Below are 56,367 nucleotides of genomic sequence, written 5' to 3'. Positions count from 1 at the left end.
ACTTCGGCGGCGTGCGTGAGCTTGCCCTTGTCGATGGTTTCGAGCAGCTTCTCGTTCTTCAGTTGCGCGGCGAGCGAGTTGTCGATGTAGACCACGTCGAAGTCCGACTTGCCGCCGGTCGCGCGAATGGACGCCGCGAACTGCGAGGAGCTGCCCAGCTTGAGCGCGACCTTGGCCCCGGTCTTCTTCTCGAACGACGCGATGTGGCAGGTCTTGGAGTCTTCGGCGAAGGAGCCGCCGAAGATGCCGACCACCAGCTCTTCGGCCTGCGCGGCGCCCGAGAAAAGCAGGGCCGCGAAGCCGGAAACGAGACAGCGCGAGAACATGGTTTTCATGAAGAGCTCCTGTGGGGAAAACCCAAAAAGATCCGGGACAAAGGGCTGGTCAGCTGCGTTGCAATTCACTTTATCTTTCGCAAAAGATAAATGCAAGGCATTTAAGATAGGGACCAACCCGCGCCGCCGCGCTGCACCACAATGGCGGCGCAAGGGCATCAACCTGGATGGAAATCACGTCATGCCGCACAAGAAAGAAGCATCGAATCGACGTCCGCCCCAAGGCGATGCGAAGCGCGGCGACGACGCCGCGGAGGTCGTCGTCCCCTTCGATGAAGCGCCGGCGGAAAAGGGCGCCGACCTGGTCGAGCGCGGCATCCAGCAATGGCAGCGCGAGCGGCCCGACATCGACAGCAGCGGCAAGTCGGTGGTGGGGCGGCTGCTGCGGCTCGAAGAGGTGGTGCTGCGCACGCTGAACCAGGTGCTGGAGCCCTTCGGCATGAAGTACCAGGAGTACGCGGTGCTCGCCACCTTGCGCGTGGCGGGCGCGCCCTACAGGCTGTCTCCGTCGCGCTTGCAGAGCACGTTGCTGTTCACCTCGGGCGGGTTGTCGAACCTGCTCAAGCGGCTCGAGAAAGAGGGCTGGGTCAAGCGCTCCATCGATCCGAACGACGGGCGCGGCGTGCTGGTCAAGCTCACGGCCAAGGGCATCCGCCTGGCCGACGAAGCGATGCCGAGGCACGCGGCGGCGGAGCTGCACCTGCTGCGCATGTTCGACACCACGCAGCGCGATGTGCTGTCGACCCTGCTGGGCGCGATGATGACGGGCAACGCGCCGGAGACGGGACCCGAGCCGGGCCACGTCGTGCGAACGAAGAACGACTGAGCGACTGAGCGAGGGAGCTTCTGCGCTGCAGGCTCAGAACAGCCGCGTGCCCAGCGGCACCTCGCGCTCCGGCACGCACAGCGCCACATGCCCGTCCGCGTCGTGAAAGCCCGTGACCAGGCATTCGGACATCAGCGAGCCGATCTGCTTCTTCGGAAAGTTAACCACCGCCACCACCAGCTTGCCGACCAGCTCCGCGGGCTGGTACAGGTCGGTGATCTGTGCGCTCGACTTCTTCACGCCGAGCGCGCCGAAGTCGACCTGCAGCACGTAGGCGGGCTTGCGCGCCTTGGGCAGCGGCTCGGCCGAGAGCACGCGGCCGACGCGCAGCTCGACCCTGGCGAAGTCGCCCCATTCGATGAGCGGCATCGCCTCGGGTGCGGCGTCGTTCGCGTCTTCGCTCACGGCTGGCAGTCGGTGACGAAGGCGTCGAGCAGCTGCTCGAAGCGCGCCTGCTGCTCCCATTGCAATGCGTGGCCGGCATCGCTCACCACCTGCACTTGCTTTCGCCACAGCGTGGGCATCGACGGCGCCATCGCCTGCAGGTAGGGCAGGCCGACGATCTGTTCCTGCGCGCCGTGCAGCACGGCCAGCGGGCGCGTCATCGTCGCGGCGATGCCGGGCTCGTCGCGGTAGCCGAGCGTGCCGATGCTCGCGCCCAGCGCGGCACGCGCGTGGCCGTCGGTGCGCACGGCGTCTTCCAGCAGAAAGCCGGGGCCGCTGCCGCCGGGCACCAGGAAGTCGGCGACGTACTCGCGGGCCTGCGCCTCGCTCCAGTCTTTCTCGAAGCCGAGGCCGAGCTTGAGGAAGGCGCCCTGCAGGTCGGCCGGCAGCGGGTAGGGCAGCGGCGGCGTGCCGAAGATCATGAAGCCCGCGGCCTGCGGCAGCTCGGGGCTGGCCTCGAGCGCGGCGTGGCCGCCGAGGCTCCAGCCGACGACCACCGCGCGCTGCAGCGACAGCTGCTCGACCACCTGGCGGATCACCTCGGCGTAGCCGGGGATGCTGTAGGTGGTGGCGCGCTCGGCCTCGGGCGCGTCGCTCGACTGGCCGTGGCCGGGCAGGTCGATGGCGACGATGCGGTACTTGCGGCCGAGCGCGCCATCGAGCGTGCGCTGCCAGACGCGCGAGGACGACGAGTTGCCGTGCACCAGCAAGACGGCGGGGCCCTGGCCCGCGCTTTCGCGCACGGCGATGCGCAGGTTGCCGAGGGCCAGGGTGCGGGTGGGTGGAAGGGACGGGACCGATGTGTCTGGCATGGAAGAAGTCTTTCGTCGAAGGAGTCCGGAAGGGTCGTCGAATGCTAGCGAAGCGCGTGCCCGGGCCCGCTTGTTTCATGCCTCTAAAATGAGAACAGTTCTTATTTGTAGTGGCCGGCGATCCGGCCGACCCCGCCGACCCGTTCGATCCGCCCGACCCGTTTGCCAATGGCCGCCGATTCCGCCCTTCACCATCCGCACATCCACGCGCTCTACAGCGACCACCACGGCTGGCTGCAGGGCTGGCTGCGCAAGAAGCTCGGCAACGCCTTCGACGCGGTCGACCTGGCGCAGGACACCTTCGTGCGCATCCTGGCCGCGCCCGACCACACGCCGGAGAAGCAGGGCGACTGGCAGTTGAGCGAGCCGCGCGCCTACCTCACGGTGGTCGCCAAGCGGCTGCTGGCCAACCTGTACCGCCGGCGCTCGCTGGAGCAGGCCTACCTCGACGCGCTGGGCGCCATGCCCGAGCCGCTGGCACCGTCGCCGGAGCAGCAGGCGCTCATCCTCGAGACGCTGCAGGAAATCGACGCCATGCTCGACGGCCTGGCGCCGCCGGTGCGCCAGGCCTTCCTGATGGCGCAGCTCGAAGGGCTGGGCTATGCCGAGATCGCGCTGAAGCTGTCGGTCAGCGAACGCACGGTGAAGCGCTACATGGCCGAGGCGATGGCGCGCTGCATCCTGCTGGTGGAATGAGCGCCGCGGTGGACAAGGACGTCGCCCTGCAGGCGGCGCAGTGGTTCTTCCTGATGCAGTCGGGCGAGGCCACGCCGGCCGAGCACTCGCGCTGGACGCGGTGGCGCGAGGCCGACCCGTCGCACGAGGCCGCGTGGCAGCGCGCCGAGCAGGTGAGCCGCAAGTTCGGCATGCTGCCGGGCGGGCTCGCGATGCCGGCACTGGGGCGAACAGTTCGCTCTGACAGCCGCACCACGCGCGCTGACCGCCGCACCGCCGTCAAGGCGCTGGCCGTGCTGCTCACCGCGGCGCCCGCGGGCTGGCTCGCGTGGCGTGCCTCGCCCGCGCGCGAATGGCTGGCCGACCACCGCACCGCCACTGGCGAGCGCCGCGAAGTGCGCCTGCCGGACGGCACGCGCATCCGGCTGAACACCGCGACGGCCATCGACGTGGCCTACGACGACGCCCTGCGCCTGGTGCGCCTGCGCGCGGGCGAGATCCTGGTCGACACCGCGCCCGACAGCGTGGCCTCCGGCGACCCGGCCTACCGCCCGTTCGTGGTCGAGACCGCGCAGGGCCGGCTGCGCGCCCTGGGCACGCGCTTCGTGGTGCGCCAGCACGAAGACAAGCGCAGCCATGTCGCGGTGCTCGAAGGCGCGGTCGAGGTGCGGCCCGGCGACGCGCGCGGCGTGGCCGTGGTGCTGCGCGCCGGCGAGCAGGCGGGCTTCTCCGCCAGCGCGGTCGGCGTGGTCGAGCCGGTCGGGCCCGAGGCCGACGACTGGTCGCGCGGCGTGCTGCGCGCGAAGAACATGCGGCTGCACGACTTTCTTGCCGAGCTGGGCCGCTACCGCCCGGGCGTGTTGCGCTGCGACCCGGCGGTGGCCGGGCTGCGCGTGTCGGGCGTGTTCCAGCTCGACGACACCGGCCCCGTGCTCGACAGCCTGCCGCAGGCCTTGCCGGTGGACGTGCTCTTCAGGACCCGCTACTGGGTGACGGTGGTGGCGCCCGGCGGCTGAAGCGCTGCGCTGCGTTGCGTTGTAGGCGGGCGTCGAAATTTTTTTGCGCTGTCGTGTCCCTTTTCGTTTTCTCGCGTGTGAAGCCTTGAGGAACAGCAACTTCACCTTCTTTGCGAGAGAACACTTCATGGCCCGTCGCCGACCGCTTCCCTTTCCTTCCCACCTCTCGCGCGCGGTGCACGGCGCGCTGCTGGCCATGGCCTGCGCCGCGGGCCATGCAGCTGCGCAGGCAGCGCCGGCGGATGCATCGGCCGCGCAAGCCGATGCGCGCAAGCCATACAACATCGCGCCCGGCCCGCTGGACGAAGCGCTCTCCAGCTTCGCCGCCGCGGCGGGCGTGAGCATCACCATGCCGTCGGCCCTGGTGCAGAACCGCAGGTCGCCCGGCCTGCAGGGCAGCCATGCGGTGCGCGAAGGTTTCGCGCGCCTGCTGGCGGGCTCGGGCCTGGAGGCGGCGGGTGGCGCGGGCGGCTCGTATGCACTGCGCCCTTCCACCGTGGGCGGTGGTGGTGGCGATGTCGGCGCCAGCAACACCACGCTGGCGCCCGTCACCGTGGTGGCCGAGGCCGAGCGCAGCGCCACCACCGAAGGCACGCGCTCGTACACCGCGCGCGCCGTCACGCTGGGCAAGGGCGAGCAGGCGTTGAAGGACATTCCGCAGTCGGTCAGCGTGGTCACGCGCCAGCGCCTGGACGACCAGGGCCTGATCGACCTGCGCGACGCGGCCAACGCCGTCACCGGGCTGGTGGGCGTGAAGGGCGTGGGGCCGGGCACGGTGCTGTCGTCGCGCGGCTTCCAGATCGACGCCTGGCAGTACGACGGCGTGCCGGTGCCGCGCAACTGGTACTCGCTGGGCAACTGGGCCACCGAGGGCCTGGCCTTCTACGACCGGATCGAGGTGCTGCGCGGCGCCGCCGGCCTGCTGCAGGGCACGGGCAGCCCGGGCGGCGCGGTGAACCTGGTGCGCAAGCGCGGCCAGGCCGAGAAGACGCTCTCGCTCACCGGCAAGGTCGGCTCGTGGGACCACTACGGTGCACAACTCGACGCGGGCGGCCCGCTCAACGCCGAAGGTACGCTGCGCGGGCGCGTGGTGATCGACGAAGACCGCAGCCACTCGTTCACCGACTTCGTGTGGGGCAACACGCGCTCGCTGTACGCGGCCATCGACTACGACGTGTCGCCCGACACCACGGTGGGCTTCGGCATCAGCGACCAGCAGGGCCGCGGCCGGCCGATGCTGCGCGGCTTTCCGCGCTTTCCGGACGGCACCGACATCGGCCTGCCGCGCTCGGTGTACACCGGCGCCCTGTGGAACAGCCACTCGCTCGACCAGACCACGGTGTACGCCGACCTGGAGCACCGCTTCAACGACAACTGGAAGCTCAAGGCCTCGGTGCTGGGCATGAACGAGAAGAACACCTCGCAGCACCAGCGCATGCACGGCGACGTGCAGCCCGACGGCAGCGGCCTGAGCTTCGCCGACTGGGACAACCTCTTCGACTCGAAGAAGTCGGGGCTCGACGTGTACCTGCGCGGGCGCTTCAATGCGCTGTCGATGGAGCACGACGTGACCGTGGGCGCGAACTACGCCAAGTTCACCTCGAGCGACCGCTTCGGGCGCCGCTTCAGCAACGGCGGCAACATCTTCGCCATCGACCACGACCGCCCGGCGCAGAGCTACCAGACCATCATCGCGGCCGGCGGAACCAAGAGCTTCACCTACTACGACATCAGCCAGTCGGGCGTGTACGGCACCTGGCGCGCCAGGCTGGCGGAGCCGCTCACGGCCATCGTCGGGGCGCGCGCGAGTTGGTACGACTACCTCTACGCGGACAACACGCGCAACACCCGCAGCACCGTCACCACCAACGGCAAGATCACGCCGTACGTGGGCCTGGTGTATGCGCTAAACAAGCAGTGGTCGGCCTACGGCAGCGTCACCGAGGTGTTCGAGACGCAAACCGAACTGGCCAAGGGCGGCGAGCCGCTGAAGCCCATCACCGGGCGCAACTACGAGCTGGGCCTGAAGGGCGAGCTGATGGACGGCCGGCTGAACACCTCGCTGGCCCTGTTCCGCTACGACCACCGCAACCGCGCCGTGACCGACTACGACAGCGGCTACGCCTGCGACGACTGGTATTGCTACAAGTCGTCGGGCAAGGTGCGCAGCGAAGGCTTCGAGGCCGAGGTGAGCGGCGAGATCGCGCCGCGCCTGCAGCTCACGGCCGGCTACACCTACAACACCACCAAGTTCCTGGAAGACCCGGACAACCAGGGCCAGGTGTTCAGCCAGTGGACGCCCAAGCACATGCTGCGCGTCTGGAGCAGCTACCAGCTGCCGGGCGCGTGGAGCAAGCTCAGCGTGGGCGGCGGCTTCACGGTGCAGACCGGCACGCTGGGCTACGACCGCTCGTTCAAGGTGCCGGGCTTCACGGTGTGGAGCGCGCGGCTCGCGTACCAGGCCACGCCGGAGGTGAGCCTGGCGGTGAACATCAACAACGTCTTCGACAAGCGTTACTACATTCCGGCGTTCAACGAGACCAACGGCAACAACAACTACGGCGACCCGCGCAACGTGATGTTCACGGTGAAGTACACGCCGAAGCTCTGAGCGGGCGAGGGCGTCGGACGGTGGAAGGGCAGGGGAGGCCGGACAACTTTTGTCTACAATGAGAATAATTCTTATTTGTGAGCGGCAGCCCGGCCGCCGCGCCGCTCGCCCCTTGCCGAACGATGTCCGCCGAAGCCGCCTTCCAGCAAGTCCACACCCTCTATAGCGACCACCACGGCTGGCTCCAGTCGTGGTTGCGCAAGAAGCTCGGCAACTCTTTCGACGCGGCCGACCTCGCGCAAGACACCTTCGCGCGCCTGCTCACCGCGCGCAACCCCGAGGTCATCGCGCAGCCGCGCGCCTACCTCACGAGCGTGGCGAAGAACATCCTGGTGAACTGGTACCAGCGCCAGGCGCTGGAGCGCGCCTACCTCGAGGCGCTGGCCGTCATGCCCGAGCCCGAGGCGCCGTCGCCCGAGCAGCGCCTGCTCATCCTGCAGACGCTGCACGAGATCGACGCCATGCTCGACGCGCTGAAGCCGCTGGCGCGCCGCGCCTTCCTGCTGTCGCAGATCGAGGGCATGAAATACGAGGACATCGCGCGCGAGCTCGGCGTGTCCCTGGCGAGCGTCAAGCGCTACATGCAGCAGGGCTTTCGCGGCTGCCTGGCGGTGATGGAATGAGCGCGGGCAAGTCCGCGGCCTTCGACGCGCCCGTGCATCACGCGCCGCCAGCGCCCCAGTCGCCTGCGCCGCTTGCACCGATTGCGCCGCACGTTCTCGACGAGGCCGCCGAGTGGCTCATGCGCCTGCACGACAGCGCCGCCACCGACGCCGACCGCCGCGCCTGCGAGCGCTGGCGCCAGAGCCACCCCGACCACGCGCGTGCCTGGGCGCGCGCCGAGTTGCTGATGAACAAGTTTGGCGGCCTGCCGTCGGCGTTGGCCATGCCGTCGCTCGCGCGGCCCGCTGGCACGGGCACTGGCATTGGCGCTGGTGGGCGCCGCGCGGCCATCGGCCGGCTCGCCGCCTTGCTCGCTGCCGTTCCCGCCGGCTGGCTGGGTTGGCAACTGGCCAGCGAGCGCGGCTGGACGGCCGAGCACCGCACCGCCACCGGCGAGCGCCGCGAACTGCGCCTGGCCGACGGCACCCGCCTGGTGCTGAACACCGCGAGCGCGGTCGACGTGCGCTTCGACGCGGCGCAGCGCCTTGTGGTGCTGCACGCGGGCGAAATCCTGGTCACCACCGCGCCCGACACCGCCGCCGCGCATCGCCCGTTTCGCGTGGCGACGGGCAGCGGCACGGCGCAGGCGCTGGGCACGCGCTTCAGCGTGCGCAAGGAAGACGGCGCCACGCACATCGCGGTGTTCGAAGGCGCGGTGCGCATCGCGCCACGCGGGGCCGCGTCGCGCGTGCTTCCCGCCGGCCAGCAGGCGCGCTTCAGGGCCGACGCCATCGACGCCGCCACCCCCGCCGACGAAGCCGGCGTGGCCTGGGCGCAAGGCATGCTGCTGGCCGACGGCATGCGGCTGGCCGACTTTGCGGCCGAGCTGTCGCGCTACCGGTCCGGTGCGCTGCAGTGCGACGCGGCCGTGGCCAACCTGCGCATCTCGGGCGCCTTCCCCATCGACGACACCGACCGCGTGCTGCAGATGCTGGTGTCGACCTACCCGGTGGATGCGGTGACGCGGCTGCGCGGCTACTGGGTCACGCTGGTGCCGCGGGTGGAGACCGATGCGGTCACGGGCGCTGCAACGGGCGCCGCATCACGTACCGCATCACGTACCGCATCGCGCACCACCAAAAATATTTCGACCGACGGGTGAGACTTTTTTTCGTCTCGGCTGGCAAGGAAGGTGAAGACCTCACCCTTGCCCAACCGAAAGGCCCGTTTCCAATGTCCGCATCCCGTCCGACCGCCTTGCGCCCGCCCGCAGAGCGCCGCCTGAACACCGCCCTTCGCCATGCCTTGATGGTGCTCGCCCTGGGCGGTGCGGTCGGCATGGCCGGCACCGCGCTGCCTGCCTTCGCCGCTGACGCGGTGTCGCTGGACGCCCCCACCGCCAAGGCCTACGACATTCCCGCCGGCCCGCTGGGCCGCACGCTCGCGAGCTTCGCCGTCGGCAGCGGCATCGCGCTGTCGTTCGACCCCGCGCTGACGCAAGGGCGCAGCAGCCCGGCCGTCTCGGGCCGCTACACGGCGCGCGAAGTCGTCGAGCGCCTGCTCGCCGGCAGCGGCCTGCAGGTGGTGGCGCGCACCGACGGCAACTACACGCTGAGCCGGCGCGAGCCCGGCGCGCAAGCAGGTGCTCAAGCCGGCACGCCACCCGGCGTCGACACGCTGCTGCCCGTCACCGTGGTGGCCGATGCCGACCGCAGCGGCACCACCGAGGGCACCGGCTCGTACACCACGCCCGCCACGGCGGCGGCCACCGGGTTGTCGCTGTCGCTGCGCGACACGCCGCAGTCGGTCACCGTGCTCACGCGCCAGCAGATCGACGACCAGAACCTGCTGTCGCTCGGCCAGGCCATGAAGAGCGTGCCCGGCGTGTTCGCCGTGAGCTCCGACAGCGACCGCACCGACCTGTATTCGCGCGGCTTCTACGTGGACAACTACCAGTACGACGGCGTGCCCACCACGGTGACCACCGACTTCTTCGGCGCCTCCAACAACGATCCGGTGCTGTACGACCGCATCGAGGTGGTGCGCGGCTCCACCGGGCTGATGACCGGCGCGGGCAACCCCTCGGCCTCGGTCAACCTGGTGCGCAAGCACGCCGACAGCAAGGTGTTCGCGGGCAGCGCCTCGCTGGCGCTGGGCTCGTGGAACCTGCGCCGCGCCACCGTCGACCTGCAGGCCCCGCTGAGCGAAGACGGCCGCGTGCGCGCGCGCGTCATCGGCATGACGGAGGACAAGGACTCCTTCATCGACATGTACCACGGCCGCAGGCACGTGCTGTACGGCGTGGTCGACGCCGACCTCACGCCCGACACCACGCTGAGCGTGGGCATCGACTCGCAGGCCAACCGGCCCACCTCGTCGACCTGGGGCGGCCTGCCGCTGACCTTCAGCGACGGCACCCCCACGCGCTGGGACAGTTCCAAGACCATCGGCACGCCCTGGACGCATTGGGACACGACCACCACCACGGGCTTTGCCAACCTCACGCAGCGCTTCGACAACGGTTGGAAGCTCAAGGTCAACGCCTCGCACCGCGAGAGCAAGCAGAACGCCAAGCTGTTGTACCTGTACGGCGACCTCGACCGGCTCACCGGCACCGGGCTGGGCTCGCTGCCCGGCTACTTCGAGCACGCCTTCCGCCAGAACAGCCTCGACCTGCAGGCCACCGGCCCCTTCGAGCTGCTGGGCCGCAAGCACGAGCTGGTGGTGGGCATGACCAACAGCCAGTCGCGCTACGCGGAGGCCAACCACCCGCGCACCAGCGCGCTGCCTTCCACGGGCAACTTCTACGAATGGAACGGCGCGTACCCCGAGCCGACCTGGGGCGCGCTGAACGTCTCGGCCGTCACCAAGACGCGGCAGGCCGGCTACTACGGCGCGGCGCGGCTGTCGCTGGCCGACTCGCTCAAGCTCATCGTGGGCGGCCGGCAGAACAGCTGGCGCTCCAACCGCCAGACCGCCGACGACAGCGCCACGCGCCGCCACGACGTGTTCACGCCCTACGCCGGGCTGGTGTACGACCTGAGCGAGAGCTACTCGGTGTACGCGAGCTACACCGACATCTTCCAGCCGCAGAACTACCGCGACGCCAGCGGCAACTACCTCGACCCCGTCACCGGCAAGAGCTACGAGGTGGGCGTGAAGGGCGAGCACCTGGGCGGCAAGCTCAACACCTCGGTGGCGCTGTACCGCGCCGAGCAGGAGAACGTGGCGCAGCGCGACGGCACGCGGCTGGTGCCCAACTCCACCGACGGCGCCTACCACGGCGCGCGCGGCGTGGTCAGCAAGGGCATCGAGCTGCAGGCCTCGGGCGAGTTGGCGCCCGGCTGGCAACTGAGCGCGGGCATCTCGCGCACCCTGGGGCGCGACGGCGACGGCGTGCGCATCAACCCCACCATGCCGACCACGCAGGCCACGCTGTTCACCACCTACCGCCTGCCGGGCAGCTGGCAGCGGCTCACCGTGGGCGGCGGCGTCAACTGGCAGAACCGCATGTACTCGCCGTACACCGTGGGCGACGTCGACCTGCGCTACCAGCAGGGCTCCTTCGCCGTCGTGAGCCTGATGGCGCGCTACGCGTTCTCGCCGAAGCTGTCCCTGCAGCTGAACATCGAAAACCTCTTCAACAAGAAGTACTACAGCAACATCGACGGCCAGGCCTTCTTCGGCACGCCGCGCAACGCGGTGGCCACGCTGAGCTACAAGTTCTGACAAAAAAGGCGGTCGCAACGGGCGGTTTATGGCGCCCGGCCTGACCCTTTTTGCGATCTCGTTTGTCATGCAGGGAAGGGGGCGCGTTTTCTTGCGCCCCATTTTTTTGCGCACGATGAACTCCTCCTCCTTGTCCCCGGGCCTGCTTCGCCTGTCCCGCATCGCGGCCGCCGTGCTTGGCGGCTATGCGCTGGCCGCGTCTGTGGCCGTTTTTCTTGCGGCCGTGCTGCCGGCCGGCCGCGCCGAGGCGGTGGTCGGGGGCATGCAATGGAGCTTCGTGGCCTACGCTGCGGCGGTGATCTGGGCGTTCTCGCCCGTGCCGCTGCTGCGCGTGTGGCTGGGGTTGCTGCTGCCGGCCCTGGTGCTCGGCGGCCTCGGCTGGGCACTGGGCGGGGCACTGGGCGGGATGGGCGCCTGATGGCGACCAGGACGGAGGGCGGCTTTCGCCAGGCGCAGGCCTGGCTGCACACCTGGTGCGGCCTGTGGTTTTCGTGGCTGCTGTTCGCGGTGTTCCTCACCGGCACGCTGGCGGTGTTCGACGAGCCGATCACGCACTGGATGACGCCCGAGCACCATGCCGAGGAAGCCGCCGCGCAATCTGCGTCGGCGAACGCGCCCACCGCCGACCGCGCGCAGCGCCTGGCCTGGGGCATGGCCTACATGGCCGAGCACCATCCCACCGCGCGCATGTGGGAGCTGTGGCCCTCCGACGCGAAGGGCGGCGGCGAGCTCAAGGTGTACTGGTTCGACGCCGACAACCAGTACGCGTCGGCGGAGCTCGATCCGGCCGACGGCCGGCCGGTGGCGCAGAAGCCCGGCCAGGCAGCGCGCGCCACGCTGGGCGGCCACCACTTCGTCGACTTTCACTACGAGCTGCACGCCGGCACCGTCGGCCTGTGGATCGTGGGCATCGCCGCGATGGCGATGCTGGTGGCGCTGGTGTCGGGCGTGATCACGCACAAGCGCATCTTCAAGGACTTCTTCACCTTCCGGCCGAAGAAGGGCCAGCGCAGCTGGCTCGATGCGCACAACGCGGTGGCGGTGCTGACGCTGCCTTTCCAATTCATGATCGCCTACACCGGCCTCGTCATCTCGGGCACCACCTTCATGCCCGCCGGCAAGTTGCTGCACTACGGCGCGGGCAACGCGGCGCAGGCGCGGTTCGCGTCGGAACTGGGCGATGGCGGCAAGCCCGAGCGCACCGGCCGCGCCATGCCCATGCCCGCGCTCGCGCTCGAGGCCTTCGCCGCGCGCGGCCAGCAGCTGATGGGCCAGCCGGTGCGCGCCGTGGTCATCGACCACCCGGGCGACGCGGGCGCGCGCATGGGCGTCTACGGCTGGAACGGGGAGGACGAGGCGCTGCGCCGCCTCAGCGCCACCACCGGCATGGCCATGTTCTCGGCCGCCACCCGCGAGGTGCAGCGCGTGCGCCTGCCGGGCGAGGCCGATGGCGGCAGCGTGCTGCTCGCGCAGTCGGCCATGGGCGGGCTGCACATGGTGAGCTTCGGCGGCTGGGGCATGAAGTGGCTGTACTTCTTGTGCGGGCTCGCGGGCACCGCCATGATGGGCAGCGGCGCGGTGCTGTTCATGGTGAAGCGGCGGCACAGGCACCTGGGCGAATTCGGCGGCGAGACCGCGCGGGTCTATCGGCTGGTGGAGGCGCTGAACGTCGCGGCCATCGCCGGACTGGCCCTGGCCTGCGTCGGCTACCTGTGGGCCAACCGGCTGTTGCCGGTGGGGCTGGCGCATCGTGCCGACCGCGAACTGCAGGTGTTCTTCGCGCTGTGGGCGGTGGCGTTGCTGCACGCCTTCGTTCGCCAGCCCGCGCGGGCCTGGCGCGAGCAACTCGCGGCGCTGGCTGCGCTGTGCCTGCTGCTGCCGGCGCTCAACCTGCTGACCACGGGCGACCACCTGCTGGCGCAGTGGCTGCGCGGCGACTGGGAAAGCGCCGGCGTGGAAATGGGCGCGGTGGCCTTCGGGCTCGCCGCCATCGGTGGGTGGCGCCATCTGCGAAAGGCTGCGACATGACGACGGCGCATGCATCGTTGATCGCCCTGGCGCTGGCGCTCGCGGGCATGGCCTGCCTCAGCTTCGCCATGGACCGGCACCACGAACAACTGACGAACCAGCGCGATGTGCCGGTGCGCGCGCGGTGGCTGCTGCGCGTGGCCGGCGTCGCGCTGCTGGCCGCCGCCATCGCGCGCTGCGTGGCGGCATGGGGCGCGAGCGTGGGCGTTGTCGCGTGGCTTGGCTTTCTGTCGGCCGGCGCGTTGTCGGTCGCGCTGCTGCTGGCGTACCGGCCGCGTGGCTTGGCGGGGCTTGCCGTCTGCGCTTCTGTCGCGGGCCTGAGCGGGATCGCGCTGACGCTCGGTGGGCTCGCGCTGGCATTCAACGGGGCTCCGCGCTGAGCGCAAGGCCCCGCGCCGTCAGGCGTCGAGCTGCCGCGCCGCCGGCGGTTGCCGGCCCCACCGGCCCGCCATCCGCTTCACCCCCAGGTAGAACAGCGGCACGAAGAATATCCCCAGCGCCGTCGCCGCCAGCACCCCGCCGAACACGCCGGTGCCGATGGCCATCTGGCTGGCCGAGCCCGCCCCCGTGGCCAGCGCCAGCGGCACCACGCCGGCCAGGAAGGCGAGCGAGGTCATCAGGATGGGTCGCAGCCGCAGGCGCGCGCCTTCGGCCACCGCCTCGAGCAGCGGCACGCCGCGGCGCAGCGCGGCCTCGGCGAACTCGATGATCAGGATCGCGTTCTTCGCCGACAGGCCGATGGTCGCGAGCAGGCCGACCTGGAAGTAGATGTCGTTCGACAGCCCGCGCAGCGACGCCGCAATCACCGCGCCCAGCACGCCCAGCGGAATCACCAGCATCACCGAGAACGGCACCGACCAGCTCTCGTACAGCGCAGCCAGGCACAGGAACACCACCAGGATCGACAGCGCGAACAGCAGCGGCGCCTGCCCGCCCGACAGGCGCTCCTGGTAAGACAGCCCGCTCCACGCTTGGCCGGTGCCGGCCTGCTTCTTCGCGATGGCCTCGACCGACGCCATCGCCGTGCCCGAGCTGGTGCCCTGCGCGGCCGCGCCCTGGATCTGCACCGCCGGCAGGCCGTTGTAGCGCTCGAGCTGCGAAGCGCCCTGCGCCCAGCGCGTGGTCGCGAAAGCCGAGAACGGCGTCATCGCGCCGGTGCTGCCGCGCACCGACCACTGCCCCATGTCCTCGGGCGCCGAGCGGTAGGGCGCGTCGGCCTGCACGTACACGCGCTTCACGCGGCCGCGGTCGATGAAGTCGTTCACGTAGCTGCCGCCCCAGGCGATGCCCAGCGTGGTGTTCACGTCGTCCAGCGACAGCCGCAGCGCGGAGGCCTTGACCTGGTCGATGTCCACCTGCAGCTGCGGCGTGTCGGCAATCGCGTTGGCGCGCACGGACTGCAGGCGCTTGTCCCTGGCGGCGTCGCGCACCAGCGCCTGGCGCGCCTGCACCAGCCGCTCGGGCCCCATGCCGGAGGTGTCCTGCAGCCAGAACTCGAAGCCGTTGGACTGGCCCAGCCCCTCGATGGGCGGTGGCACCATGCCGTAGACCTCGGCGTCGCGCTGCTGCCTGGACAACGCCTTGCTTGCGCGCTCGACGATGGCGTGCGCGCTCTGGCCCGCGCCCTTGCGCTCGGACCAGTCCTTCAGCGAGACGAAGGCCATGCCCGTGTGCTGCCCCGAGCCGGCGTAGCTCCAGCCCGAGAGCGTGAAGATGGTGTCGGTGGTGTCGCGCTCGGTTTGCAGAAAGTGCTTTTCCACGGCCAGGTTCACCGCGTCGGTGCGGCCCTGCGTGGCGCCGGCCGGCAGCGTGACCTGCACCATCACGCTGCCCTGGTCTTCCTCGGGCAGGAAGCCGCCGGGCAGCCCGAGGTAGAGCAGGCCCATGCCCGCGACGATGGCGGCGTAGAGCGCGGTGAAGCGCAGCGGCTTGCGCAGCATGCGCCCCAGCAAGCTCACGTAGCGGCCCTGCGCGGCGTCGAAGCGGCGGTTGAAGGCGCCCAGCAGCCCGCGCGTGCGCGGCGGCACGCCCGGCTTCAGGAAGCGCGCGCACAGCGCCGGAATGAGCACGATGGCCACCACCACCGACAGCGCCATCGACGCGATGATGGTCACCGAGAACTGCCGGTAGATCACGCCCACCGAGCCGCCGAAGAAAGTCATCGGCAGGAACACCGCCGACACCACCACCGCGATGCCGACCAGCGCGCCGGTAATTTCCTGCATCGACTTGACCGTCGCTTCCCTGGGCCCCAGGCCTTCCTCGTGCATCACGCGCTCGACGTTCTCCACCACCACGATGGCGTCGTCCACCAGCAGCCCGATGGCCAGCACCATGGCGAACAGCGTGAGCACGTTGATCGAATAGCCGAAGGCCGCCAGCACGCCGAAGGTGCCCAGCAGCACCACGGGCACCGTGAGCGCCGGGATCACGGTCGCGCGCCAGTTCTGCAGAAAGAGAAACATCACGACCACCACCAGCGCGATGGCCTCCAGCAGCGTCTTGACGACCGAGCGGATGGAGATCTTCACGAAGCGCGTGGTGTCTTCCGCGTAGGCCACGCGCAGGCCGGCCGGCAGCGAAGGTTCCATCTCGGCGATGCGCGCCTTCACCGCGTTGGCGGTGGTCAGCGCATTGGCGCCCGGCGCCAGCATGATCGCCGCGCCCGCCGCGGGGTGGCCGTTCAGCCGCGTGCTCTCGGCGTAAGACTCGCTGCCCATTTCCACGCGCGCCACGTCGCCCAGGCGCACCACGGCGCCGTCGGCCTGCGTCTTCAGCACGATGTCGCGGAACTGCGCGGGCGTCTGCAGCCGCGACATCGCGGTGACGGTGGCGTTGAGCTGCTGCGTCGCGGACGAGGGCCGCGCGCCGATTTCTCCGACCGACACCTGCGCGTTCTGCGCGGTGACGGCGGCGCTGACGTCCGAGGGCATCAACTGGTAGCCGGCCAGGCGGTGCGGGTCGAGCCAGATGCGCATGGCATACGCCGCGCCGAAGGCCTGCACCGAGCCCACGCCGTCGACCCGGCTCACCGGGTCGCGCAGGTTGCTGGCCATCCAGTCGGCCACGTCGGTGTCGGTGCGGCGGTCGGTCTGGTCGTACAGCGCCACGATCAGCAGGAAGTTGTTCTGCGACTTGGCCACCGTCACGCCCTGCTGCTGCACCGCCTGCGGCAGCCGGCTCGCGGCCTGCGCGACCTTGTTCTGCACCTGCACCTGGGCCGTGTCGGGGTCCACGCCCTGGCGGAAGGTGACGCTGATCTCGGCATAGCCCGCCGAGCTGCTGGTCGACTTGAAGTACATCAGCCCGTCGATGCCCTTGAGCTGCTGCTCCAGCAGCTGCGTGACGCTGGTTTCCACCGCCTGCGCCGAGGCGCCCGGGTAGTTGGCGGAAACGACGACGGTGGGCGGCGCGATGTCCGGGTACTGCGACACCGGCAGCGTGCGAATGGCCACGCCGCCGGCCAGCATGATGAGGATGGCGATGACCCAGGCGAAGACGGGCCGCTGGATGAAGAAGTTGGCGATCACTGGAGTCTCAGTCTGCGGATGCGTTTGGCGTGGGGGTGGGTACCGGTGTGGGCGTGGGCACCAGCACCGGCTTGACCTTCTCGCCCGGCTGCGCGCGCTGCAGGCCGTCGACCACGAGCCGGTCGCCTTCGCGCAGGCCGCGCGTCACGACCCACTGGTCGCCCGCTACGCTGCGCGCCTCGAGCGCGCGCAGCTCGACCTTGTCGCCCGCGCCCACCACCAGCGCGGTCGGCTCGCCTTTCTCGTTGCGCGCCACGCCGCGCTGCGGCGCCAGCACGGCCTGGCGTTCCACGCCGGCCTCGACCTGCGCGCGCACGTACATGCCGGGCAGCAGCAGGCCCTGCGGGTTGGGAAACTCCGCGCGCAGGGTGACCGAGCCGGTCGCCGCGTCCACGCCCACCTCGGTGAACTTCAGCGTGCCCGCGTGCGGGTAGGGCAGGCCGTCTTCCAGCCGCAGGCCGACGCGCGTGCTCGCGGGTGCCATGTCGCCCGCGAGCACGCGGCGCTTGAGCCGCGTGAGCTCCAGGCTGGACTGCACCACGTCGACGTAGATCGGGTCGATGCGCTGGATGGTCGCCAGCGCCACGGCCTGGCCCGGCGCCACCAGCGCGCCTTCGGTCACGCTGGAGCGGCCGATGCGCCCTGCGATGGGCGCGACGATGCGCGTGAACCCGAGGTTGATGCGTGACGCCTTCACCGCCGCCTGCGCCGCCTTCACGCCGGCCTCGGCCTGCACCAGCGCGGCTTGCGCCTCTTCGTGTTCCTGGTGGCTCACGGCATTGGCCTTCACCAGTTCGCCGAAGCGCCCGGCCTTGCCGCGCAGGCTGGCGATGCCGGCCTGCGCGGTGGCGAGCGCGGCCTGTGCCTGCTCGTGCGCGGCTTCGAACGGGCCGGGCTCGATCTCGTACAGCACCTGGCCCGCGCGCACCGTGCTGCCTTCCTCGAACAGGCGCTTGCGCACGATACCGTTCACCTGCGGGCGCACCTCCGACACGCGGAACGCGGCGGTGCGGCCGGAAAGCTCGGTGTGCACCGGCACGTCGCTCGCGTGCAGCGCGACCACGCCGACTTCGGGCGGTGCGGTATCGGCGTCCGGGGCTTGCCTGGTGTTGCAGGCGGCGAGCGCGAGGAGGGCGACGGGAAGGAGCAGGAGCTTGGGGGTCATGGCCATCTGGAGGCGAGGGGCCGCGAGAACGCGGCAACAGAAAAAAGCGGCAACGGAAAAAGCCCATGCAGACACGGGCCGGTCACCACGTCGATACGTGGCGATCGGCCCGGCCGCATGGGCTGGCATGGAAACGCAATCGGGCGCGTGGCCGTCGTCGCTGGAACGACGGCGCAGCGCCGGCGAACCTAGCTGGCGCCTTGCTGGTGGCGCCGCCCCAGTGCGAACACCGAGTTCGGCGCGTCGACGATGAAGGGTTTGCGTGCCGGCGCGCCGGGTGCGGCGCGGCGCGGCTCGGGCCGGGTGGCGGCCTGCACGCCCTTGGCCTTCTGCTCGTCGACCAGGCTTTGCAGCGTGATCGATTTCAGGAACTCGACCGCGCGCAGGTTCACGGTGGCCCACAGGTCGTCGATCTGGCAGCGGCCGGTGTCGCCCGGCTCGGCGGCATCGCGCCGGCGGGCGTCGGTGTCGTGCTCTTCGATGGACAGCACGATGTCGGCCACCGAAATGTCCGTGGCCTTGCGGCTGAGCGAGTAGCCGCCGCCCGGGCCGCGGGTCGACTCGACCAGGTCGGCGCGGCGCAGCTTGCCGAACAAGAGTTCCAGATAAGACAGCGACACGCGCTGGCGCAGGCTGATCGAGGCCAGCGTGACGGGGCCCGAACGGCCGTGCAGTGCGATGTCGATCATCGCGGTGACCGCGAAGCGGCCCTTGGTGGTGAGGCGCATGGAAATATTCCTTTGTGGGGATTACTCGTCGCGGCCGCCGGCGATGCCCAGCAGGGCCAGCAGCGACTGGAACACGTTGTAGATGCTGAGGTACACGCCCAGCGTGGCGGAGATGTAGTTCGTTTCCAGGCCGTCCTTCACGCGCTTCAGGTCGTGCAGGATGAAGGCCGAGAAGATGCCGATGGCCGCGACCGACAGCGTCATCATCAGCGCGCTCGACTGGATGAAGAAGTTGGCAATGCCGGCCACCAGCAGCAGGATGGCGCCGATGAACAGCCACTTGCCCATGGCCGACAGGTCGCGCTTGATGACCGACGACAGCGTGGCCATGCCGAAGAAGATCGCGCCGGTGCCGGCAAAGGCCGTCATCACCAGGCTGGCGCCGTTGGCCAGGCCGAGCACGGTGCCCACCAGGCGCGACAGCATCAGGCCCATGAAGAAGGTGAAGGCCAGCAGCACCGGAACGCCGGCGGCCGATTCCTTGGTTTTCTCGATGGCGTACATGAAGCCGAAGGCGCCGCCGAGGAAGACCATCAGGCCGATGCCGGGCGACATGGCGCGCGAGAAGCCGGTCGAGACGCCGATCCAGGCGCCCAGCACGGTGGGCACCATCGACAGCGCGAGCAGCCAGTAGGTGTTGCGCAGCACGCGGTTGCGTTCCTGCACCGAGGCGATGGGCGCCTCGAAAGCGGGGTTGAAGGCGGTAGGGCTGTTGTTCATTGTGATGATTCCTTGAAGGTGGACCGGCGCCGGCTGGACGGAATGACGCGTTCAGATGGCAGTCGGCCCGAAATGGGGGATGTCGTCGTGTGGATGCGGGTGCGGCCGGATGGCCGGCAGGGCCCGGATCGGGGGCGGGAGCCGTGGCGGCTCCCGGTCGCGAAGGCTTCTAGGGCCTAGGCGACGAAGGAAGCGGCCCGGGGTGGGCGCTTGGGCCGCGCGAGGAACGGCGCGACGGTGGTGGTCAGGCCCAGCTTGGGCGGCTGTTCGGTGAAGCGCAGCAGCGCGGGCGCGCCGTTGCGTGCGTCGACCAGCTCGGCATGTTCGGAGCCGGCTTCGTCGACGGAAAGGGAATCGTCCGATGCGGCGTCGGCATCGGGGTTGCCGGTGTCGAGCTTGGCGTGCGTGCTGCTGTCGGATGCGTCCGCCAGCGCGACGCTGCCTGCGAGCATTTTGGTAGCCTGGTTTGAGGTCGGCGCGGTAGACGCCGTCTGCTCGACCTGCGCATGCCCGCCACCGAGCATGCTGTGCGCGAGCACGGCAAAGCCGTAGCAGGACAGCATGAAGGCAAGGACAGTGGCGGTAAACCAGCGGGACATAAGGGTTAATTTTACCCGGCGCGCAACCGGATTTCCGTCGCGCGCGAATTCAACCTTTTTTCAATCGACCGATTTGCAGGAATGTTCGCTCAGGCCGGCGCGGTCGGGGTGTCGCTGCCTGGAGGCTGCAGCCACTCGCTCGCGTGGGTGCGCAAGGCGTCGATCTGCAGCCATATCAGACCGAGTTCGGTGTGAAAAGTTCGCGCCTGCGGGTCGCTGCCCGCGCCGTCGGCAATGGCCTGCACGAGCGCGGCGCGTGCGCTGACTTCGCCCGCCGCATCCGCCGGCGCGGCCACTTCGCCTTGTTCCAGGCCCGCCGCCAGTGCTTCCAGCGCCGCGATCGCGCCTTCGGCCGCCGTGCGCAGCACCGCCATCTGCGCCGAGTCGGGCAATGCCGCGCGGTGGGCGCCCAGCGCCGAGAGATAGCTCAGCAGCGTGTGCGACCGGATGAGAAAGCGCAGCGCCACCCCCGCGCGCGGCCGCACATAGCCGGGCTCGCGGAACATGTCCGACACCGCGGTGGACAGCGCCGCGTCCGCGTTGTGGTCGTTGCGCCGGGCCAGCCGGTAGTCGAGGTGGTCGCGCGCGCCGCTGCGGTACTGCGCGACGATCTGACGCAGGTAGCCCGCATGGCCGCGCAGCGCGGCGGCCGCCAGCTCGTTGATGCGCCGCGCCTGCCAGTGCGGCAGCACCAGCAGCACGGCCAGCCCGGCGATCACGCTGCCGATGGCGGTGTCGACCAGCCGCGGCACCAGCAGCACGCCGCTGTCGCCCACCTGGTTGAAGCACATCAGCACCAGCAGCGTCATCGAGGCGGTGGCCAGCAGGTAGCGCGTGGTGCGGGTGGCGAAGAACACCACGCCGGCGGCCACCGCGATCACCGACTGCACCAGCGGCTGCGGAAACAGCTGCAGCAGCGCCCAGCCCGCCACCACGCCCAGGGCCGTGCCGGTGATGCGCTGCCCCATGCGCGCGATGGTGTCGCCATAGCTCTGCTGGCACACGAACAGCGTGGTCAGCAGGATCCAGTAGCCCTGCGCCGGGTGAATGAGCTGCATCACCCCGTAGCCGACCACCAGCGCGATCGACAGCCGCAGCGCATGGCGAAACAGCGGCGAGCGCGGCGTGAGCTGCCGCCGCACGCGCTCCACCGCGTCGCGCCACGAACGCGGCGAGCGGTCGAACAGGCCCATCTCCGTGCGGCCGGCGCGCGCCGACGGCTGGCTGGCGCCCACCAGCTGCCCGTCGAGCAGCGCAAGGTTGCGCGCCAGCGCCTCGACCGACGCCAGCAGCGCGAAGCGCTCGGGCGCGCCCGCCTGTGTCTGTGTTTGTGCATGCGCCGCCTGGCCGCGTTCATGCTCGATGGCGCTGCGCAGGTCGGCCAGCGCCTGCACGGTCTCTGTGCCGCTGTCGAAGGGCTCGCGCCGCGCGATCGAGTCGGCCAGCCGCTGGCACGCCAGCCCCTGCAGGCCCAGCACGCGCTGGCAGCGGTAGAGCAGGTCGCTGTGGAAGAAGGCGTCGGCCAGCGCGTTGTAGTCGTCGTGCGACGAGCTGGCGCGCTCGTGCACGTCCTGCGCGATCAGGTACAGCCCGCGGTAGCGCGACAGCCGCCCGGTCGGCGCGCGCGCGCCGATGCGCCGGAAGATGCTTTCCTTGGCCGCGTTCAGCTCCGTGACCACCTCGGCGTTGAGCTGCGCGAGCGCGAGCCGTTTGCGCTCGATGTCGATGCCCCGCAGCGGCTCGAACAGCGAGGCCTTGAAGCGCACGAAGTTGCCCAGCACCGTGAACAGCGACACCAGCCGCGCCTGCACCGGCTGCGCCGGAAACACGGCGCACCACAGCACCGAGAACACGCCGTACCAGGCGGCGCCCGCCAGCAGCAGCAGGGGCTCGCGCCCGCGCACCGCGCTGTCGCCGTGCGCCACCATGCTTTCGGTGCCCAGCGTGGCGTACATCGCGAGGATGAGCGTGGCGTACGCAATGGCCTTGTAGCGCGCCTCCACCGCGCCCAGCATCGTGAGCGCGAAGGCCGCGAGCGCCAACCCGGTGATGAACACCACCGGCAGCCCGAAGGCGGCCTCCACCGCGAACGCGATGGCGCCGAAGCAGGCCAGCGTGACCAGCTGCGCGCGCAGCCGGCCGCGCCAGCTGTCGTCGGTTTCGGCCAGCGCGCTGGCGATGGCGCCCAGGAACAGCGGGATCACCGCGTCGGGATGGCCGGTGGCGCCGCACAGCGCCATGAGGCTGCCGAGCGTGAGAAGAATGCGCACGGGTTGCGCGCGTGAAGCGAAGGACCGCAGCCGCTGGCGCAGCGCGTCGGGAGACAGGGGAGGCATGGCGCGATCTTGCACGATGCATGCCACGGCCGCCTGACCCGCGGCGCGCGATCTGCGACCCGCGACCCGCGGCGGGCCGGGCGGCGCGCGCGTCAGGCCGCCAGCCGCGCGCGACGCCGCCGCGCCGCCCAGGCCCACGCCAGCCACGCGAGCAGCAACACGCCCACCCCCATCGCCGGCAGGATGTACGGCTGCACCTGCGCCAGCAGCGGCCTCGGCCCGCCGGCGCGCGCCAATGCCACGTCCGCCACGCTCACGCGCGCGCCGGCGTTGCCGTAGCGCCCGAGCACGTAGTTGGAGATGTCGGCAATCTGCGTGTCGGTCAGCGGGTCGACATAAGACAGCGCGTCGAAGCGCGGCATCAGCACGTGCGTGTCGCCCACCTGCCGGTCCACCCCGTAGAGGATGGCCGCCACCAGGTTCGCCGGGTTCGACAGCCCCGTGGCCGTGTTGTGGAACAGGCTGGGGTACGCCTGGTTGCGGCTGCCCGCGCCGTTCGACTGGTGGCAGCTCGCGCAGTAGCCGTTGTAGAGCTGCTCGCCGCTCGTGAGCCGCGCCACGCTGTTGAACGGCTGGCTGCCGCGCAGCGTGGCCTCGGTGCTCGATGCCGCGCCCCAGGCGTGCGCCGGTTTTTCGTCGCCGCCCGCCTTGGCAGGCGCATCGCGGATCGGCGGCGTGCCCTTCAGGTACACCGCCATCGCGCGCAGGTCGGCCTCGGGCAGGTGCTGCAGGCTGTTCTGCACGGCTTCGGCCATGCCGCCCGCGGCCTGGGCCTTGCCCTCGACGCGGCCGGTGCGCAGGTACTGCACCAGTTCCTGTTCGCTCCAGGCGCCGATGCCGCTCACCGGGTCCGACGTGATGTTGGGCGCATACCAGGGCCCGACCGCGCCGCCCGCCAGCGCCTGGCCGCCGCGCTCGGCCATCAGCGCGTTGCGCGGCGTGTGGCAGGCGCTGCAGTGGCCCAGCGCCCCGGCCAGGTAGGCGCCGCGGTTCCACTCGGCGCTTTTCGTGACGTCGGGCACGAAGCGCTGGTTGTCCAGGAACAGCAGGTTCCAGATCGCCATCGACCAGCGCTGGCTGAAGGGGAAGGGCAGCGTCGTCTTTTCCGCGTCGGCATCGACCGGCGCCACGCCGTGCATGAAGTACGCGTACAGCGCGCCCGTGTCCTCGTCGCTCAGTTGCGTGTACGAGGTGTAGGGCATGGCCGGGTACAGGTGGCTGCCGTCGCGGCGCACGCCCTGGCGCAGCGCGCGCGCGAACTCGGCCTCGGTGTACTCACCGATGCCGGCCACCTTCGAGGGCGTGATGTTGGTCGCATAGATGCTGCCCAGCGGCGACTCGATGGCGTAGCCGCCCGCGAAGGGCTTGCCGCCGCCCGGCAGGCCCAGCGAGGCGGGCGCGGTGTGGCAGGCCATGCAGTCGGCCGCGATGGCGAGCTGGCGGCCTTTTTCGACGAGTGCCGCCGGCGGCGGGTCTTGCGCTGGTTGCGCCATGGCGCCTTGCCCGACGGCTGCGCCGAGCACCAGAAAAGCAGCCGCACAAATACGCAGGGCGCTTATGTGTTCACGCAAGGCGTTCATGTGTTCACGCGGGGCTTTCATGCGCTCAGCCCTTCGCCAGCGCGCGGCCGATCGCGTCGGCCGACTTCAGCCCCAGCGCCGCCATGGTGAGCGTGCTGTTGACCACGCTGGCCGAGGGAATGGGCCCGCCGCCGGGCAGCCACAGGTTGTCGTGGTCGTGCGCGCGGCAGTCGCCGTCGACCACCGAGTCCTTTCGGTCGGCGCCCATGATGGTGCCGCCCATGATGTGGTTGTTGGCGTTCAGCGCCGTCGTGATGTTGAACTCCGTCGCGCCGAACAGGCTGCCGATGTGCTCCAGCTGCTTGTGCGCCGCCGCCGCGCCCTTGCGCACGTAGTCGCCCACGTCGTAGTGGATCTCGGGGCAGGCCAGGCCCAGCGGGTCCTTGCGCGTGGCGCTCAGCGTGAGCCGGTTGTTCGGGTCGGGCAGCGGCTCCAGGCTGATCGACAGATCCACGCCGAAAGCCGCGCGGCGTCGAATCTCCTCGTCCAGCGCCTTGCCCACCAGCCCCAGCTTCAGCGCCTGCTGCGTGGCCGGTCCCACGCGCGTGATGTTGTTCAGGATCATCTTGTTCGACGAGTACTCGCTGCGGAACGCACCGTCGCGCGGGCCCACCAGGCAACTGCTCTGCGCCGGCCCGCGGCCGATCCACAGCGGCTCGTTGGCTAGGAAGGTGCAGTGAAAGCCCGAGTGGTCCATCATGTTGCGCCCCACCTGGTCGGAGCTGTTGGCAATGCCCTTCGGGTTGCGGTCGTTCGCGGCCAGCAGCAGCAGGCGCGGCGTTTCCAGGCTGTTGCAGGCAATGACGAACTGGCGGCCGGTGGCCTTGTGCGATTTCCGGTCCTTGTCGTACCAGTGCACGGCGGTGATGCGGTTGTTCGCGTCGGTGTCGATGCGGTAGGCCACCGCCTCGGGCAGCAGCGTGGTGCCCTTGGCCTCCGCGGTCTGCACGTGATGGATGCCGTTGTACATGGCACCGATGGGGCAGATCGGCTGGCAGTTGTTGTTGCCGCAGCAGGTCGGCCGCCCGTTCCAGGGACGCGTGCTGCGGCCCTGCGGAATCGGCACCGAGCGGTAGCCGTGCGCGTTCACCACCTCGGCGAAGCGCTTGTCGCCGTAGCTCCAGGGCACCATGTCCATCGGGTAGGGCTTGCTGCGTTCCGAGGGCGACTGCTGCGCCGGGTCGTTCGGCCCGGCCACGCCCATCTGTTCCTCGGCGCGGCAGTAGAAGGGCTCCAGCTCGTCGTAGCCGATGGGCCAGTCGCGGCCCACGCCGTAGGTCGACTTCATGCGCAGGTCCACCGGCAGGTGGCGCCAGCTCGACGCGGCCCAGTGCCAGGTGGTGCCGCCCACCACGCGCAGGTAGCCCTGCTGGAAGCCCTTGCCGTCGGGCCCCGAGAGGCCGACGTAGTCGTTGGGCGGAAAGTACAGCGGCGCGGGCGCCAGCGGCGACTGCGGGAACAGCCCCTGGAAGTCGGAGCCCACGCGGTTGGCGAAGGGCATGTTGCGCCAGTTCTCCACCGCCTGCGCGCGCTGGATGCGCGGGCCGGCCTCGAGCATGAGCACGGCGTGGCCCTGGCCCGCGAGCTGGTCGGCGATCATCGCGCCGACCACGCCGGAGCCGACGACGACCACGTCGGCCGTCGCGTTGCCATCTGAATCGAATGCTGCTTTCTTCATCGGGAAGTGTGGGTGTGTTGTGTGTGCCGTTGAAGGAAGGTGAAAGAGAAGAACGTGCCTACTGGCTGCGCATCACCGGCGGGGGCGTGGGCGAGCGGTGCGCCGCCTCTTGTGCCGCCTCTTGCGGCGTGCGCACGCCGACCTCGGGCGGCGCCGCCGTCCACCACATCGGGCCTTCGTTGCAGTAGGTGGGCACCGTGAGCGCGTCGGCCACGGGGCGGTACATCAGCGCCTGCTCGTAGGCGACCACGGTGGTCTTCTGCCCTGCGACGACGGTGCCCGTGTACCAGGCCGTGACCACGGCCAGCGCCGCCTCGCGCAGGCCGGCGCTGGTGGCCGCGCCCAGCAGCGCGTCGGGCGCGATGCCGGGCTGCACCAGGCCCGCGAGCGAGGCGGCCTGCTGCGCGAAGGCGGCGTCGCCCTGCAGCATCGCCTCGCGGATGCGCGCCGCCGTGGTGGGGTCGATGTCGTCGTGGCCGGTGATGGCCTTGGAGAACGCGAGGAAGCGTGCGATGGCTTCGCCGTCGACGGTGCCGGTGGTCGCGGCCGTTGCAGCGGTTGCAGCCGCTGCAGCCGCTGGTGCCGCAGGTGCCGTTTGCGCACCGCCCGTGCCCGGCCAGCCGAACAGCGCCGCCTGCGCGGCCACCGCCGCGGCGGCCAGCACGGCCTCGCGCCGCGTGAGCGATCCGGTGGAGGCGGGTGTGTCGGTGGGGGAAGCTGAAGCGCGTTGCTTCAGGGGAAGGTGGTCGTGGGTGTCGTGGGTGTCGTCGGACATGGGTTTCCTCCTGTGCGCTTCCCTGCTTGCAACCCGGCAGTGTGAGGCCGCGTGCGTACCCGAGCACGAGGGTGCGGGATTGGGCGGCGCTGTCCTACGCGGGACTACGCAGGCCGCATGTGTCGCGCGAACGACCGACGCGCGGCGCAGCGCCACGTATCGTCACCGCACACTGAACGAAGAAGGACGAGACACATGCATTTCGAATTCACGCCCAAGGTGATCGCGCTGCGCGACGAGCTGCTGAAGTTCATGGACGAGTACGTCTACCCGAACGAAAAGCGCCGCGAGGAAGAGCTGGCCGCCAACGCCCGCGCCGGCCGCCCCTACGCCGAGCTGCCGATGATGGCCGGCCTGAAGGCCAAGGCGCGCGAGCGCGGCCTGTGGAACCTGTTCCTGCCCGAGGCGGAGCACGGCCCCGGCCTCACCAACGTCGAGTACGCGCCGCTGTGCGAGATCATGGGCCGGCGCTACTGGTGCGCCGAGATCTTCAACTGCTCCGCGCCCGACACCGGCAACATGGAAGTGCTTGCGCGCTACGGCACCAAGGCGCAGCAGGCGCGCTGGCTCACGCCGCTGCTGGCCGGCGAAATCCGCTCGTCGTTCGCCATGACCGAGCCCGAGGTGGCCTCCAGCGACGCCACCAACATCCGCTGCAGCATCCGCCGCGAGGGTGACGAGTACGTGATCAACGGGCGCAAGTGGTACATCACCGGCGCCATGCACGAGCGCTGCGAAATCTTCGTGCTCATGGGCAAGACCGACCCCGACAACGCCGACCGCCACAAGCAGCAGTCGATGGTGCTGGTGCCGAAGAACACGCCCGGCGTGACCATCGTGCGCGACATGCAGCTGCTGGGCATGTACGACCCGCCCTTCGGCCACCCCGAGATCGTGTTCGACAACGTGCGCGTGCCGGTGGAAAACATCCTGCTGGGCGAGGGCCGCGGCTTCGAAATTGCGCAGGGCCGCCTCGGCCCCGGCCGCATCCACCACTGCATGCGCGCCATCGGCATGGCCGAGTCGGCGCTGGAAATGATGTGCCAGCGGCTGGTGTCGCGCACCGCCTTCCACAAGCCGCTGTCGGAGCAGGGCGTGTGGCGCGAGCGCATTGCCGAGTCGCGCATGCTCATCGAGCAGTCGCGCTGGATGGTGCTCAACGCCGCCTACCGCATGGACACCGTAGGCAACAAGGTCGCCGCGAAGGAGATCGCGATGATCAAGGTGCTCACGCCCAACAACTGCGTGAAGGTGATCGACTGGGCCATGCAGGCCTTCGGCGCCATGGGCCTGAGCCAGGACACGCTGCTCACGCACTTCTACGCCTACGAGCGCCACCTGCGCGTGGCCGACGGCCCCGACGAGGTGCACCGCAACGCCATCGCCAAGCAGGAGCTGGCGGCGTACCGGTAGGCACTCTCCGGGGGGCTCGGGCCTCTCGGGCCTTTTCAGGGCCGGGCTGCCTCAGCCCACCCGCTTCGCGCGTTCGAGCATCGCGTGCAGCAGCACGTTGCAGCCGGCCGTGAGGTGATCGGGCTGCGCGTCTTCTATCTCGTTGTGGCTGATGCCGTCCTTGCACGGCACGAAGATCATGCCGGCCGGCGCGAGCCGCGCCGCATAGATCGCGTCGTGGCCCGCGCCCGACACCACGTCCATGGTCGAGTAGCCGAGCCGCTCGGTGGCGCGGCGCACCGCGTCCACGCAGTCGGGGTGGAACGGGCAGGGCGGTATGTACGACACCCGTTCGATGCTCACGCCCAGCCCCGTTTCGCGCCGCGTGCGCTCGATGAAGGCCAGCATCTCGGCGTGCATGCGGTCGAGCAGCTCGTCGTTCACGTTGCGCAGGTCGATGGAGAACTTCACCTGCCCCGGGATCACGTTGCGGCTGTTCGGGTGCACCTGCACCATGCCGACCGTGCCGCGCCCGTAGGGCGGGTGGCTGTGCGCGATGGCCACCACCTCCTGCATGATGCGCGTGGCCACCTGCAGCGCGTCGCGGCGCAGGTGCATGGGCGTGGGGCCCGCGTGCGCCTCCATGCCGGTCACCACGCAGTCGTACCACGAGAGCCCCAGCACCGCCGGCACCACGCCGATGACCTTGCCCGCGTCTTCCAGCACCGGCCCCTGCTCGATGTGCGCCTCGAAGTACGCGCCGATGGGGTGGTCCCCCGGCGTCTGCGTGCCCACGTAGCCGATGCGCGCCAACTCGTCGCGCACCGTCTTGCCTTCGGTGTCGGTCGCGGCATAGGCGTGCTCCAGGCTGAAGGCGCCGCAGAACACGCCCGAGCCCATCATCACCGGCACGAAGCGCGAGCCTTCCTCGTTGGTCCAGAAGGCGACTTCGATGGGCGCCTCGGTGCGAATGCCCTGGTCGTTCAGCGTGCGCACCACCTCCAGCGCGGCCAGCACGCCGTAGTTGCCGTCGAACTTGCCGCCGGTGGGCTGGGTGTCGATGTGGCTGCCCGACACCACGGGCGGCAGCGCCGGGTTCGTGCCTTCGCGGCGCATGAAGACGTTGCCGATCTTGTCGACCGTGATCGACAGGCCCGCCTCCTTGCCCCACGCCACCACCAGGTCGCGGCCCTGCTTGTCGAGGTCGGTGAGCGCCAGGCGCTTCACGCCGCCCTTGGGCGTGGCGCCGATGCGCGCGAGTTCCATCAGCGCGCTCCACAGGCGCTCGCCGTTGATGGCGAGCGCCTGCGTGTCCATGACTGCATTCATCTGTAGCTCCTTCGTTCGTGGCATTGCGGGGTCAGGCATCAGGCATCAGGCGTCATGCGTTCGCGGCGTCGCGCGCCACGGCGCTGGGCGCGTGCTGCTGCCGCTGGCGTTCCATCGCGGTGAACATGGGCGCGAAGGCCGGGCGCTTCAGGTAGCGGCCGGTGCCGGGCTCGGCGCGCAGGTCGCCGTCGCGGTACACCCAGCGGCCGGCGCTCACGGTGTGCCTTGGCACGCCGGTGACCTGCCGGCCTTCGAAGATGTTGAAGTCGCTCTTCGAGTGCTGCGTTTTCACCGACAGGGTGCGGGTGGCCTTCGGGTCCCACACCACCAGGTCGGCATCGGCGCCGGCCTGCACCACGCCCTTGCGCGGGTACAGGTTGAAGAGCTGCGCCGCGTTGGTCGAGGTGACGCGCACGAACTCCGAGGGCGTGAGCCGCCCGGTGTTCACGCCCGCGTCCCACAGCACGGCCATGCGCTCTTCCACGCCGCCGCAGCCGTTGGGAATCTTCGTGAAGTCGTCGCGGCCCATGGCCTTCTGCCCGGCGCAGAAGGTGCAGTGGTCGGTGGCGGTGGTCTGCAGGTTGCCGCCCTGCAGGCCGCGCCACAGCATGGCCTGGTTCTCGCGCGAGCGAAAGGGCGGGCTCATCACGTGGGCGGCGGCGCGCGCGAAGTCGGGGTCGCGGTAGGCGCTCTCGTCCACCACCAGGTGGCCGGCCAGCACCTCGCCGTACACGCGCTGGCCGCGCGCGCGGGCCCGGGTGATGGCCTCCAGCGCCTCGCCGCACGACACGTGCACCACGTAGATGGGCACGCCCAGCACCTCCGCGATGGCGATGGCGCGGTTGGCCGCCTCGGCCTCCACCATCGGCGGGCGCGACAGCGGATGCCCCTCGGGCCCGCGAATGCCCTGGGCCAGCAGCTGCTGCTGCAGCATGGCCACCAGCTCGCCGTTTTCCGCATGCACGGTGGGCATGGCGCCCAGCTCCAGCGAGCGCTGGAAGCTCTTCACCAGGATCTCGTCGTCGGCCATGATCGCGTTCTTGTAGGCCATGAAGTGCTTGAAGCTGTTCACGCCGTGCTCGTGCACCAGCGTGCCCATGTCGCGGTGCACGCTGTCGTTCCACCAGGTCACGGCCACGTGAAAGCTGTAGTCGCCGGCCGACTTCTCGGCCCAGCCGCGCCACATGCGAAAGGCGTCCATCAGCGGCTGCTGCGGGTCGGGAATCACGAAGTCGATGATGCTGGTGGTGCCGCCCGCCAGGCCCGCCGCGGTGCCGCTGAAGAAGTCGTCGGCCGCCACCGTGCCCATGAAGGGCAGCTGCATGTGGGTGTGCGGATCGATGCCGCCGGGCACCACGTAGGCGCCGCCCGCGTCGATCACCTGCGCGCCGGCTGGCGCCTGCAGGTCGAGGCCGACCTGCACGATGGCGTCGCCCTCGCAGAGCACGTCGGCCCGGTGTTCGGCATCGGCGTTGACCACCGTGCCACCGCGAATGAGTACGGTCATGGCGTGAGTTCCTTTTTTCGGTTGGGTTCAGCTGGGGTTCTTCAACGGCGCGGCCAGGCCCTGGTGCCGCGGCGCGCGCGCCTTCATCAGCCCCAGGTACACCACGGCCGACAGCACCACGCCCACGAACCATGCGTAGGTGTAGATGGTCTTGAAGAGCTCCGGCGTGGAGGGCACGGCCTGCGGAAAGGCCGCGTTCAGGAAGCCCGGAATGTTGGGCAGCACGCCCACCACGAAGGCCGCCACCGCGGCCATGTTCCAGCCGTTGCGGTAGCTGTAGGGGCCGCTGCCGCGGTACAGCGCGTCGACGTCGAGCTCCTTGCGGCGCACGAAGTAGTAGTCTGCAATCAGGATGCCCGCCACCGGCCCCAGCAGCGCCGAGTAGCCGATGAGCCAGGTGAAGATGTAGCCCTGCGTGGTTTCCAGCACCTTCCACGGCATCATCACGATGGCGATGCCGGCGGTGATGTAGCCGCCCTTGCGGTACGAGATCTTCTCGGGGTTGAGCGCCGAGAAGTCGTAGGCCGGCCCCACCAGGTTGGCGGCCAGGTTCACGCTCACCGTGTCGATCAGCAGGATGAGCAGCGCGATCAGCACGGCCGCGCCGGTCATGCGGCTGGCCAGGTCCACCGGGTCCCACAGCGCCTTTCCATAGATGACCACCGTGGCCGAGGTGACCATCACCGCCATCATCGCGAGCAGGCCCATGGGCGCGGGCAGGCCGATGACCTGGCCCACCACCTGGTCGCGCTGCGAACGCGAGAAGCGCGTGAAGTCCGGGATGTTCAGCGCCAGCGTGGCCCAGAAGCCCACCATGGCCGTGAGCGAAGGCCAGAAAACCGCCCAGAAGAGCCCCGCCTTCTTGCCTCCGGGCTCGAACTGCGAGGGCTGCTCGAAGATGGGGCCCAGGCCGCCCGCGCGCTGCACCGCCCAGTAGAGCAGCGCCACGCACACCAGGATCTTCAGCGGCGCGGTGTAGGTCTCGAGCCGGCGGATCGACTCGATGCCGTGCACCACGAAGTACAGCTGGATCGCCCAGAAGATCAGGAAGCACACCAGCTGCGCGCCGTTGATGCCCAGCACCGGCAGCTTGTCGCCGCCCAGCGGCTGGCCCATGAGCACGCCGACCAGCGTGTAGATCATCTCGCCGCCGAACCAGGTCTGGATGCCGTACCAGCCGCAGGCCACGATGGCGCGCAGCAAGGCGGGCAGCCGCGCGCCGCGCGTGCCGAAGGAGGCGCGCGCCATCACCGCGTACGGAATGCCGTACTTGGCGCCCGCATGGCCGATGAGCAGCATCGGCACCAGCACGATCGCGTTGCCCAGGAACACCGTGAGCACCGCCTGGCGCCACGACATGCCGCCCTCGATCAGGCTGGCCGCCAGCGTGTAGGCGGGAATGCACATCACCATGCCGACCCACAGGGCCGCGAAGTGGTACCAGCGCCACGTTCGCTGCGCCAGCGTGGTGGGGGCGAGGTCTTCGTTCCAGAGGTTGGCGGCGGGGCCGCCGCCGGGCTGCGATGGGTTCGTCATGTGGGTTGTCTCCTGCGTGGGCTGTGTTGTTGTTCCCCTCCTGCCGCGGGCCTGGTCTGCGCCGGGCTGGATCAAGCTCTCATCGGGTTGTTCGGGTGCGTGGTCCAGTTGGCGTACTGGCCGAGCACCGGGTGGCCGGTGCGCGCGTCCATCTCGCCGGGCTTCAGCGTGCGCATCGACAGCGCACCGGGCACCGGGCAGATGGACACGCACAGGTTGCAGCCCACGCACTCTTCCTCCTTCACCTCGAAGTAGCGCATGCCGTCCTTCGTGGCGCTGATGGCCTGGTGCGAGGTGTCTTCGCACACCACGTGGCAGCGCCCGCACTGTATGCAGGCGTCCTGGTGGATCACGGCCTTGTCGACGTGGTTGAGGTTGAGCTGCTTCCAGTCGGTGATGCTGCCGATGGCGCGGCCCTGCAGCTGCGCGAGGCTGGCGTAGCCCTTCTGGTCCATGAAGTTGGAGAGGCCGTCGCACAGGTCCTGCACGATCTTGAAGCCGTACACCATGGCGGCCGTGCACACCTGCACCGAGCCGCTGCCCAGCGCGATGAACTCCGCCGCGTCGCGCCAGGTCGAGACGCCGCCGATGCCTGAGATGGGCAGGCCCGCCGTCGACGGGTCGCGCGCGATCTCGGCCACCATGTGCAGCGCGATCGGCTTGGCGCCGGGGCCGCAGTAGCCGCCGTGCGAGCCCATGCCGCCGGTGTTGGGGAACATGGCCATGGCGTCCAGGTCCACGCCCATGATGGAGTTGATGGTGTTGATGAGGCTCACCGCGTCGGCGCCGCCCTTTTTCGCGGCGCGCGCGGCGGGGCGGATGTCGGCCACGTTGGGCGTGAGCTTCACGATGAGCGGCAGCTTCGAGTAGTGCTTGCACCACTCGGCCACCATCTGGATGTACTCGGGCACCTGGCCCACGGCCGCGCCCATGCCGCGCTCGCTCATGCCGTGCGGGCAGCCGAAGTTCAGCTCCAGGCCGTCGCAGCCGGTGTCTTCCACCATCGGCAGGATGTTCTTCCACGACGCCTCGGTGCACGGCACCATCACCGACGCGACCAGCGCGCGGTCGGGCCAGTTGCGCTTCACGCGCGTCATCTCCTCGAGGTTGGTGCGCAGCGGGCGGTCGGAAATCAGCTCGATGTTGTTGAAGCCCGTCACGCGGCGGTCGGCGGCGTACGACACCGCATAGCGCGGGCCGTGCACATTGACCACGTTCGGGTCTTCGCCCACGGTCTTCCACACCACGCCGCCCCAGCCGGCCTCGAAGGCGCGCACCACGTTGACCTCCTTGTCGGTCGGTGGCGCGGAGGCGAGCCAGAAGGGGTTGGGGCTGCGGATGCCCACGAAATCGGTGCTCAGGTCTGCCATGTGAATTGCTCCTGTCGCGACGGTGCGCGAACGGATGGGATGGAGTGAAGAGAAGAGAGGGAAGGCGTCGCCGGCGCTTCAAGCGGCCCGCAGGTGCTGCACGTCCCGCAGGTGCCGGTCGATGGACAGCGCGGCCTGCTTGCCGTCTTCCACCGCCTCCACCGTCAGGTCGCGCCCGCCGAAGCGCGCGTCGCCGCCGGCCCACACCTTGGGCCGCGAGCTGCGGCATTCGGCGTCGGTGCTGATGCGCCCGCCCTGCAGCTGCACGCCGCCGTCTTCCAGCACCGTGGCCACGAAGCTCTGGCCGATGGCGCACAGCACCATGTCGGCCTGCAGCGCCAGGCTTTCACCCGTTTCGACCAGCCGGCCGTCGGCCAGCGCGGTGCGCGCGAAGTCGATGCCGCGCAGCACGCCGCCCTTGGCGCGCAGGGCCTTGGGCGCGGCCCAGTGCACGATGCGCACGCCGTTCTCCTTGGCCCAGCTCTGCTCGTCGGGCGAGGCGCCCATGCTCTGCTCGCCGCGCCGGTACACGATGCTCACGTCTTCCGCGCCGAGCTTGCGCGACTGCACCGCGGCATCGACCGCCGTCATGCCGCCGCCGATCACCACCACGTGGCGGCCGATGGCCACGTCGGCCGGCGACGCGGCCTGGCGCAGCTCGGCGATGAAGTCGACCGCGTCGCGCACGCCGGCCTGCTCGCCCAGCCCCAGCGTGTTCACGCCGGCCAGGCCCAGCCCGAGAAACACCGCGTCGTAGCCGGCGGCGAGCGCGTCCAGGTGCAGCTCGCGGCCCAGCGCCTGGTTGTTGCGCACCTCGATGCCGCCGACCGACAGCAGCCACTCGATCTCGCGCTGCGCGAAGCCGTCCACCGTCTTGTAGCTGGCGAGCCCGTACTCGTTCAGGCCGCCGAGCTTGGGGCGTGCGTCGAACAGCGTCACCTGGTGGCCCAGCACCGCGAGCCGGTGCGCGCAGGCCAGGCCGGCCGGGCCCGCGCCGACCACGGCCACGCGCTTGCCGGTGTCGGCGCCGCGCACGAACAGCGGGGCGCCGGGCGCGTCGAAGAAGGCGTCGGTCGCGTGGCGCTGCAGCAGGCCGATTTCCACCGGCTTGCTCTCGTTGGTGTTGCGCACGCAGGCCTGCTCGCACAGCACCTCGGTCGGGCAGACGCGCGCGCACATGCCGCCCAGCGGGTTCTCCTCGAGGATGGTGCGCGCCGCGCCACGCAGGTTGCCGTCGGCGATGCGGCGGATGAAGGTGGGAATGTCGATGCCCGTGGGGCAGGCCGTCTGGCAGGGCGCGTCGTAGCAGTAGTAGCAGCGCTCGGCCTCGATGTTGGCCTGCACCACGTTCAGCGGTGGGTGGGCGTCGCAGAAGTTCTTCGCGTACTGGGCGGGGTCCAGGCGACCGGCGCGCACATCGGAGGCGATGTGCGCGGTGGGCGCGACGGGGTTCATCGTGCTGCTCATGGGCGTTCAGGCTCCAGGATCGTGGTGGGGAATCTGTGTTCGACACGGGGGAGCGAGCCCTCGTGAAGTTTGACCAAGTGGTCGAATGTCGCGATGATTCAGCAAACGAAGGGTGCCGCCCATACACAGTTGGCGCGGCGCGCAAGAAAGTGTTTGCCGCCGATTCGCTGGCTGTCCGGTGCACCGGGCAGCACGCATCCTTCGGGCAAACCCTGTCTTTCGCCGGCCCGCGACCATCGACGCGCCTGTCGAGTTCGAAGGAGACAAACGCAATGCAGAGTTCGAGCAACCCCACGCTCAATCCCGTGGCGCTCAACCCCCTGGCGCGCGACCTCGTGCAGCCTCCTGCGGCCCTGTCCGGCGCGGGCTGGATGCAGGGCCTCATGGGCGACATGAACCAGGCCGCCCCCGGCCTGGGCCTGGCGCAACGCCTGGTGGAGGGCGTGGAACTCCGCGTGACCGACGGGCGTCTCGCGCCCGGCACCAAGATGCCCTCGGTGCGCGCGCTCGCGGGCAAGCTGGGCGTCAGCACCTTCACCGTCACCGAGTCGTACAGCGCCTTGCGCGCGCGCTCGGTGCTGGGCTCGCGACCGGGCAGCGGCTACTACGTGCTGCACCGCCCCGCGCGCCTGGGCGACACCGCCGGCTTGCCCGAGGCGGTGCCGCGCATCGCCGATGCTTCGGCCGGCCACGACCGCCCGCCGCCCGCCGAGTACCGCGGCGACGACCTGGTGCGCGAGGCCCTGCGCCGCGTGGCGCGCGCCGCGCCCGACTGGGAAGGCGGCGTGCGCCCCAGCTTCGGCCTGCCGCGCCTGCGCGAGCTGATCGCGGCGCGCCACCGCGCCGAGCTGCCTTCGCTGCTGCCGCAGCAGGTGATGACGGCCGCCGGCAGCCTGGGCGCCGCCATGTGCCTGCTGCAGGCTTGGACCGAGCCCGGCGACGCCGTGCTGCTCGAGTCGCCCGCCTCGCGCCAGCTGCGCAACCTGGTGCTCACGCTGGGCCGGCGCATTCTCGAAGTGCCGCGGCGCGGCGCCTGCCTGGACATCGCCGCGCTCGACCTGCTCGCGCCGCGGCTGCCGGGCGACGGGCGCCGGCGCCTGCTGCTCGTGTCGACCGCCGTGTCCAACCCGCTGGGCGTGTCCATGAGCGCGCAGGGCGCGCACCAGGCCCTGCAGGCGGCCGAGCGGCACGACCTGCGCGTGATCGAGCTCGACACCTGGCGCGGGCTGTCGCCGGTGCAGGCGCCGAGCCTGGCCGCCATGGACGGGCTGCAGCGCGTGGCGCAGGTGGGCGGCGTGTCGACCACGCTGTCGGCCAAGCTGCGGCTCGCGCATGTGCTGCTGCCGCAGCGCTGGGTCGACGACCCCGCGCTGCGCTGCCTGCACACCACGCTGGGCCCCAGCGAGTTCGAAGAGCGCGTGGCCTGCGAGGTGCTGGCCGACGCGGGCTACCCGCGCTTCCTGCAGAAGCTGAACACGGCGTTGAAGATCGCGGGCGAGCGCACGCTCTCGCTGCTCACCGGCGCGGGCCTGCAGGCGCTGCACGTGCCCGACGGCGGCCCCTTCCTGTGCGCCGGCTGGCCGCCCGGCAGCGAGCCGCGCCCCGGCGCCGAGGCCGTGCTGCAGGAGGCGCGCAAGCAGGGCCTGCCGCTGGCCGCGGCGAGCGACTTCGGCGGCACGCCGCAACCCCTGGCCTGGTACCGCTTCAACGTGGCGCAGTGCGGCGACGACCGGCTGGTGCGCTTTCTCGCGCGCATGAAGAACCCATGAGCGTCCCCCGCCCCCCCGCCGTCAAGCGGCAGGCCCGCCGGCAGAACCTCGAAAGCGCCATCCTCGCCGTGGCGCAGGAGCGCTTCGCCGTGCATGGCTACGGCGGCGTGTCGGTGGACGACATCGCGGCCGACGCGGGCCTTTCCAAGCAGAGCCTGCTGTACTACTTCCCTTCGAAGAAGGCGCTGTACCGGCGGGTGTTCAACGACGTGCTCGACGCCTGGCTGTCCAACCTCGACAGCCTGGCCGCCGCCGACCTCGACCCCTACGCCGCGCTGGAGCGCTACGTGACGCAGAAGCTGCAGTTCTCCTGGGACCACCCGTCGGGCTCGCGCCTGTTCGCGCAGGAAATCATTTCGCAGGCGCCGCAGTGCGCCGAGGACATCGAGGCCAAGCTGGTGCCCGCGTTCCGCGCCGAGGCGGCCGTGCTGCACCGCTGGATGGCCAACGGCGACGTGTCGCCGCTGCCGGTGGCGCACCTGCTGTTCACGCTGTGGGCCATGACGCAGACCTACGCCGACTTCGCGTGGCAGATGCGCATGCTGCTGGGCAAGAAGACGCTGGAGCCCGAAGACTTCGAGCAGGCGCGCGAGACGGTCATGCGCATGCTCGAGGGCGCGCTGGGGCTGAAGAAGAAGCCGGCGTTGCCTGCTGAATAGACCGTGCAGGCCAGGCCAGGCTCAAGCTAGGTTCAGGCCGGCACCGGCGCCTCCCACGCGAAGCCCACGCCGTACACCGAGCGGATCCAGTCGTGCTCGGGCGCCGCGGCGCCCAGCTTGCGGCGCAGGTTCTTCACATGGCTGTCGATGGCGCGCTCGGTCACGTCCACCGTGTCGTCGTAGGCCAGCTCGAGCAGCCGGGCGCGCGAGAAAATGCGCCCCGGGTGACGCGACAGCACCTGCAGCAGCCCGAACTCGCGCCGCGTGAGGTTCAGCGGCGTGCCTTCGAGCGACGCGCGCCAGTGCACGTCGTCCAGCACCAGGCCGGGAGCGTCGCCAGCGCCGTCCGCCGCCGAACCCGGCGCGCCGGGCGAACCCGAGGCCGGCCCGGCCGTGCGCCGCAGCACCGCGCGCACCCGCGCCACCAGCTCGCGCGGCGAGAAGGGCTTGCACACGTAGTCGTCCGCGCCCAGCTCCAGCCCGAGCAGGCGGTCGACCTCCTCGATGCGCGCGGTGAGCATGATGATCGGGTGCGCCGTGTGCTCGCGCGCGCGGCGCAGCACCTCGATGCCGTCCATGCGCGGCAGCATGACGTCCAGCAGCGTGAGGTCGGGCGGCGCGGCCACGATGGCCTCCAGCGCGCTGCGCCCGTCGCTGAAATGCGTGGTCTCGTAGCCCGCGTGGCGCAGGTAGTCCTGCACCACGGAGGCGATGTCGGCTTCGTCTTCGACGATGGCAATGCGTGTCATGGCGATGCGCTCAGTGGCAGGGTAAGGGTCACGCGCAGCCCGCCCAGCGGCGAGGCCGACGCGTCGATGGTGCCGCCGTGCGCCTCCACGGTGGCGCGGCAGATCGACAGGCCCAGCCCCGAGCCGCCGTGTTCGCGGCTGCGCGAGGTCTCGCCGCGGAACAGGCGGTCGAACAGGCGCGGCAGCTCGCTCTCTGGCACGCCGGGCGCGCTGTCGTCGAACAGCAGCGTGAGGCAGTTGCCGGTCCACGCGCCTTCCACCGTCACGTCGATGCGCAGCGCGCCGCCTTCGTCGGTGTAGGCCAGCGTGTTCTCCAGCAGGTTCATGAACACCTGGTGCAGCCGGTGCGCGTCGCCGTCGATCGTGGGTTGCGAGAAGCTGTCGATGCGGTCGACGGCGGCGCGGTCGACCTGCACGCCGCGCTTGGCGAAGCGGTCGCGCGTATGGTCCAGCGCCTCTTTGAGCAGCGACAGCGGGTACACCGTGGCGGTGAGCACGTCGCTGCGCGGCTCGCGCATGCTGCTGCGCAGGTCGTCCACCAGCTGGCCGAGTCGGATCACCTGGCGGTGCAGGCGCAGCGCGGTGCGCTCGTCGAAGGTGCGCACGCCGTCCTGCAGCGCCTCTATTTCCGCGCGCATGGCCGCCAGCGGCGTGCGCAGCTCGTGCGCCGCGTCGGCCAGCCAGGCGCGGCGCGAGGCCTCCACCGTGTCCAGCCGCTGCGCCATGTCGTTGAAGGTCTTGCCCAGCAGCGCCAGCTCGTCCGAGCCCTGCACCGCCACGCGGGTGGAGAGCCGCCCGCGCGCCACGTCCTGCGCGGCCTGCGTGAGCTCGTCGATGGGCTTGAACCAGCGCCGCGCCAGCAGCCACGACAGCACCAGCGCAAAGCCCAGGCCGCACAGGCCGGTGAGCACGATCACGCCCGACTGGCGCGCGATGAAGGCGCGGTCGGCCTCGCTCTCCAGCCCCTGCAGCGGGGCCAGCGCCAGGTAGCCGACGACCGACTTGTTGTGCCGTATCGGCATGCGCGCGGCGTTGGCGAGGTCGAGGTCGGCGCCGACCACGCGCGCGCCGCCGGCGTCGAGCACGGCCAGGCGCTGGAAGATGGAGTCGTGCATGCCGCGCGGATCGGGGAACACCCAGGGCGGCGGCATGCCGGGCAGCCGGCGCGGCAGCAGGTCGAGCTGCGGGGAGGGGGGCGGTGGCGGCGGGGCGTTGACGTCGACGGCACCCGTGGTGCCTGTGGTGGAGGTGGTGCCGGTGGGGCCGCCCGGCGTTCCGTCTGCGGCATTGCCCGGCGGTGCTGCGCGCATGGCGCGGTACTCGTACCACGGCGGCAGCCGGCGCTCGTCGCCGTTGGCGGCGGCGCTGTCGAGCACGTTGGCGAAGCGGCCCATCTGCAGGCGCTGCCAGGCGTCTTCGTTGTCGCGCAGGTTCTTCCAGTCGCCGGTGGCCACGTAGTTCTTCAGCACCAGCTGCGCCAGCCAGTCCATGCGGCGGATCTCGATCTCGGCCACGTAGGAGCCCAGCCCGCGCTGCAGCGCAATGATCGACAGCCCCGCGAAGCTGATGAGCAGCACGATCAACAAGGCGGCCAGCGCCAGGAAGATCTTGCGGGAGAGGGTCAGTTGCGGCATGGGCGGGAGGCGGGCATGGCCGCATTCTGCGACATGCATGGGAGGCGGACCGGCGTGAGGTGAACAGGGCGCGAACGGCGTCGCGCAGGGGTGGAAACGGTGCGAAAACCAATGATGTCGGCCAAATGTGGAGGAAATTGGGAGAAACCGGCCGCGCCCTTGCGCGCTCCTTTTTCTTCGCCTTTTTTCCGTCTCTTCTCCATCTTTTCTCCCGGATGCGGCCGCAGCATGGGCCCATGAATCCGGAACTGAGACTGGCGCTGCTGGGTGCGATCACCGTGTTTTTCTGGCTGGTCGCCCAGGCATGGACGCTGCTCGTGCTGTGGGCCGAAGGTTGCGCCACGCGCCCGGCCCGGCCCGGCGCCACCCCCGAGGAGAAGACACCATGACCCCTTCGAACACACCCGCCCTGGGCCGCCGCGGCCTGCTGGCCGGCCTGGGCGCGGCCACGCTGGCGGCCACGGCACGCACCACAGCTGCCACCAGCGCCACTGCCGCCACCACACAGAAGCTCCCGCTGACCGCGCAGACCACCGAGGGCCCGTACTACCTCGACTTGGCGCAGGTGCGCAGCGACATCACCGAAGGCCTGGAGGGCGTGCCGCTGCAGGTGCGCTTCACCGTGTGCGACACCGCCGGGCGGCCGCTGCCCCGGCTGCGCGTGGACCTGTGGCACTGCGACATGCAGGGCCGCTACTCGGGCTTCGGCGGGCAGGGCGACGACCGCGCGGGCGCCTTCGAGGGCAAGACCTTTCTGCGCGGCAGCCAGTTCACCGACCGCGACGGCATCGCCGCCTTCGCCACCGTGTACCCGGGCTGGTACGCGGGGCGCACCACGCACATCCACATGAAGGTGCTAAACGGCGCGCGCGCCGTGCTCACCTCGCAGTTCTTCCTGCCCGATGCGCTGAGCGAGTTCCTCTACACGCAGGTTTCGCCGTACCAGCGCTCGCGGGTGCGCGACACGCTCAACAGCGTCGACGGCATCGCGCTGCGCGCCGGCGACACCGTGCTGGGCGCGGTGCGCGAAGAGCGCCAGCGCTACGTGGCCACGCTCGCGCTGGTGGTCGACCCGGCGGCGAACCCGGTGGTCGACCGGCCGCCGCAAGGCGGGCCGGGCATGTCGGGAATGTCGGGCATGTCGGGGCCGCCGGGAATGCCCCCGATGCCAGGCATGACCGGGGCGCCGGGCCCGCAGATGGGCGCAGGCTTGCGGCCCGGTCGCCCGCGCACGCTGGAAGGCGCCGCGCGCATCAAGGCCCTGGTGCCGCCGCGCCCCGCGGGCTGACACGAGCAAACGTCCGCGCCTCCATCAACCCGCCGGCCGGTCCGCGAAGCTGAAGCCCACCCCATACACCGAGCGGATCCAGTCGTGCAGCGGCGCGACGTCCGCCAGCTTCTTGCGCAGGTTCTTGATGTGCCCGTCCACCGCGCGCTCGTTCACGTCGAGCGCGTCGAAGAACGCCGCCTCCAGCAGCTTTGCGCGCGTGAACACGCGCCCCGGGTCGTTCGACAGCGCGCGCAGCAGCAGCCACTCGCGGCGCGTGAGCGCCAGCGGCCGGTCTTCCAGCCGGGCGTTGCCGCGCGTGCCCGGCGCGCTGTCGAGCTTCACCGCGGCGGAGGGCCGTCCGGCCGCCATCACCGCATCGCGCATCGCATGCCGGCGCAGCACCGTGTTCACGCGCGCCACCACCTCGCGCGGCGAGAAGGGCTTGCACACGTAGTCGTCGGCGCCCATGTCGAGCGCGCGCAGTCGGTCGTGCTCCTGCGCGCGCGCCGTCAGCATGATGATCGGGTGGTTGCTGTGCGAGCGCACCTGCTGCAGCACGTCGATGCCGTCCGAGATCGCCCGCGTGGCCACGCCCGCGGTCTTGCCCAACACGGCCGGTGCGGGCTGCTGCGCGGGCGGCAGCACGATGTCGAGCAGCGTGAGCGCCGGCGGCGCCGTCAGGATGCGCTCCAGCGCGGCCGCGCCGTCGCCGATCTGCTCCACCTCGTGGCCCGCGCCGTGCAGGTGCGCGAACAGTTCCGCGCGCAGTTGTGCGGCGCTGTCGCGCCCGTCTTCCACCAGCAGGATGCGTCCCATGGCTGCGGCCCTCCGGCTCAGAAAGAAGTGCCGATCTGGAACTGGAAGCGCTGCGTGCGGTCGGCCGCGATGTTGTTGGCCGTGTCCTCCTTCTGGTACAGCAGCGGCAGCGCGTATGCCAGGCGCAGCGGCCCCAGCGGAGAGATCCAGCTGATGCCGATGCCGGTGGAAGCGCGAATGCGGTTCTGCGCCTTCCACTGCGCGTCGGTCATGCTCGCCGTGCGGTCGGCAAACACGTTGCCCGCGTCGAGAAAGGAGTACAGCCGCAGCGTCTTGTCGTTGCCCGCGCCGGGAAAGGGCGTGCTGAACTCCATGTTGAAGATCGCCTTGCGCGTGCCGCCCAGCGAGCCCGCCGTGACCGCGTCGGTCGGGCCCAGCGAGTTCTGCTCGAACCCGCGGATCGAGCCCAGCCCGCCCGCGTAGAAGTTCTTGAAGATCGGGAACGTGCTGTTGCCCAGCGCCCGCGCGTAGCCCAGCTGCCCGTTCACGGCCAGCGTGTACTGCTTGGACAGCGGAAAGTACTGCTGGTACTGGTAGTTCGACTTCATGTAGCGCAGCTCGCTGCCCACGCCCACTTCGAGGTTGGCGCTCTGCAGCACGCCGCGCGTGGGCACCAGCGCACTGTCGCGGTCGTCGCGCGACCAGCCCAGCGTGGCCGGAATGCCCACGATGCTCGAGCTGGCGCAGCTCACGCTCGGCGCGGTGCCGGTGCACTTGAAGTAGTCCAGGTAGGCCTGCGGCGTGGCCGTGTAGACGTAAGAGCCGTCCACCAGCGCATAGGTGCCGTTGGTGCCCGGCGTGAACGAATAGCGCTCCACGCCGATGCCCAGGAACACCGTGTCCTGCTCGCCCACCGGAAAGCCGAAGCGCACCGAGCCGCCGTCGCTCGCGAGCTTGTAGTTGCCGTCGGCCTCGTAGTAGGGCCGCGTGGTGGTGTGGAACACGTTCAGCGTGCGCGAGATGCCGTCCTTGGTGAAGTAGGGGTCGGTCGCGGTCAGCGAGATGGTGCGGTTGTACGAGCTGGTGTTCACGTTCAGCCCCAGGTAGTTGCCGCTGCCGAACACGTTCTCCTGCGTGATGCCGAAGGTGAGCGACACCTTGTCGGTCGACGAGTACCCCGCGCCCAGCTGCAGCGAGCCCGTGGGCTTCTCGGTGACGCTCACCGCCAGGTCGACCTGGTCGGGCGAGCCGGGCACGTCGACCGTGTCGACGTTCACGTCGGTGAAGAAGCCCAGCCGGTCGATGCGGTCGCGCGAGGCGCGGATCTTGTTGCCGTCGTACCAGGCGCCTTCGTACTGGCGAAACTCGCGGCGGATCACTTCGTCGCGCGTCTTGGCGTTGCCGCCGATGTTGATGCGCCGCACGTACGCGCGCCGCGAGGCCTCGGCGCGCAGCACCATGGTCACGCGGTTGTTCTCGCGGTCGATCTCCGGCTCGGCCTTCACGCGCGCGAAGGCGTAGCCGAAGGTGCCGAAGTAGTCGCTGAAGGCCTTGGTGGTGGCGGCCACTTCTTCGCCGTTGTAGGGCGCGCCGGGGCGGATGGTGACCAGCGTCTTGAACTCGTCTTCGCGGCCCATGTAGTCGCCCGCGAGCTTCACGCCGGCCACGACGAACTTGTGGCCTTCGGTGATGTTGATGGTGAGGGTGAGCGTCTGGCGGTCGGGCGAAATCGCGACCTGCGAGGAGTCGATGCGAAATTCGAGATAGCCGCGCGTGATGTAGTACGAGCGCAGGGTTTCGAGGTCGCCGTTGAACTTGGTGCGCGAGTACTGGTTGGACTTGGTGTACCAGTCGAGCCAGCCGCCGGTGTCCTGGTCGAACAGGTCGAGCAGGGTGCTTTCGCTGAAGTCCTTGTTGCCGACCACGTGCACTTCCTTGATGCGCGCGGACTCGCCCTCGGTCACGGTGAAGGTCAGGTTCACGCGGTTGTTTTCCAGCGGCGTGACGGTGGTCACGACCTGGGCGTTGTAGAGGCTGCGGCTGATGTACTGCCGCTTGAGCTCTTGCTCGGCGCGGTCGGCCAGCGCCTTGTCGAAGGCCTGCCCTTCGGCCAGGCCGATCTCGCGCAGCGCCTTCTGCAGCGCGGCCTTGTCGAACTCCTTGGTGCCGACGAAGTCGACGTCGGCCACCGTGGGCCGCTCTTCGACCACTACCACCAGCACGTTGCCGTTGACGTCGATGCGCACGTCCTTGAACAGGCCCAGCTTGAACAGTTCGCGAATGGCGTTGCTGCCGCGCTCGTCGCTGTAGGTGTCGCCGGCCTTCAGGCCCATGGTGGCGAACACGGTGCCGGGCTCCACGCGCTGCAGGCCTTCGAGGCGGATGTCCCGCACGGTGAACGGATCGGTGGCCCATGCGGGAAACGCGGCCAGCGAGGCAAGCAGCACGGCGGCCGCTGCGAGGGACTTCGGTAAATGCATCGCCGCATGGTCTTCGCCAATGTCGGAGAAATTTTGGACTTCCCCGTGGCGCTCGGGGCTGTGTTTTGGCTTTACTTTTCTTTGTTCAGTGTGTGGTCAGGGTGCTTGTCTCTTGGCGCTCTGCAGTGCGTTCTTTCGGTGTTTTTTAACCCGGCGGCCTGTTCTCACCCCACGAGCAGCAGCAACAACTACTGCAACAACAGAGCCCGAGTAGCGTCCTGTATCTCCAGCAGCCGCTCCACAGTTCGATCGATACCTTCCGCATCCATCAGCCGGTAGGTGCGCGCCGTGCGGCCGTTGTTGCGAACCAGGCGTGCGATGTAGGGCAGGTCTTGCTGGGTGATGACAGCCGCCGGCATCACGCCTTCCAGCTCGACGCCTTCGCACGGCAACAGCACGAAGTACTGGAGCCGCAGGTCGTCGGGCAACAGGCTGCGCAACTGCGTCGTCTTGCGTCCGCCCTGCCACGCCGGGTCTTTCACCTCGCGCGCGCTCTTGCAGCCGTTGATGCGCAGGAACCAGCGGGGTGGCGACTCGTCGGACTTCTCCCGGTAGACGAAGGCGTTGCGCCAGGCCTTGATCTCGAACAGGTACACGCCCGTCTCGCAGACCAGCACCGCGTCGATGCGGGCCGTGCGCGCCGCATGCCCTTCGGGCATCGGAATGACGAGGTTGCGAAGAATGCGCAGGTGCGAAAAGGTGGGGCTGAACGCGCTGGCGAGCTGCTGTACGCCCAGCGTCGAGGCAGTGTCGCTGTGCAAGGCAATGGTCATTGGGGGGCTCCTTCGGTTGCGGAGCATCGCGCGGCTTTTGGGAGATTTTTCGTACGAGGTGTTTTCACGGCGAGTGCACGTGCATGCGCTTCACCGCCACTTCACATGCGCGCCCGCAACTTTTTCTGCGAACACGCGGCGTTCTCAAGATTCCTCCGAATTTGGACGAGAGCATGCGTGTCGGCGGCTCGATGAAGAGCAGCCCGCAACGCCACAACGAGTTTTTCAATGAACCGAATCCCGATCCGTTTTCTTGCAGCCGCGCTGGCGGCCGGCAGCCTCGCGGGCTGCATCGTGCTGCCCCCGCCACCCATGCCCTACCGTCCGCCGCCGCCGGGCTGGCGCGGCGAACCGCCGCCGATGGCCGGACCGCAGATGCCTTATGGCCCCGTGGGTGGCCCACGCAGGCCGCCGTCGCCCGAATGGCGCGAAGGCTGCGGAGGCTCCGAGGACCGACGCGGCCCGCCCGGCCCCGGCAACGACTGCGCACGCACGGCGCCGGGCGAACCCGAGGCGCCGCCTCAAGGGGCTCGCTGATGGCGGCCGCGGGGCAACTGCAAACCGGCAACCTCGGCGTGGTCATTGCCAGCGTGATCGCGCTGGGGCTCGGCGGCGTGGCGTGCCTGATGGTGTCGCTGTTCCTCGCCAACCTGCGCCAGGGCGCGAAGGCGCGCGAGCTGGCCGCGCAAGCCCGGCAGCACGCGCGGCAGCGGCTGGAAGACAGCCGCGTGCAAGACCTGCGGCCGCTGCTCGATGCGGCGTCGTGCGAGGCAGGCGGCAAGCCGCTTCGCGTTGACCTCCACTTGCCGCCGCAAGCCGTGCCCGTGCTCGCGATAGAGACCGAGCTGCGTGAGCTGCTCGCCAAGGTCACGGCCTATGCGGCCAGCGTGATGCATGCGGGGGCCACGCTGCAGGTGCGCGCGCACACCGAAGGCGAGCAGGCGGTGATTCATTGGCACGACCTCGATGCCGTCGATGCGCGGCCACCGCTCGCGCGCTTCTTCGACAGCGCGCACGCCGCGGCGGCGCTTGCGAGCGCCAGGGCGTGCGAGCGCATTGCCAGCGGGCACGGAGGGCGCATCTACTCGGCGCCGGACGCGGGCGGCGTGCTGGGGCTGACGTTGCGCTTGCCGTTGCTGCAGGCGTAGCGGACTCCAGCTTCGGCGCGGGCCCCGGCCCAGGCCAACATGGACAAACGGTAATGAAACCCCTGCGCTTTCTCTGCTTCAATCGCGGCTAGGATGGCCCCGGCGGCACCCGGATGGACGGTGGGCCGGCCGACTCCATCGCCATGAGCATCCGAACGCAGTCACTCCCCGATCTTTCTTCCCTCCCGGCCCGTCCCGTTGTCCCGCGCCGGGGCATGGCGCCGGCGTGCTAGGCGCCACCGCCATGTGGCGCTGCCTCATCGTGGAGGACGACGCCGACAACGCGCGCTATATCGCCGAGGGCTTCCGCTCGCTCGGCCATGTGGCGGTGATCAGCCGCGACGGCGCCGACGCGCTCGCGCGCGCCACGGGCGAGTCGTGGGACCTGGTCATCCTCGACCGCATGCTGCCCAACGACGTGGACGGGCTTTCGATCCTCTCGACGATGCGCGCCCTCGGCAAGAAGACGCCGGTGCTGGTGCTCAGCGCACTGAGCGCGCTCGACGAGCGCGTGCGCGGCCTGAAGGCCGGCGGCGACGACTACCTGGCCAAGCCCTTCGCTTTCTCCGAGCTCGCCGCGCGCGCCGAGGCGCTGGTGCGGCGCTCGCGCACCGGGCCCGAGATCCGCACGCTGCAGCTGGCCGACCTCACGCTCGACCTGGCGCGCCGCCACGTGGAGCGCGCCGGCCGGCCCATCGCGCTGCAGCCGCGCGAGTTCAGGCTGCTGGCGTACCTGATGATGCATCCGGGCCAGGTGGTCACGCGCACCATGCTGCTGGAGGCGGTGTGGGACTACCAGTTCGACCCGCAGACCAACGTGATCGACGTGCAGGTGAGCCGCCTGCGCGGCAAGCTCGACGCGGGCGGCGCGCCCACGCTGATCCACACGGTGCGCGGCGTGGGCTACACGCTGGCCCCGCCGGAACAGCAACAACAACAGCAACAGCCACCGCAATGACCCAGGCCCTGCGCCAGCTGTGGCGCTCGGTGGGCTTCAGGCTCGCCTTCTACTACGGGCTGCTGGTGGCCATCACCATGCTGGCGGCGCTGGCCATCGTGTACATGCAGACGGTGGGCGTGCTGCAGCAGCGCATGGTGCGCCAGGTGGCCGCGAGCATGCAGCAGCTCATGGTGCGCTACGACGCGCGCGGCGCCGACGGCGTGGCGGGCGAGATATCGAACGCGCTGTCGGACGGGCGCAACTCCGACAACGAGATCTACCTGCTGACCGACCGCGACGGCAACAAGCGCGCCGGCAACCTCGACCAGATGCCCTCGGCCGCGCCCGACGCGGGCGACGGCGTGCACCGCCGCGTGGTGCGTGCGGGCCAGACGGTGGTGGCGTACATCGTGATCCGCCACCTGCCGGACGGCGGCCAGCTGGTGGTCGGCCATGACCTGCGCGACCAGGAGTCGATTGAGTCGCTGGTGGCCAGCGCCAGCGCGGCGGCGGGCATCGTGGCGGTGCTGCTGCTGATCGGCGGCACCTTCGTGTTCCGCCAGGAGCTGGAGCGCAGCGTGGGCGCGGTGCGCCGCACGGCCGCGCGCATCGCGGCCGGGGAGCTGCAGGAGCGCGTGGCGCCCTCGGGGCAGGAGGACGAGTTCGCGCTGCTGGAGCACGACATCAACGCCATGCTCGACCGCATCCAGTCGCTGATGGACGGCGTGCGCCACGTGTCCAACACCATTGCGCACAACCTGCGCACGCCGCTCACGCGGGTGCTGGTGCGGCTGCGCACGGTGGAGGAGGCGCTGCAGGCGAAAGAGGGGCGCGACCCGCTAGGCCCGCAAGGCCCGCACGATCACCCGCAGCGCGAGGCCGTGGCCACCGCCATCCGCGAGCTGGAAGAGCTGGCCGTGGTGTTCGAGAAGCTGCTGCAGATCGCCGAGGTCGAGGCCGGCGCGCGCCGCCAGCAGTTCGCCCCCGTGGCGCTGCACGTGATTGCCGACGACGTGGCCGAGCTGTACGAGGCGGTGGCCGAGGCGCGCGGCATCATGCTGCTGCGCGAGCCCGCAGACATGGCCGTGGCGCTGGGCGACCGCGACCTGCTCGCGGGCGCGGCGGCCAACCTGCTGGACAACGCGCTGAAGTACGCCGGCAATGCGATGGAGGGCGGCACCGGCGCCACGGTGCGCATCGGCACGCACACCGTCGACGGCCGCGCGCAGCTCTTCGTGCAGGACAACGGCCCCGGCATTCCCGCGGCCGAGTACGAGCGCATCGGCGTGCGCTTCCACCGGCTGGACCGCAGCACGCCGGGCCACGGCCTGGGCCTGGCCAGCGTGCAGGCGGTGGTGGCGCTGCACGGCGGGCGGCTGCAGTTCGCCGATGCGCGCCCGGGCCTGCGCGCGTGCATCGACCTGCCGATGGCGGACGACTGAACGCACCACGCGCGCCGGCCACATTGCCGAACGGCAATGTGTTGGTCATACACAGGAGCGCCCCGAATTCCTAGGATCGCTCGGCGCACAACCTGTGCCGATCAACGCAGTTCCAGGAGACATCAACGGTGAGAATCAAGAGTCAGAGAGACTTCTGCTCGGGCGTGCTTTTCAGCGCCTTCGGCGTGGCCTTCGCATGGGGCGCCACGACCTACAACGTGGGCTCGGGTGCCCGCATGGGGCCCGGCTACTTTCCCCTGATCGTGGGCATCCTCATTGCCCTCATGGGCGTGGCCATCACGCTCAAGGCGCTCAGCGTCGAGACGGAAGACGGCGAGCCCATCGGGCGCATCGCATGGAAGCCGCTGGTGTTCATCATCGGCGCCAACCTCATCTTCGGGGTGCTGCTGGGCGGGCTGCCGAGCATCGGGCTGCCGTCGATGGGGCTCATCGTGGCCATCTACGCGCTGACCTTCATCGCCAGCCTGGCGGGCGACAACTTCGGCTGGAAGGGCGTGACCGTGCTCGCCTCCATCCTCGCGCTGGGCAGCTACCTGGCCTTCGTGGTGGCGCTGAAGCTGCAGTTCCAGGTGTGGCCGACCTTCATCGCGGGCTGATTCACAGAAGAACAAGAAGACAAGACACATGGACCTGATTACCAACCTCTCGATCGGCTTCGGCGTCGCCTTCACGGCGCAGAACCTCGTCTACGCCTTCGTCGGCTGCCTGCTGGGCACGCTCATCGGCGTGCTGCCGGGCATCGGCCCGGTCGCGACCATCGCGATGCTGCTGCCCGCCACCTACGCGCTGCCGCCCGTGTCGGCGCTGATCATGCTGGCCGGCATCTACTACGGCGCGCAGTACGGTGGCTCGACCACCGCCATCCTGGTCAACCTGCCGGGCGAGTCGTCTTCGGTGGTGACCGTGATCGACGGCTACCAGATGGCAAGAAAGGGGCGCGCCGGACCGGCGCTCGCCGCGGCCGGGCTGGGCTCGTTCTTCGCGGGCTGCGTGGGCACGCTCATCCTGGCCGCGTTCGCGCCGCCGCTGACCGAGCTGGCCTTCAAGTTCGGCCCGGCCGAATACTTCTCGCTGATGATCCTGGGCCTGATCGGCGCGGTGGTGCTGGCCTCGGGCTCGCTGCTGAAGGCGATCACCATGATCCTGTTCGGCCTGGCGCTGGGCCTGGTGGGCACCGACGTGAACTCGGGCGTGGCGCGCTACAGCTTCGACATTCCGGAGCTCACCGACGGCATCGGCTTCATCGCCATCGCCATGGGCGTGTTCGGCTACGGCGAAATCATTGCCAACCTGGCCGTGCCCGAGCATGAGCGCGAAGTGTTCACCGCCAAGGTGAAGGGCCTGTGGCCCACCAAGCAGGACTTCAAGGACATGACGCCCGCGGTGCTGCGCGGCACGGCGCTGGGTTCGGCGCTGGGCATATTGCCCGGCGGCGGCGCGCTGCTGTCGGCCTTCGCGGCCTACACCATCGAGAAGAAGATGAAGCTCAAGGCCGGCGAAGTGCCGTTCGGCAAGGGCAACATCCGCGGCGTGGCGGGCCCCGAGTCGGCCAACAACGCCGGTGCGCAGACCTCGTTCATTCCGCTGCTCACGCTGGGCATTCCGCCCAACGCGGTGATGGCGCTGATGGTGGGTGCCATGACCATCCACAACATCCAGCCGGGCCCGCAGGTGATGACCAGCAACCCCGAACTCTTCTGGGGCCTGATCGCCTCGATGTGGATCGGCAACCTGATGCTCATCGTGCTGAACCTGCCGATGATCGGTATCTGGATCAAGCTGCTGACCATTCCCTACAAGTGGCTGTTCCCGTCGATCGTGCTGTTCTGCGCGGTGGGCGTGTACTCGGAGAACAACAACACCTTCGATGTGTGGATGGTCGCCATCTTCGGCATCGTGGGCTACCTGTTCCTGAAGCTCAAGTGCGAGCCCGCGCCGCTGCTGCTGGGCTTCATCCTCGGGCCGATGATGGAAGAGAACCTGCGCCGCGCGCTGCTGCTGTCGCGCGGCGACTGGAGCGTGTTCGTCACGCGGCCGCTGTCGGCCGGGCTGCTGGTGGTGGCGGGCCTGCTGCTGGTGATCGTGCTGCTGCCTTCGGTGAAGGCGAAGCGGGAAGAGGCCTTCGTCGAGGAGTGACGGGCATCGAAAGGGCGCTGAAAGCCTCTGAAGCCTCAAGAGCATCTGCAGGGTGAGAGACCCGTCGCGGCGGCACCATGGAACTCCGGGTCATACTCGCGGTCCCATGGTTCCGCCGCTTTTTCTCTCGATGCCGAACGTGCGCCCCTTCGCCTTGCCGACCCTTCTTCGTGCCCTCGCCGCCGGCGCAGCGCTTCTTGCCGCAGGCGCCTTGCATGCCCAGTCCCTGCCGCCGGGCGTGCGCCTGGGCATGTCGGCCGAGGAACTGCAGGCCGCCGTGCCGGCCGCGCAACGCGTGCCGCGGCCCCAGCGCCTGAGCGGCGGCCTGGTCGGCAACTGGCACGGCGCGCCGGTCGAGATGGCGGGCCTGCTGTTCGAGCCGACCTTCTTCTTCGCGGCGTCGGAGCTGCGCCGCGTCGAGTACGTGGCCACGGCGCAGGCCACGCCGGACAACGGCGCGTCGGCCTTCGCGGCGCTCGTGCAATGGGGCCGCGGTGCGTTCGGCGCCGAGCTTGCGTCGCGCGACCCCGGTAGTGCCTATGCGGCCTGGGTGAGCAACGACACCGACGTGTATGTGCAGCAGGTGAGCGACCCGCGCCGTGCCAGCGTGCGCCTGGTGTACAAGGCGCGGCAGCTGCGCGACGGCAGCGAACTCTGAAAAAGAAGGGCCACAGTGGCCCTTCTTTCGCATTCGCGGCTTCTTCAGGATATTGGAGCTATGTGCTTCAACCCGCTTCGCGCGACGCCAGCTTGCGCAGCACGCCTGAAAGCTCCTCGACGTCCACGGGCTTCAGCAAGTGGTGGTCGAAGCCGGCGCGCGCAATGCGCAGCCGGTCGTCGGGCTGGCCCCAGCCGGTGAGCGCGACCAGCCCCATGCCATGCAGTTGCGGGTGCGCGCGCAGCCGCCGCGCCAGCTCGCAGCCGTCCATGCCCGGCATGCCGATGTCCAGGATGCCGAAAGACGGGCGAAAGCTCTCGGCCTTTTCCAGCGCCTCGGGGCCGCTGAAGGCCACCGCGGTCTGCGCGCCCAGCAGTCCGAGCAGCGCCGCGAGCGACTCCGCCGCGTCGCGGTTGTCGTCCACCACCAGAATGCGATGCATCGAGGCGATGGCCTCTTGCGCCGCGTCGGCCTTCTTGCCGGCGCGCACGCTGTGGTCCAGCAGCGGCAGCGAAACGATGAACTCGCTGCCCTGGTCGGGCCCCTCGCTGCGCGCGGCGACGGTGCCGCCATGCAGCTCGACCAGGCTCTTCACCAGCGTCAGGCCGATGCCAAGGCCGCCCTGCGCGGCGCGCGCCGTGTCGCTCACCTGCACGAACATGTCGAAGATGGCGCCGAGCATGGCCTGCGGAATGCCCGCGCCGCTGTCCTTCACGCGCACCACCGCGTGGCCCTGGTCGTCGCGCTCGACGAACACGTCGATGCGCCCGCCCTCCGGCGTGTACTTGGCGGCGTTGTTCAGCAGGTTGGAAAACACCTGGGTGAGGCGCACGCTGTCGCCCTCGACCGCGAGCGAGCTGTCGGCCATGTGCAGCGTGAGCGTGTGCTTGCCCGCGTCCATCAGCGGGCGGCTGAGCTCGACCGCGCCGCGAATGACCTGGTCGAGCGCGAGCTCGGCGATCTGCAGCTCGATCTTGCCGCGCGTGATGCGCGACACCTCCATCAGGTCGCTCACCAGCCGCACCATGTGTTCCAGCTGCCGGCCCATGAGCTCGTAGTAGGGCAGCGCGGCCTCGGGCGCCAGCGCCTTGCGCTTGAGGATGGCCAGCGCCGTGCTCAGCGGCGCCATCGGGTTGCGCAGCTCGTGCGCCAGCGTGGCGAGGAATTCGGTCTTGCGCTTGTCGGCCTCGTTGAGGTCTTCGAGGATGCGGCGCAGCTCGTACTGCCGCCGCCGCGCGCGCAACGCGCTGCGCAGCGCGCTCACCAGCGAGGCCACGCGAATCGGGCGCTCCAGCACGGTGACGTTGGCCGTGCCTTCCATGGCGGTGGCGATGGCGCGCGAGTCCGCGCCCTGGCGCGCCAGGATCAGCACCGGCAGGTCGGACCACGGCGGCTGCGCGGCCACCGCGGCGGCGAGCTCGGTGGCGCCGTTGCCGGCGAGCACTTCCTCGGACACCAGCAGCGCACCCGCGCCATGGCCGATTTCGCGCAGCAGCGCAGGCAGGTTGGGGCACACCTGGGTCTCGATGCCGGCGTGCGAGAGCACGGCGGAGGCCATCACTGCGTCCTTGGCGGTGGCGGTTCGCATCAGCACGCGAAGCTGGGGTTCGCGCAGCTCGGGTTCGCGAGGCAAGGCGTCGCGAGACAAGGTGTCGCGCTGCGGGGTGTCGCTCGGCGGCTTCGCGGCCGCCGGGTGCGTGGTCGTGTCAGTCACTGCGGAGGCGTGGCGATGCCGTCGATCGGCACCGGCACACCGGTCAGGATGCCGCGGAAATGGCGCAGCGGCTCGCCCACGTTCAGGCCCGTGGTGTCCATCGAGAACGCGCGAATGGAGCGCTCGTGCGCGCCACCGCGCTTCTTGAGCACCGAGATCGCCTGGCGCACCTCGCCGTCGGCCTCGAAGTAGCGCAGCAGCACCACGGCGTCGGCCAGGTAGCTGGCGTCGACCGGCGTCTGCATCTGCATGCCGATCAGCCCGTGCTGCGCGCCGACCAGGATGGTCGCCACGCCCGACTGCCCGAGGTACGTCAGCAGCTCGTGCAGCTGCACGATCAGAAAGCGCTCGTCGGGCATCGCGTTCAGGTAGCCGTTCAGGCTGTCGATGACCACCACCTTCGCGCCATGCTCGGTCACCGCCAGGCGAATCTCGTGCACCAGCTCGCCGGGCGAAAGCTCCGCCGGGTCGACCTGCTTGATGCGGATCTGGCCCGACTGCAGGTACGGGTCCAGCGTCATGCCCAGGCCCGTGCAGCGCGTGCGCAGGGTGTTGACGCTCTCGTCGAAGATGAAGAGCGCGGCCGACTCGCCGCGCTTGGCGGCCGCGATGGCGAACTGCACCGCGACCGACGACTTGCCCGTGCCGGGCGCGCCCACCAGCAGGGTGCTGGTGCCGTTCTCGAGCCCGCCGCCCAGCAGCGCGTCGAGTTCCTCGATGCCGCTGGGCAGCTTGGTGAGCGCGGCGTCGTTCACGTGCTCGGCCGCCACCAGGCGCGGAAACACCTGCAGCCCGCCGCGATGGATCTTGTAGTCGTGGTAGCCGCCGCGAAACGACTGGCCGCGGTACTTCACCACCAGCAGGCGGCGGCGCGACGCGCCGTAGTCGGAGTTCGACTGCTCCAGCCGCACCACCGCATGCGCGATGCTCTGCACCTGCAGGTCGTGCTCGGTGGCGGTCATGTCGTCGAGCAGCAGCACCGTGCACTGGCGGCCCGCGAAGAACTGCTTGAGCGCCAGGATCTGCCGCCGGTAGCGCAGCGAGGTGCCCGACAGCAGGCGCAGTTCGGAGAGCGAGTCGAACACGATGCGCGAGGGCTTCAGCGCCTCCACGTCGCTCAGGATGCGCAGCGTGGTTTCGCTGAGTTCCACCTCCGAGGGGTGGAACATGGTGTATTGCTCTTCGGGCTGCAGGCTGTCCTGCGTGGGCAGCATCTCGCGCACATGGATGCCCGACACGTCCCAGCCGTGCGAGGCGGCCACGCCGCGCAGCTCGGTCTCGGTTTCAGAGAGGGTGACGTACAGCACCGACTCGCCGCGTGCCACGCCTTCGAGCAGGAACTGCATCGCGATGGTGGTCTTGCCGGCGCCGGGTGTGCCTTCGAGCAGGTACAGGCGGTTGGGCTCGAGGCCGCCGCCGAGCACGTTGTCCAGCCCGGGCACGCCGACGCTCAGCAGTCTGTGGGAGTCCGGCGCCATGTTGCTCCTCCGTGATGAGAATCGTGGTTAGAAAAAGGTTTGATACCAAATTCAATCATCGAAGCAACGTGGCGCGTGCAGGACGGCGCCGCGTGGCGCGGCGCGCGGCGACGTGTCAGGGGCGGGTGGCGGAGTTGTCCTGCACCGCGCGTCGGAATCGTCCGGCTGGCGGGCGGGGGAGGGCGTGGACACTGCCCTTCCGGCCCTGGCCGCACCCTCACACCCCTCACTCTTTAGCTCTTCAGGAGAAGACGATGCGCGAAGACACCGAGATCCGCATTCCCCAGGACGATGAACGGATCGACGTCACCGATCTGAAGGAAGTCGACTACTGGACCCAGTGGTTCGGCGTGAGCGAGGAGCGGCTGCGCACCGCCGTGGCCTCGGCGGGCACGGTGAAGGACGACCTGCGCATCTATCTCGGCCTGCCCTGAGCCGGTCGGCCCGACGGGCCTGTGAGCCGGGCTGGCCTCTGCGTTCAGAGGCGCTGTTTCACCCTGCGGCCAGCATGCCGCGCTCTTCGATGAACGCCACCACCTCGGCCACGCCCGTGTGGGTCTTCAGGTTGGTCATCACGTAGGGGCGCTGGCGGCGCATGCGCTGCGTGTCCTGTTCCATCACGTCGAGGTTGGCGCCCACGTAGGGCGCGAGGTCGGTCTTGTTGATCACGAAGAGGTCGCTCTTGGTGATGCCCGGGCCGCCCTTGCGCGGAATTTTCTCGCCAGCGGCCACGTCGATCACGTAGATCGTCAGGTCCGACAGCTCGGGGCTGAAGGTGGCGGCGAGGTTGTCGCCGCCCGACTCGACGAACACGATGTCGGCGTTCGGAAAGTCTTCCAGCATGCGGTCGATGGCCTCGAGGTTGATGGAGGCGTCTTCGCGGATCGCGGTGTGCGGGCAGCCGCCCGTTTCCACCCCCATGATGCGTTCGGCCGGCAGCGCGCCGGCCACGGTCAGCAGGCGCTGGTCTTCCTTGGTGTAGATGTCGTTGGTGATGGCGACGAGGTCGTACTTGTCGCGCATCGCCTTGCAGAGCATTTCGAGCAGCGTGGTCTTTCCCGAGCCGACCGGGCCGCCGATGCCCACGCGCAGCGGGGGCAGTCTCTTGGTGCGATGGGGAATGTGGTGCAGGGCGGAAGTCATGTCGGGGGTCCGTTCGGTTCAGCTTCGGAAGAGGCGGGAATATTGTGTTTCATGGCGCGCCGAGAGCACGGCCAGCAGCGGGGCGAAGGCTTGCCGCTCGTCGTCGCCCAGCGCCATGGCGCGGGCCACGGCGTCGGGAATTTCCTGCGACAGCCGCCCCAGGATGCGCTGCCCCGCGCTCTGGCCCAGCGGCACGGCCTTCACGGCCGCCGCCACCATGTTCTCGGCCCAGCCGAAGGCAAAGGCCAGGCAGCCGTCGTGCACGCTGGCGTCGGTGCGGCTCACCGCGAAGGCGAAGGCCACGGGGTAGGTGGCGGGCAGGCCGGCGAAGACTTCGGCCGTGTCGGCGTGGTGCAGCTTGAGCCACTCGACGAAGGAGCGGCCCATCTGTTCGGTCTGCAGGAAGAACTCGGCGGATTCGCGCGTGTTCATCACCCACTGGTTGAGTTCGCGCACGCGCTGCATGTCGTTGGCGCGCCAGGCGCCGACGGCCTGTGCGAACAGCGCGAGGTCGCCGCGCGCGAAGCTCAGGTGCAACTGGTCTGCCAGCCATTCGGCGGCGCGCGGTTCTGAATCGATGCCCGCCCACTCGACTGCGGCCTCGACGCCTTCGGAGTACGAGAAACCGCCGACCGGCAGGGCGGGGGAGGCGAGCCAGATGAGTTGCAGGAGGCTGTGGGGGCCTGGGGTCATGTCAGGTGCGGCTTGCGCTGTTGGCACTGTTTTCATGGCGTGTGAACAGGCCGCCGGGTACTTCCCTCCGCGAATGTCCCCCGCTTCGCTCCTCCTTTATTTCGCTGCGGGAA

The 56,367-nt window shown here is 69.9% G+C and carries 49 protein-coding genes (1 of these 49 only partly in view); 23 read left to right on the top strand and 26 right to left on the bottom strand.

What is annotated here, in order from left to right:
* A protein-coding gene (locus AB6807_RS38125; protein ID WP_371088644.1) for an ABC transporter substrate-binding protein crosses the window boundary here: on the bottom strand, positions 1–335 show its 5' portion. 691 nt of this gene lie to the left of the window's left edge; the window shows 335 of its 1,026 coding nt (coding positions 1–335); its start codon is at positions 333–335; its stop codon lies off the left edge, out of view.
* 181 nt (positions 336–516) lie between these two features.
* Between AB6807_RS38125 and AB6807_RS38120 the strand changes: the two genes are divergently transcribed.
* Complete coding sequence (locus AB6807_RS38120; RefSeq protein ID WP_371088643.1) at positions 517–1,161, top strand: MarR family winged helix-turn-helix transcriptional regulator; 645 nt, start codon at positions 517–519, stop codon at positions 1,159–1,161.
* Between the two features lie 33 nt (positions 1,162–1,194).
* On the opposite strand, the gene AB6807_RS38115 is transcribed toward AB6807_RS38120, so the two are convergent.
* Entirely contained in the window at positions 1,195–1,530 is a 336-nt protein-coding gene (locus AB6807_RS38115; protein ID WP_371088664.1) for a tRNA-binding protein, read from the bottom strand.
* A 32-nt stretch (positions 1,531–1,562) separates the two neighbouring features.
* Positions 1,563–2,417: an alpha/beta fold hydrolase gene (locus AB6807_RS38110; protein WP_371088642.1), complete on the bottom strand. Its 855-nt coding sequence runs from the start codon at positions 2,415–2,417 to the stop codon at positions 1,563–1,565.
* A gap of 168 nt (positions 2,418–2,585) precedes the next feature.
* Between AB6807_RS38110 and AB6807_RS38105 the strand changes: the two genes are divergently transcribed.
* The 9 genes from AB6807_RS38105 (at position 2,586) to AB6807_RS38065 (ending at position 13,459) form a co-directional block, all read left to right on the top strand.
* Positions 2,586–3,113, top strand: a complete 528-nt coding sequence (locus AB6807_RS38105; protein WP_371088641.1) for a sigma-70 family RNA polymerase sigma factor — start codon at positions 2,586–2,588, stop codon at positions 3,111–3,113.
* Positions 3,110–4,108, top strand: coding sequence for a FecR domain-containing protein (locus AB6807_RS38100; RefSeq protein WP_371088640.1), 999 nt, complete (start codon positions 3,110–3,112; stop codon positions 4,106–4,108). The genes AB6807_RS38105 and AB6807_RS38100 overlap by 4 nt, the downstream gene beginning before the upstream one ends.
* A gap of 127 nt (positions 4,109–4,235) precedes the next feature.
* Positions 4,236–6,719, top strand: coding sequence for a TonB-dependent siderophore receptor (locus AB6807_RS38095; protein WP_371088639.1), 2,484 nt, complete (start codon positions 4,236–4,238; stop codon positions 6,717–6,719).
* A 122-nt stretch (positions 6,720–6,841) separates the two neighbouring features.
* A complete protein-coding gene (locus tag AB6807_RS38090; protein ID WP_116909225.1) occupies positions 6,842–7,342 on the top strand; it encodes a sigma-70 family RNA polymerase sigma factor in 501 nt (166 codons plus the stop codon).
* Positions 7,339–8,484: a FecR domain-containing protein gene (locus AB6807_RS38085; RefSeq protein ID WP_371088638.1), complete on the top strand. Its 1,146-nt coding sequence runs from the start codon at positions 7,339–7,341 to the stop codon at positions 8,482–8,484. The genes AB6807_RS38090 and AB6807_RS38085 overlap by 4 nt, the downstream gene beginning before the upstream one ends.
* A 71-nt stretch (positions 8,485–8,555) precedes the next feature.
* The gene (fhuE, locus tag AB6807_RS38080; protein ID WP_371088637.1) at positions 8,556–11,051 is read left to right on the top strand and encodes a ferric-rhodotorulic acid/ferric-coprogen receptor FhuE; all 2,496 of its coding nucleotides are present in this window, start codon (positions 8,556–8,558) and stop codon (positions 11,049–11,051) included.
* Between the two features lie 115 nt (positions 11,052–11,166).
* On the top strand, positions 11,167–11,469 hold the full coding sequence (locus AB6807_RS38075; RefSeq protein ID WP_371088636.1) for a hypothetical protein: 303 nt from the start codon (positions 11,167–11,169) through the stop codon (positions 11,467–11,469).
* Positions 11,469–13,079: a PepSY-associated TM helix domain-containing protein gene (locus tag AB6807_RS38070; RefSeq protein ID WP_371088635.1), complete on the top strand. Its 1,611-nt coding sequence runs from the start codon at positions 11,469–11,471 to the stop codon at positions 13,077–13,079. Before AB6807_RS38075 ends, AB6807_RS38070 begins: the two co-directional genes overlap by 1 nt.
* On the top strand, positions 13,076–13,459 hold the full coding sequence (locus AB6807_RS38065) for a DUF3325 domain-containing protein (RefSeq protein WP_371088634.1): 384 nt from the start codon (positions 13,076–13,078) through the stop codon (positions 13,457–13,459). Before AB6807_RS38070 ends, AB6807_RS38065 begins: the two co-directional genes overlap by 4 nt.
* 18 nt (positions 13,460–13,477) lie before the next feature.
* Here AB6807_RS38065 and AB6807_RS38060 read toward each other — a convergent pair whose 3' ends face one another.
* The 9 genes from AB6807_RS38060 to AB6807_RS38020 all read right to left on the bottom strand — a co-directional run bounded on the left by AB6807_RS38060 (position 13,478) and on the right by AB6807_RS38020 (position 26,190).
* Positions 13,478–16,609, bottom strand: coding sequence for an efflux RND transporter permease subunit (locus AB6807_RS38060; protein WP_371088633.1), 3,132 nt, complete (start codon positions 16,607–16,609; stop codon positions 13,478–13,480).
* A gap of 7 nt (positions 16,610–16,616) precedes the next feature.
* Complete coding sequence (locus AB6807_RS38055; RefSeq protein ID WP_371088632.1) at positions 16,617–17,774, bottom strand: efflux RND transporter periplasmic adaptor subunit; 1,158 nt, start codon at positions 17,772–17,774, stop codon at positions 16,617–16,619.
* Between the two features lie 188 nt (positions 17,775–17,962).
* Positions 17,963–18,502: an Rrf2 family transcriptional regulator gene (locus AB6807_RS38050; RefSeq protein ID WP_116909219.1), complete on the bottom strand. Its 540-nt coding sequence runs from the start codon at positions 18,500–18,502 to the stop codon at positions 17,963–17,965.
* Positions 18,503–18,523: 21 nt separating this feature from the next.
* The gene (locus AB6807_RS38045; RefSeq protein WP_116909218.1) at positions 18,524–19,222 is read right to left on the bottom strand and encodes a Bax inhibitor-1/YccA family protein; all 699 of its coding nucleotides are present in this window, start codon (positions 19,220–19,222) and stop codon (positions 18,524–18,526) included.
* Positions 19,223–19,398: 176 nt separating this feature from the next.
* Positions 19,399–19,821, bottom strand: a complete 423-nt coding sequence (locus tag AB6807_RS38040; RefSeq protein WP_371088631.1) for a hypothetical protein — start codon at positions 19,819–19,821, stop codon at positions 19,399–19,401.
* Between the two features lie 89 nt (positions 19,822–19,910).
* Positions 19,911–22,157: a YccS family putative transporter gene (gene yccS, locus AB6807_RS38035; RefSeq protein ID WP_371088630.1), complete on the bottom strand. Its 2,247-nt coding sequence runs from the start codon at positions 22,155–22,157 to the stop codon at positions 19,911–19,913.
* A 92-nt stretch (positions 22,158–22,249) separates the two neighbouring features.
* Positions 22,250–23,650, bottom strand: a complete 1,401-nt coding sequence (locus tag AB6807_RS38030; RefSeq protein ID WP_371088629.1) for a cytochrome c — start codon at positions 23,648–23,650, stop codon at positions 22,250–22,252.
* Positions 23,651–23,762: 112 nt separating this feature from the next.
* Entirely contained in the window at positions 23,763–25,415 is a 1,653-nt protein-coding gene (locus AB6807_RS38025; RefSeq protein WP_371088628.1) for a GMC family oxidoreductase, read from the bottom strand.
* A gap of 58 nt (positions 25,416–25,473) precedes the next feature.
* Entirely contained in the window at positions 25,474–26,190 is a 717-nt protein-coding gene (locus AB6807_RS38020) for a sugar dehydrogenase complex small subunit (protein ID WP_371088627.1), read from the bottom strand.
* A 195-nt stretch (positions 26,191–26,385) separates the two neighbouring features.
* On the opposite strand from AB6807_RS38020, the gene AB6807_RS38015 reads away from it, so the two are divergent.
* Positions 26,386–27,603 (top strand): acyl-CoA dehydrogenase family protein, encoded by a 1,218-nt coding sequence (locus tag AB6807_RS38015; RefSeq protein WP_286516128.1) that lies wholly within the window; start codon positions 26,386–26,388, stop codon positions 27,601–27,603.
* 51 nt (positions 27,604–27,654) lie between these two features.
* Here AB6807_RS38015 and AB6807_RS38010 read toward each other — a convergent pair whose 3' ends face one another.
* The 5 genes from AB6807_RS38010 to AB6807_RS37990 all read right to left on the bottom strand — a co-directional run bounded on the left by AB6807_RS38010 (position 27,655) and on the right by AB6807_RS37990 (position 34,791).
* On the bottom strand, positions 27,655–28,911 hold the full coding sequence (locus AB6807_RS38010; protein WP_371088626.1) for a Zn-dependent hydrolase: 1,257 nt from the start codon (positions 28,909–28,911) through the stop codon (positions 27,655–27,657).
* A gap of 52 nt (positions 28,912–28,963) precedes the next feature.
* Positions 28,964–30,418 carry a dihydropyrimidinase gene (gene hydA / locus AB6807_RS38005; protein ID WP_371088625.1) on the bottom strand — a complete coding sequence of 485 codons (1,455 nt, stop codon included), beginning with the start codon at positions 30,416–30,418 and terminating at the stop codon, positions 28,964–28,966.
* A 27-nt stretch (positions 30,419–30,445) separates the two neighbouring features.
* The gene (locus AB6807_RS38000) at positions 30,446–31,954 is read right to left on the bottom strand and encodes an NCS1 family nucleobase:cation symporter-1 (RefSeq protein WP_116909210.1); all 1,509 of its coding nucleotides are present in this window, start codon (positions 31,952–31,954) and stop codon (positions 30,446–30,448) included.
* A gap of 71 nt (positions 31,955–32,025) precedes the next feature.
* Positions 32,026–33,324, bottom strand: a complete 1,299-nt coding sequence (gene preA / locus AB6807_RS37995; RefSeq protein ID WP_116909209.1) for an NAD-dependent dihydropyrimidine dehydrogenase subunit PreA — start codon at positions 33,322–33,324, stop codon at positions 32,026–32,028.
* A gap of 78 nt (positions 33,325–33,402) precedes the next feature.
* Complete coding sequence (locus AB6807_RS37990; protein WP_371088624.1) at positions 33,403–34,791, bottom strand: NAD(P)-dependent oxidoreductase; 1,389 nt, start codon at positions 34,789–34,791, stop codon at positions 33,403–33,405.
* Between the two features lie 272 nt (positions 34,792–35,063).
* On the opposite strand from AB6807_RS37990, the gene AB6807_RS37985 reads away from it, so the two are divergent.
* Both AB6807_RS37985 and AB6807_RS37980 read left to right on the top strand, forming a co-directional pair.
* Positions 35,064–36,560 carry a PLP-dependent aminotransferase family protein gene (locus AB6807_RS37985; protein WP_371088623.1) on the top strand — a complete coding sequence of 499 codons (1,497 nt, stop codon included), beginning with the start codon at positions 35,064–35,066 and terminating at the stop codon, positions 36,558–36,560.
* Complete coding sequence (locus AB6807_RS37980) at positions 36,557–37,219, top strand: TetR family transcriptional regulator C-terminal domain-containing protein (RefSeq protein ID WP_371088622.1); 663 nt, start codon at positions 36,557–36,559, stop codon at positions 37,217–37,219. Before AB6807_RS37985 ends, AB6807_RS37980 begins: the two co-directional genes overlap by 4 nt.
* 32 nt (positions 37,220–37,251) lie before the next feature.
* On the opposite strand, the gene AB6807_RS37975 is transcribed toward AB6807_RS37980, so the two are convergent.
* Complete coding sequence (locus AB6807_RS37975) at positions 37,252–37,968, bottom strand: response regulator (RefSeq protein WP_371088621.1); 717 nt, start codon at positions 37,966–37,968, stop codon at positions 37,252–37,254.
* A complete protein-coding gene (locus AB6807_RS37970) occupies positions 37,965–39,602 on the bottom strand; it encodes an ATP-binding protein (RefSeq protein WP_371088620.1) in 1,638 nt (545 codons plus the stop codon). The genes AB6807_RS37975 and AB6807_RS37970 overlap by 4 nt, the downstream gene beginning before the upstream one ends.
* 236 nt (positions 39,603–39,838) lie before the next feature.
* Here AB6807_RS37970 and AB6807_RS37965 point away from each other — a divergent pair, with 236 nt between their 5' ends.
* Together AB6807_RS37965 and AB6807_RS37960 are read left to right on the top strand one after the other, a co-directional pair.
* The gene (locus tag AB6807_RS37965; protein ID WP_165840311.1) at positions 39,839–39,991 is read left to right on the top strand and encodes a hypothetical protein; all 153 of its coding nucleotides are present in this window, start codon (positions 39,839–39,841) and stop codon (positions 39,989–39,991) included.
* Positions 39,988–40,890, top strand: a complete 903-nt coding sequence (locus AB6807_RS37960; RefSeq protein WP_371088619.1) for an intradiol ring-cleavage dioxygenase — start codon at positions 39,988–39,990, stop codon at positions 40,888–40,890. The genes AB6807_RS37965 and AB6807_RS37960 overlap by 4 nt, the downstream gene beginning before the upstream one ends.
* 24 nt (positions 40,891–40,914) lie before the next feature.
* Here AB6807_RS37960 and AB6807_RS37955 read toward each other — a convergent pair whose 3' ends face one another.
* The 3 genes from AB6807_RS37955 to AB6807_RS37945 form a co-directional block, all read right to left on the bottom strand.
* Positions 40,915–41,688, bottom strand: coding sequence for a winged helix-turn-helix domain-containing protein (locus AB6807_RS37955; RefSeq protein WP_371088618.1), 774 nt, complete (start codon positions 41,686–41,688; stop codon positions 40,915–40,917).
* A gap of 17 nt (positions 41,689–41,705) precedes the next feature.
* A complete protein-coding gene (gene bamA, locus AB6807_RS37950) occupies positions 41,706–44,108 on the bottom strand; it encodes an outer membrane protein assembly factor BamA (RefSeq protein WP_371088617.1) in 2,403 nt (800 codons plus the stop codon).
* A gap of 188 nt (positions 44,109–44,296) precedes the next feature.
* On the bottom strand, positions 44,297–44,881 hold the full coding sequence (locus AB6807_RS37945; protein WP_371088616.1) for a nuclease-related domain-containing protein: 585 nt from the start codon (positions 44,879–44,881) through the stop codon (positions 44,297–44,299).
* A gap of 228 nt (positions 44,882–45,109) precedes the next feature.
* Here AB6807_RS37945 and AB6807_RS37940 point away from each other — a divergent pair, with 228 nt between their 5' ends.
* The 7 genes from AB6807_RS37940 (at position 45,110) to AB6807_RS37910 (ending at position 51,226) form a co-directional block, all read left to right on the top strand.
* Positions 45,110–45,418: a hypothetical protein gene (locus tag AB6807_RS37940; RefSeq protein ID WP_371088615.1), complete on the top strand. Its 309-nt coding sequence runs from the start codon at positions 45,110–45,112 to the stop codon at positions 45,416–45,418.
* Positions 45,418–46,029, top strand: a complete 612-nt coding sequence (locus tag AB6807_RS37935; RefSeq protein ID WP_371088614.1) for an ATP-binding protein — start codon at positions 45,418–45,420, stop codon at positions 46,027–46,029. The genes AB6807_RS37940 and AB6807_RS37935 overlap by 1 nt, the downstream gene beginning before the upstream one ends.
* Positions 46,030–46,273: 244 nt before the next feature.
* On the top strand, positions 46,274–46,987 hold the full coding sequence (locus AB6807_RS37930; RefSeq protein WP_371088663.1) for a response regulator transcription factor: 714 nt from the start codon (positions 46,274–46,276) through the stop codon (positions 46,985–46,987).
* Positions 46,984–48,411, top strand: coding sequence for a sensor histidine kinase (locus tag AB6807_RS37925; protein WP_371088613.1), 1,428 nt, complete (start codon positions 46,984–46,986; stop codon positions 48,409–48,411). Before AB6807_RS37930 ends, AB6807_RS37925 begins: the two co-directional genes overlap by 4 nt.
* A gap of 128 nt (positions 48,412–48,539) precedes the next feature.
* Positions 48,540–49,028 (top strand): tripartite tricarboxylate transporter TctB family protein, encoded by a 489-nt coding sequence (locus AB6807_RS37920; RefSeq protein WP_116909199.1) that lies wholly within the window; start codon positions 48,540–48,542, stop codon positions 49,026–49,028.
* 28 nt (positions 49,029–49,056) lie between these two features.
* Positions 49,057–50,568: a tripartite tricarboxylate transporter permease gene (locus AB6807_RS37915; protein ID WP_116909198.1), complete on the top strand. Its 1,512-nt coding sequence runs from the start codon at positions 49,057–49,059 to the stop codon at positions 50,566–50,568.
* 211 nt (positions 50,569–50,779) lie between these two features.
* Positions 50,780–51,226: a hypothetical protein gene (locus tag AB6807_RS37910; protein ID WP_371088612.1), complete on the top strand. Its 447-nt coding sequence runs from the start codon at positions 50,780–50,782 to the stop codon at positions 51,224–51,226.
* A gap of 67 nt (positions 51,227–51,293) precedes the next feature.
* On the opposite strand, the gene AB6807_RS37905 is transcribed toward AB6807_RS37910, so the two are convergent.
* Together AB6807_RS37905 and AB6807_RS37900 are read right to left on the bottom strand one after the other, a co-directional pair.
* Positions 51,294–52,940, bottom strand: coding sequence for an ATP-binding protein (locus AB6807_RS37905; protein WP_371088611.1), 1,647 nt, complete (start codon positions 52,938–52,940; stop codon positions 51,294–51,296).
* Positions 52,937–54,418, bottom strand: a complete 1,482-nt coding sequence (locus AB6807_RS37900; protein ID WP_371088610.1) for an ATPase domain-containing protein — start codon at positions 54,416–54,418, stop codon at positions 52,937–52,939. The genes AB6807_RS37905 and AB6807_RS37900 overlap by 4 nt, the downstream gene beginning before the upstream one ends.
* 254 nt (positions 54,419–54,672) lie before the next feature.
* On the opposite strand from AB6807_RS37900, the gene AB6807_RS37895 reads away from it, so the two are divergent.
* The gene (locus tag AB6807_RS37895; RefSeq protein ID WP_116909195.1) at positions 54,673–54,852 is read left to right on the top strand and encodes a DUF3606 domain-containing protein; all 180 of its coding nucleotides are present in this window, start codon (positions 54,673–54,675) and stop codon (positions 54,850–54,852) included.
* Between the two features lie 58 nt (positions 54,853–54,910).
* On the opposite strand, the gene ureG is transcribed toward AB6807_RS37895, so the two are convergent.
* The gene (gene ureG / locus AB6807_RS37890) at positions 54,911–55,561 is read right to left on the bottom strand and encodes an urease accessory protein UreG (RefSeq protein WP_371088609.1); all 651 of its coding nucleotides are present in this window, start codon (positions 55,559–55,561) and stop codon (positions 54,911–54,913) included.
* A gap of 18 nt (positions 55,562–55,579) precedes the next feature.
* Positions 55,580–56,254 (bottom strand): urease accessory protein UreF, encoded by a 675-nt coding sequence (locus AB6807_RS37885; protein ID WP_371088608.1) that lies wholly within the window; start codon positions 56,252–56,254, stop codon positions 55,580–55,582.
* Between the last annotated feature and the right edge of the window lie 113 nt (positions 56,255–56,367).

The sequence above is a fragment of the Variovorax sp. RCC_210 genome (assembly GCF_041355175.1).
Classification (GTDB): Bacteria; Pseudomonadota; Gammaproteobacteria; order Burkholderiales; family Burkholderiaceae_C; genus Variovorax.
Note: the sequence above shows the minus strand (reverse complement) of the source record. Positions and strands in the feature narration are given on the sequence as shown.

Excerpts from the sequence above, each read along its gene's own strand:
- AB6807_RS38120 (WP_371088643.1), top strand. The coding sequence starts at position 517 with ATGCCGCACAAGAAAGAAGCATCGAATCGACGTCCGCCCCAAGGCGAT.
- AB6807_RS38115 (WP_371088664.1), bottom strand. The coding sequence starts at position 1,530 with ATGCCGCTCATCGAATGGGGCGACTTCGCCAGGGTCGAGCTGCGCGTC.
- AB6807_RS38110 (WP_371088642.1), bottom strand. The coding sequence starts at position 2,417 with ATGCCAGACACATCGGTCCCGTCCCTTCCACCCACCCGCACCCTGGCC.
- AB6807_RS38105 (WP_371088641.1), top strand. The coding sequence starts at position 2,586 with ATGGCCGCCGATTCCGCCCTTCACCATCCGCACATCCACGCGCTCTAC.
- AB6807_RS38100 (WP_371088640.1), top strand. The coding sequence starts at position 3,110 with ATGAGCGCCGCGGTGGACAAGGACGTCGCCCTGCAGGCGGCGCAGTGG.
- AB6807_RS38095 (WP_371088639.1), top strand. The coding sequence starts at position 4,236 with ATGGCCCGTCGCCGACCGCTTCCCTTTCCTTCCCACCTCTCGCGCGCG.
- AB6807_RS38090 (WP_116909225.1), top strand. The coding sequence starts at position 6,842 with ATGTCCGCCGAAGCCGCCTTCCAGCAAGTCCACACCCTCTATAGCGAC.
- AB6807_RS38085 (WP_371088638.1), top strand. The coding sequence starts at position 7,339 with ATGAGCGCGGGCAAGTCCGCGGCCTTCGACGCGCCCGTGCATCACGCG.
- fhuE (WP_371088637.1), top strand. The coding sequence starts at position 8,556 with ATGTCCGCATCCCGTCCGACCGCCTTGCGCCCGCCCGCAGAGCGCCGC.
- AB6807_RS38075 (WP_371088636.1), top strand. The coding sequence starts at position 11,167 with ATGAACTCCTCCTCCTTGTCCCCGGGCCTGCTTCGCCTGTCCCGCATC.
- AB6807_RS38070 (WP_371088635.1), top strand. The coding sequence starts at position 11,469 with ATGGCGACCAGGACGGAGGGCGGCTTTCGCCAGGCGCAGGCCTGGCTG.
- AB6807_RS38065 (WP_371088634.1), top strand. The coding sequence starts at position 13,076 with ATGACGACGGCGCATGCATCGTTGATCGCCCTGGCGCTGGCGCTCGCG.
- AB6807_RS38055 (WP_371088632.1), bottom strand. The coding sequence starts at position 17,774 with ATGACCCCCAAGCTCCTGCTCCTTCCCGTCGCCCTCCTCGCGCTCGCC.
- AB6807_RS38050 (WP_116909219.1), bottom strand. The coding sequence starts at position 18,502 with ATGCGCCTCACCACCAAGGGCCGCTTCGCGGTCACCGCGATGATCGAC.
- AB6807_RS38045 (WP_116909218.1), bottom strand. The coding sequence starts at position 19,222 with ATGAACAACAGCCCTACCGCCTTCAACCCCGCTTTCGAGGCGCCCATC.
- AB6807_RS38040 (WP_371088631.1), bottom strand. The coding sequence starts at position 19,821 with ATGTCCCGCTGGTTTACCGCCACTGTCCTTGCCTTCATGCTGTCCTGC.
- yccS (WP_371088630.1), bottom strand. The coding sequence starts at position 22,157 with ATGCCTCCCCTGTCTCCCGACGCGCTGCGCCAGCGGCTGCGGTCCTTC.
- AB6807_RS38030 (WP_371088629.1), bottom strand. The coding sequence starts at position 23,650 with ATGGCGCAACCAGCGCAAGACCCGCCGCCGGCGGCACTCGTCGAAAAA.
- AB6807_RS38025 (WP_371088628.1), bottom strand. The coding sequence starts at position 25,415 with ATGAAGAAAGCAGCATTCGATTCAGATGGCAACGCGACGGCCGACGTG.
- AB6807_RS38020 (WP_371088627.1), bottom strand. The coding sequence starts at position 26,190 with ATGTCCGACGACACCCACGACACCCACGACCACCTTCCCCTGAAGCAA.
- AB6807_RS38015 (WP_286516128.1), top strand. The coding sequence starts at position 26,386 with ATGCATTTCGAATTCACGCCCAAGGTGATCGCGCTGCGCGACGAGCTG.
- AB6807_RS38010 (WP_371088626.1), bottom strand. The coding sequence starts at position 28,911 with ATGAATGCAGTCATGGACACGCAGGCGCTCGCCATCAACGGCGAGCGC.
- hydA (WP_371088625.1), bottom strand. The coding sequence starts at position 30,418 with ATGACCGTACTCATTCGCGGTGGCACGGTGGTCAACGCCGATGCCGAA.
- AB6807_RS38000 (WP_116909210.1), bottom strand. The coding sequence starts at position 31,954 with ATGACGAACCCATCGCAGCCCGGCGGCGGCCCCGCCGCCAACCTCTGG.
- preA (WP_116909209.1), bottom strand. The coding sequence starts at position 33,324 with ATGGCAGACCTGAGCACCGATTTCGTGGGCATCCGCAGCCCCAACCCC.
- AB6807_RS37990 (WP_371088624.1), bottom strand. The coding sequence starts at position 34,791 with ATGAGCAGCACGATGAACCCCGTCGCGCCCACCGCGCACATCGCCTCC.
- AB6807_RS37985 (WP_371088623.1), top strand. The coding sequence starts at position 35,064 with ATGCAGAGTTCGAGCAACCCCACGCTCAATCCCGTGGCGCTCAACCCC.
- AB6807_RS37980 (WP_371088622.1), top strand. The coding sequence starts at position 36,557 with ATGAGCGTCCCCCGCCCCCCCGCCGTCAAGCGGCAGGCCCGCCGGCAG.
- AB6807_RS37975 (WP_371088621.1), bottom strand. The coding sequence starts at position 37,968 with ATGACACGCATTGCCATCGTCGAAGACGAAGCCGACATCGCCTCCGTG.
- AB6807_RS37970 (WP_371088620.1), bottom strand. The coding sequence starts at position 39,602 with ATGCCGCAACTGACCCTCTCCCGCAAGATCTTCCTGGCGCTGGCCGCC.
- AB6807_RS37965 (WP_165840311.1), top strand. The coding sequence starts at position 39,839 with ATGAATCCGGAACTGAGACTGGCGCTGCTGGGTGCGATCACCGTGTTT.
- AB6807_RS37960 (WP_371088619.1), top strand. The coding sequence starts at position 39,988 with ATGACCCCTTCGAACACACCCGCCCTGGGCCGCCGCGGCCTGCTGGCC.
- AB6807_RS37955 (WP_371088618.1), bottom strand. The coding sequence starts at position 41,688 with ATGGGACGCATCCTGCTGGTGGAAGACGGGCGCGACAGCGCCGCACAA.
- bamA (WP_371088617.1), bottom strand. The coding sequence starts at position 44,108 with ATGCATTTACCGAAGTCCCTCGCAGCGGCCGCCGTGCTGCTTGCCTCG.
- AB6807_RS37945 (WP_371088616.1), bottom strand. The coding sequence starts at position 44,881 with ATGACCATTGCCTTGCACAGCGACACTGCCTCGACGCTGGGCGTACAG.
- AB6807_RS37940 (WP_371088615.1), top strand. The coding sequence starts at position 45,110 with ATGAACCGAATCCCGATCCGTTTTCTTGCAGCCGCGCTGGCGGCCGGC.
- AB6807_RS37935 (WP_371088614.1), top strand. The coding sequence starts at position 45,418 with ATGGCGGCCGCGGGGCAACTGCAAACCGGCAACCTCGGCGTGGTCATT.
- AB6807_RS37930 (WP_371088663.1), top strand. The coding sequence starts at position 46,274 with ATGTGGCGCTGCCTCATCGTGGAGGACGACGCCGACAACGCGCGCTAT.
- AB6807_RS37925 (WP_371088613.1), top strand. The coding sequence starts at position 46,984 with ATGACCCAGGCCCTGCGCCAGCTGTGGCGCTCGGTGGGCTTCAGGCTC.
- AB6807_RS37915 (WP_116909198.1), top strand. The coding sequence starts at position 49,057 with ATGGACCTGATTACCAACCTCTCGATCGGCTTCGGCGTCGCCTTCACG.
- AB6807_RS37900 (WP_371088610.1), bottom strand. The coding sequence starts at position 54,418 with ATGGCGCCGGACTCCCACAGACTGCTGAGCGTCGGCGTGCCCGGGCTG.
- AB6807_RS37895 (WP_116909195.1), top strand. The coding sequence starts at position 54,673 with ATGCGCGAAGACACCGAGATCCGCATTCCCCAGGACGATGAACGGATC.
- ureG (WP_371088609.1), bottom strand. The coding sequence starts at position 55,561 with ATGACTTCCGCCCTGCACCACATTCCCCATCGCACCAAGAGACTGCCC.
- AB6807_RS37885 (WP_371088608.1), bottom strand. The coding sequence starts at position 56,254 with ATGACCCCAGGCCCCCACAGCCTCCTGCAACTCATCTGGCTCGCCTCC.